This window comes from Streptomyces sp. NPDC031111 (assembly GCF_055570675.1).
Genome location: NZ_JBVIGS010000026.1, coordinates 1 through 49126 on the forward strand (window position 1 = coordinate 1; position 49126 = coordinate 49126).

At 68.0% G+C, this 49126-nt stretch carries 51 protein-coding genes and 9 pseudogenes; 34 read left to right on the forward strand and 26 right to left on the reverse strand.

Annotated elements, in window-relative coordinates; all coding sequences use genetic code 11:
* A pseudogene (locus tag ACZ470_RS35595) lies at nucleotides 1-140 on the forward strand (TetR family transcriptional regulator); the annotation flags it as partial.
* Nucleotides 141-251: 111 nt separating this feature from the next.
* Here the strand turns inward: ACZ470_RS35595 and ACZ470_RS35600 are convergent.
* The 3 genes from ACZ470_RS35600 to ACZ470_RS35610 all read right to left on the reverse strand — a co-directional run bounded on the left by ACZ470_RS35600 (nucleotide 252) and on the right by ACZ470_RS35610 (nucleotide 2306).
* On the reverse strand, nucleotides 252-755 hold the full coding sequence (locus ACZ470_RS35600; protein WP_468434089.1) for an ATP-binding protein: 504 nt from the start codon (nucleotides 753-755) through the stop codon (nucleotides 252-254).
* Nucleotides 756-925: 170 nt separating this feature from the next.
* Nucleotides 926-1597, reverse strand: a complete 672-nt coding sequence (locus tag ACZ470_RS35605; RefSeq protein ID WP_468434090.1) for a cytochrome b/b6 domain-containing protein — start codon at nucleotides 1595-1597, stop codon at nucleotides 926-928.
* The gene (locus tag ACZ470_RS35610; RefSeq protein WP_468434091.1) at nucleotides 1581-2306 is read right to left on the reverse strand and encodes a molybdopterin-dependent oxidoreductase; all 726 of its coding nucleotides are present in this window, start codon (nucleotides 2304-2306) and stop codon (nucleotides 1581-1583) included. The genes ACZ470_RS35605 and ACZ470_RS35610 overlap by 17 nt, the downstream gene beginning before the upstream one ends.
* A 647-nt stretch (nucleotides 2307-2953) precedes the next feature.
* Here ACZ470_RS35610 and ACZ470_RS35615 point away from each other — a divergent pair.
* A pseudogene (locus ACZ470_RS35615) lies at nucleotides 2954-3182 on the forward strand (DNA primase); the annotation flags it as partial.
* Nucleotides 3179-3580, forward strand: a complete 402-nt coding sequence (locus ACZ470_RS35620; RefSeq protein ID WP_468434092.1) for a DUF6009 family protein — start codon at nucleotides 3179-3181, stop codon at nucleotides 3578-3580. The pseudogene ACZ470_RS35615 and the gene ACZ470_RS35620, both read left to right, overlap by 4 nt.
* Nucleotides 3581-3654: 74 nt before the next feature.
* On the opposite strand, the gene ACZ470_RS35625 is transcribed toward ACZ470_RS35620, so the two are convergent.
* Both ACZ470_RS35625 and ACZ470_RS35630 read right to left on the reverse strand, forming a co-directional pair.
* A complete protein-coding gene (locus ACZ470_RS35625; RefSeq protein WP_468434093.1) occupies nucleotides 3655-4212 on the reverse strand; it encodes a hypothetical protein in 558 nt (185 codons plus the stop codon).
* 202 nt (nucleotides 4213-4414) lie between these two features.
* A complete protein-coding gene (locus ACZ470_RS35630) occupies nucleotides 4415-5290 on the reverse strand; it encodes a helix-turn-helix transcriptional regulator (protein ID WP_468434094.1) in 876 nt (291 codons plus the stop codon).
* Between the two features lie 201 nt (nucleotides 5291-5491).
* On the opposite strand from ACZ470_RS35630, the gene ACZ470_RS35635 reads away from it, so the two are divergent.
* Both ACZ470_RS35635 and ACZ470_RS35640 read left to right on the forward strand, forming a co-directional pair.
* A complete protein-coding gene (locus ACZ470_RS35635; RefSeq protein WP_468434095.1) occupies nucleotides 5492-6331 on the forward strand; it encodes an SDR family oxidoreductase in 840 nt (279 codons plus the stop codon).
* A gap of 37 nt (nucleotides 6332-6368) precedes the next feature.
* On the forward strand, nucleotides 6369-7145 hold the full coding sequence (locus ACZ470_RS35640; protein WP_468434096.1) for an SDR family oxidoreductase: 777 nt from the start codon (nucleotides 6369-6371) through the stop codon (nucleotides 7143-7145).
* A gap of 338 nt (nucleotides 7146-7483) precedes the next feature.
* On the opposite strand, the pseudogene ACZ470_RS35645 reads toward ACZ470_RS35640, so the two are convergent.
* Nucleotides 7484-8202 (reverse strand): annotated as a pseudogene (locus ACZ470_RS35645) (TetR/AcrR family transcriptional regulator).
* Nucleotides 8203-8611: 409 nt separating this feature from the next.
* Entirely contained in the window at nucleotides 8612-9427 is an 816-nt protein-coding gene (locus tag ACZ470_RS35650; protein ID WP_468434097.1) for an SDR family NAD(P)-dependent oxidoreductase, read from the reverse strand.
* A gap of 712 nt (nucleotides 9428-10139) precedes the next feature.
* Here ACZ470_RS35650 and ACZ470_RS35655 point away from each other — a divergent pair.
* A pseudogene (locus ACZ470_RS35655) lies at nucleotides 10140-10494 on the forward strand (transposase); the annotation flags it as partial.
* A 3-nt stretch (nucleotides 10495-10497) separates the two neighbouring features.
* Here the strand turns inward: ACZ470_RS35655 and ACZ470_RS35660 are convergent.
* Nucleotides 10498-10932, reverse strand: a complete 435-nt coding sequence (locus ACZ470_RS35660) for a MarR family winged helix-turn-helix transcriptional regulator (RefSeq protein ID WP_468434098.1) — start codon at nucleotides 10930-10932, stop codon at nucleotides 10498-10500.
* A 107-nt stretch (nucleotides 10933-11039) separates the two neighbouring features.
* On the opposite strand from ACZ470_RS35660, the gene ACZ470_RS35665 reads away from it, so the two are divergent.
* Nucleotides 11040-11954: an alpha/beta hydrolase gene (locus tag ACZ470_RS35665; RefSeq protein WP_468434099.1), complete on the forward strand. Its 915-nt coding sequence runs from the start codon at nucleotides 11040-11042 to the stop codon at nucleotides 11952-11954.
* A 138-nt stretch (nucleotides 11955-12092) separates the two neighbouring features.
* On the opposite strand, the pseudogene ACZ470_RS35670 reads toward ACZ470_RS35665, so the two are convergent.
* The 4 genes and pseudogenes from ACZ470_RS35670 to ACZ470_RS35685 form a co-directional block, all read right to left on the reverse strand.
* Nucleotides 12093-12890, reverse strand: a pseudogene (locus ACZ470_RS35670) (Tn3 family transposase); the annotation flags it as partial.
* A gap of 94 nt (nucleotides 12891-12984) precedes the next feature.
* A pseudogene (locus tag ACZ470_RS35675) lies at nucleotides 12985-13221 on the reverse strand (Tn3 family transposase); the annotation flags it as partial.
* Nucleotides 13222-13251: 30 nt separating this feature from the next.
* A pseudogene (locus tag ACZ470_RS35680) lies at nucleotides 13252-14058 on the reverse strand (IS5 family transposase).
* Nucleotides 14059-14127: 69 nt separating this feature from the next.
* Nucleotides 14128-14442, reverse strand: a complete 315-nt coding sequence (locus tag ACZ470_RS35685; RefSeq protein WP_468434100.1) for a hypothetical protein — start codon at nucleotides 14440-14442, stop codon at nucleotides 14128-14130.
* Between the two features lie 325 nt (nucleotides 14443-14767).
* Between ACZ470_RS35685 and ACZ470_RS35690 the strand changes: the two are divergent.
* The 3 genes and pseudogenes from ACZ470_RS35690 to ACZ470_RS35700 form a co-directional block, all read left to right on the forward strand.
* Nucleotides 14768-14821 (forward strand): annotated as a pseudogene (locus tag ACZ470_RS35690) (hypothetical protein); the annotation flags it as partial.
* A 208-nt stretch (nucleotides 14822-15029) separates the two neighbouring features.
* Nucleotides 15030-15407, forward strand: a complete 378-nt coding sequence (locus ACZ470_RS35695) for a transposase (RefSeq protein WP_468434101.1) — start codon at nucleotides 15030-15032, stop codon at nucleotides 15405-15407.
* An 806-nt stretch (nucleotides 15408-16213) separates the two neighbouring features.
* Nucleotides 16214-16792, forward strand: a complete 579-nt coding sequence (locus tag ACZ470_RS35700) for a hypothetical protein (RefSeq protein WP_468434102.1) — start codon at nucleotides 16214-16216, stop codon at nucleotides 16790-16792.
* A 12-nt stretch (nucleotides 16793-16804) separates the two neighbouring features.
* On the opposite strand, the gene ACZ470_RS35705 is transcribed toward ACZ470_RS35700, so the two are convergent.
* Together ACZ470_RS35705 and ACZ470_RS35710 are read right to left on the reverse strand one after the other, a co-directional pair.
* A complete protein-coding gene (locus ACZ470_RS35705; protein WP_468434103.1) occupies nucleotides 16805-17092 on the reverse strand; it encodes a tetratricopeptide repeat protein in 288 nt (95 codons plus the stop codon).
* A 1001-nt stretch (nucleotides 17093-18093) separates the two neighbouring features.
* A complete protein-coding gene (locus ACZ470_RS35710; protein ID WP_468434104.1) occupies nucleotides 18094-18228 on the reverse strand; it encodes a hypothetical protein in 135 nt (44 codons plus the stop codon).
* Between the two features lie 1032 nt (nucleotides 18229-19260).
* Here ACZ470_RS35710 and ACZ470_RS35715 point away from each other — a divergent pair.
* The 10 genes from ACZ470_RS35715 to ACZ470_RS35760 all read left to right on the forward strand — a co-directional run bounded on the left by ACZ470_RS35715 (nucleotide 19261) and on the right by ACZ470_RS35760 (nucleotide 30077).
* The gene (locus ACZ470_RS35715) at nucleotides 19261-20373 is read left to right on the forward strand and encodes a bifunctional DNA primase/polymerase (protein WP_468434105.1); all 1113 of its coding nucleotides are present in this window, start codon (nucleotides 19261-19263) and stop codon (nucleotides 20371-20373) included.
* A complete protein-coding gene (locus ACZ470_RS35720; RefSeq protein WP_468434106.1) occupies nucleotides 20370-21917 on the forward strand; it encodes a DNA primase family protein in 1548 nt (515 codons plus the stop codon). Before ACZ470_RS35715 ends, ACZ470_RS35720 begins: the two co-directional genes overlap by 4 nt.
* On the forward strand, nucleotides 21914-22315 hold the full coding sequence (locus ACZ470_RS35725) for a DUF6009 family protein (protein ID WP_468434107.1): 402 nt from the start codon (nucleotides 21914-21916) through the stop codon (nucleotides 22313-22315). Before ACZ470_RS35720 ends, ACZ470_RS35725 begins: the two co-directional genes overlap by 4 nt.
* A gap of 361 nt (nucleotides 22316-22676) precedes the next feature.
* Nucleotides 22677-23240, forward strand: coding sequence for a hypothetical protein (locus ACZ470_RS35730; RefSeq protein ID WP_468434108.1), 564 nt, complete (start codon nucleotides 22677-22679; stop codon nucleotides 23238-23240).
* Nucleotides 23241-23552: 312 nt separating this feature from the next.
* The gene (locus ACZ470_RS35735; protein ID WP_468434109.1) at nucleotides 23553-23936 is read left to right on the forward strand and encodes an RICIN domain-containing protein; all 384 of its coding nucleotides are present in this window, start codon (nucleotides 23553-23555) and stop codon (nucleotides 23934-23936) included.
* Nucleotides 23937-23965: 29 nt separating this feature from the next.
* Nucleotides 23966-24412 carry a DUF4913 domain-containing protein gene (locus ACZ470_RS35740; RefSeq protein ID WP_468434110.1) on the forward strand — a complete coding sequence of 149 codons (447 nt, stop codon included), beginning with the start codon at nucleotides 23966-23968 and terminating at the stop codon, nucleotides 24410-24412.
* An 864-nt stretch (nucleotides 24413-25276) separates the two neighbouring features.
* On the forward strand, nucleotides 25277-26086 hold the full coding sequence (locus ACZ470_RS35745; protein WP_468434111.1) for a hypothetical protein: 810 nt from the start codon (nucleotides 25277-25279) through the stop codon (nucleotides 26084-26086).
* Nucleotides 26087-26300: 214 nt separating this feature from the next.
* Nucleotides 26301-27569, forward strand: coding sequence for a ParA family protein (locus ACZ470_RS35750; RefSeq protein ID WP_468434112.1), 1269 nt, complete (start codon nucleotides 26301-26303; stop codon nucleotides 27567-27569).
* Nucleotides 27566-28654, forward strand: a complete 1089-nt coding sequence (locus ACZ470_RS35755; protein ID WP_468434113.1) for a ParB/RepB/Spo0J family partition protein — start codon at nucleotides 27566-27568, stop codon at nucleotides 28652-28654. The genes ACZ470_RS35750 and ACZ470_RS35755 overlap by 4 nt, the downstream gene beginning before the upstream one ends.
* Before the next feature lie 109 nt (nucleotides 28655-28763).
* Nucleotides 28764-30077: a DUF2637 domain-containing protein gene (locus tag ACZ470_RS35760; RefSeq protein WP_468434114.1), complete on the forward strand. Its 1314-nt coding sequence runs from the start codon at nucleotides 28764-28766 to the stop codon at nucleotides 30075-30077.
* Between the two features lie 84 nt (nucleotides 30078-30161).
* Here the strand turns inward: ACZ470_RS35760 and ACZ470_RS35765 are convergent, their stop codons facing one another.
* Both ACZ470_RS35765 and ACZ470_RS35770 read right to left on the reverse strand, forming a co-directional pair.
* Nucleotides 30162-30323, reverse strand: a complete 162-nt coding sequence (locus ACZ470_RS35765) for an Atu4866 domain-containing protein (RefSeq protein ID WP_468434115.1) — start codon at nucleotides 30321-30323, stop codon at nucleotides 30162-30164.
* Entirely contained in the window at nucleotides 30320-30562 is a 243-nt protein-coding gene (locus tag ACZ470_RS35770) for a hypothetical protein (RefSeq protein WP_468434116.1), read from the reverse strand. The genes ACZ470_RS35765 and ACZ470_RS35770 overlap by 4 nt, the downstream gene beginning before the upstream one ends.
* Nucleotides 30563-30757: 195 nt before the next feature.
* Between ACZ470_RS35770 and ACZ470_RS35775 the strand changes: the two genes are divergently transcribed.
* From ACZ470_RS35775 to ACZ470_RS35785, 3 genes are all read left to right on the forward strand, one after another.
* Complete coding sequence (locus ACZ470_RS35775; protein ID WP_468434117.1) at nucleotides 30758-31345, forward strand: hypothetical protein; 588 nt, start codon at nucleotides 30758-30760, stop codon at nucleotides 31343-31345.
* Between the two features lie 169 nt (nucleotides 31346-31514).
* The gene (locus tag ACZ470_RS35780; protein ID WP_468434118.1) at nucleotides 31515-31682 is read left to right on the forward strand and encodes a hypothetical protein; all 168 of its coding nucleotides are present in this window, start codon (nucleotides 31515-31517) and stop codon (nucleotides 31680-31682) included.
* A gap of 131 nt (nucleotides 31683-31813) precedes the next feature.
* Nucleotides 31814-32362, forward strand: a complete 549-nt coding sequence (locus ACZ470_RS35785) for a DUF418 domain-containing protein (protein ID WP_468434119.1) — start codon at nucleotides 31814-31816, stop codon at nucleotides 32360-32362.
* A 568-nt stretch (nucleotides 32363-32930) separates the two neighbouring features.
* On the opposite strand, the gene ACZ470_RS35790 is transcribed toward ACZ470_RS35785, so the two are convergent.
* Nucleotides 32931-33155 (reverse strand): hypothetical protein, encoded by a 225-nt coding sequence (locus ACZ470_RS35790; RefSeq protein ID WP_468434120.1) that lies wholly within the window; start codon nucleotides 33153-33155, stop codon nucleotides 32931-32933.
* A 476-nt stretch (nucleotides 33156-33631) separates the two neighbouring features.
* Here ACZ470_RS35790 and ACZ470_RS35795 point away from each other — a divergent pair, with 476 nt between their 5' ends.
* On the forward strand, nucleotides 33632-33952 hold the full coding sequence (locus tag ACZ470_RS35795) for a hypothetical protein (RefSeq protein WP_468434121.1): 321 nt from the start codon (nucleotides 33632-33634) through the stop codon (nucleotides 33950-33952).
* 8 nt (nucleotides 33953-33960) lie between these two features.
* On the opposite strand, the gene ACZ470_RS35800 is transcribed toward ACZ470_RS35795, so the two are convergent.
* Nucleotides 33961-34632 (reverse strand): hypothetical protein, encoded by a 672-nt coding sequence (locus ACZ470_RS35800; RefSeq protein WP_468434122.1) that lies wholly within the window; start codon nucleotides 34630-34632, stop codon nucleotides 33961-33963.
* A gap of 211 nt (nucleotides 34633-34843) precedes the next feature.
* Nucleotides 34844-35365 (reverse strand): hypothetical protein, encoded by a 522-nt coding sequence (locus ACZ470_RS35805; protein ID WP_468434123.1) that lies wholly within the window; start codon nucleotides 35363-35365, stop codon nucleotides 34844-34846.
* 39 nt (nucleotides 35366-35404) lie between these two features.
* Here ACZ470_RS35805 and ACZ470_RS35810 point away from each other — a divergent pair, with 39 nt between their 5' ends.
* The 5 genes from ACZ470_RS35810 to ACZ470_RS35830 all read left to right on the forward strand — a co-directional run bounded on the left by ACZ470_RS35810 (nucleotide 35405) and on the right by ACZ470_RS35830 (nucleotide 41552).
* Complete coding sequence (locus tag ACZ470_RS35810) at nucleotides 35405-35827, forward strand: hypothetical protein (RefSeq protein ID WP_468434124.1); 423 nt, start codon at nucleotides 35405-35407, stop codon at nucleotides 35825-35827.
* Between the two features lie 183 nt (nucleotides 35828-36010).
* The gene (tap, locus tag ACZ470_RS35815) at nucleotides 36011-38359 is read left to right on the forward strand and encodes a telomere-associated protein Tap (protein WP_468434125.1); all 2349 of its coding nucleotides are present in this window, start codon (nucleotides 36011-36013) and stop codon (nucleotides 38357-38359) included.
* Nucleotides 38360-38371: 12 nt separating this feature from the next.
* Nucleotides 38372-38929, forward strand: a complete 558-nt coding sequence (gene tpg, locus ACZ470_RS35820) for a telomere-protecting terminal protein Tpg (protein ID WP_468434126.1) — start codon at nucleotides 38372-38374, stop codon at nucleotides 38927-38929.
* A 1355-nt stretch (nucleotides 38930-40284) separates the two neighbouring features.
* The gene (locus ACZ470_RS35825; RefSeq protein ID WP_468434127.1) at nucleotides 40285-40569 is read left to right on the forward strand and encodes a hypothetical protein; all 285 of its coding nucleotides are present in this window, start codon (nucleotides 40285-40287) and stop codon (nucleotides 40567-40569) included.
* A 587-nt stretch (nucleotides 40570-41156) separates the two neighbouring features.
* Entirely contained in the window at nucleotides 41157-41552 is a 396-nt protein-coding gene (locus ACZ470_RS35830; RefSeq protein WP_468434128.1) for a hypothetical protein, read from the forward strand.
* Between the two features lie 343 nt (nucleotides 41553-41895).
* Here the strand turns inward: ACZ470_RS35830 and ACZ470_RS35835 are convergent, their stop codons facing one another.
* The 4 genes and pseudogenes from ACZ470_RS35835 to ACZ470_RS35850 all read right to left on the reverse strand — a co-directional run bounded on the left by ACZ470_RS35835 (nucleotide 41896) and on the right by ACZ470_RS35850 (nucleotide 43978).
* Nucleotides 41896-42099 carry a cold-shock protein gene (locus ACZ470_RS35835; RefSeq protein WP_468434129.1) on the reverse strand — a complete coding sequence of 68 codons (204 nt, stop codon included), beginning with the start codon at nucleotides 42097-42099 and terminating at the stop codon, nucleotides 41896-41898.
* Between the two features lie 296 nt (nucleotides 42100-42395).
* Complete coding sequence (locus ACZ470_RS35840; RefSeq protein ID WP_468434130.1) at nucleotides 42396-42491, reverse strand: hypothetical protein; 96 nt, start codon at nucleotides 42489-42491, stop codon at nucleotides 42396-42398.
* Between the two features lie 77 nt (nucleotides 42492-42568).
* Nucleotides 42569-42973, reverse strand: a pseudogene (locus ACZ470_RS35845) (RNA polymerase sigma factor); the annotation flags it as partial.
* Between the two features lie 93 nt (nucleotides 42974-43066).
* On the reverse strand, nucleotides 43067-43978 hold the full coding sequence (locus ACZ470_RS35850; RefSeq protein ID WP_468434131.1) for a DUF4238 domain-containing protein: 912 nt from the start codon (nucleotides 43976-43978) through the stop codon (nucleotides 43067-43069).
* A gap of 262 nt (nucleotides 43979-44240) precedes the next feature.
* On the opposite strand from ACZ470_RS35850, the gene ACZ470_RS35855 reads away from it, so the two are divergent.
* Complete coding sequence (locus ACZ470_RS35855; RefSeq protein WP_468434132.1) at nucleotides 44241-44804, forward strand: hypothetical protein; 564 nt, start codon at nucleotides 44241-44243, stop codon at nucleotides 44802-44804.
* A 141-nt stretch (nucleotides 44805-44945) separates the two neighbouring features.
* Here the strand turns inward: ACZ470_RS35855 and ACZ470_RS35860 are convergent, their stop codons facing one another.
* Together ACZ470_RS35860 and ACZ470_RS35865 are read right to left on the reverse strand one after the other, a co-directional pair.
* A complete protein-coding gene (locus ACZ470_RS35860; RefSeq protein ID WP_468434133.1) occupies nucleotides 44946-45146 on the reverse strand; it encodes a hypothetical protein in 201 nt (66 codons plus the stop codon).
* A 77-nt stretch (nucleotides 45147-45223) separates the two neighbouring features.
* Nucleotides 45224-45601: a DUF6233 domain-containing protein gene (locus ACZ470_RS35865; RefSeq protein ID WP_468434134.1), complete on the reverse strand. Its 378-nt coding sequence runs from the start codon at nucleotides 45599-45601 to the stop codon at nucleotides 45224-45226.
* Nucleotides 45602-45690: 89 nt separating this feature from the next.
* Between ACZ470_RS35865 and ACZ470_RS35870 the strand changes: the two genes are divergently transcribed.
* From ACZ470_RS35870 to ku, 4 genes are all read left to right on the forward strand, one after another.
* Nucleotides 45691-46698, forward strand: coding sequence for a DNA polymerase Y family protein (locus ACZ470_RS35870; protein ID WP_468434135.1), 1008 nt, complete (start codon nucleotides 45691-45693; stop codon nucleotides 46696-46698).
* A 36-nt stretch (nucleotides 46699-46734) separates the two neighbouring features.
* A complete protein-coding gene (locus tag ACZ470_RS35875) occupies nucleotides 46735-47184 on the forward strand; it encodes a DUF6292 family protein (RefSeq protein WP_468434136.1) in 450 nt (149 codons plus the stop codon).
* Between the two features lie 69 nt (nucleotides 47185-47253).
* Nucleotides 47254-47469 carry a hypothetical protein gene (locus ACZ470_RS35880; protein WP_468434137.1) on the forward strand — a complete coding sequence of 72 codons (216 nt, stop codon included), beginning with the start codon at nucleotides 47254-47256 and terminating at the stop codon, nucleotides 47467-47469.
* A gap of 109 nt (nucleotides 47470-47578) precedes the next feature.
* On the forward strand, nucleotides 47579-48514 hold the full coding sequence (gene ku, locus ACZ470_RS35885) for a non-homologous end joining protein Ku (protein WP_468434138.1): 936 nt from the start codon (nucleotides 47579-47581) through the stop codon (nucleotides 48512-48514).
* Between the two features lie 135 nt (nucleotides 48515-48649).
* On the opposite strand, the gene ACZ470_RS35890 is transcribed toward ku, so the two are convergent.
* On the reverse strand, nucleotides 48650-49126 hold a 477-nt coding region (locus ACZ470_RS35890; protein ID WP_468434139.1), incomplete at its 5' end, for a tetratricopeptide repeat protein.

Here is a 49126-nt window from a genome sequence, read left to right on the forward strand (position 1 = left end):
ACGGCGCCATGGCAGCCGGCTGCCTCTTCGACCCCGAACTGATCTCCGAAACCTTCCTCAACGGCGTCGAAGGACTCCTGCGCACACTCACCACAGACGCACCCGACAACAGCGCGCGTGAGGCCACACCGGCTCTCTAGCCTGCTGCGCGGCGACGCGAGCACCGCCGGACCCAGCGAGACGTCCCACACTCCACTGAGCCCGGTGGCCCTGCTCAAGGAGCGCCTCACGGCCGACCGTCCGTTCATGATCTACAAGGCCCGGACCGGGGTGTCGATCACCAACCGGGCTTTCGGGATCCCCGGCAGCCCCACTTGCTGGGACTCGTGCGGGAGGAATGCAGCCCACGTGGTGCAGCCGTTCCCACTCACTCCCCAACTGTCCGCCAGCGTGGCAACTATCATGAGACCGCGCCCTCCCAAGTCGTCATGGTGCGCACTGCGGACTTGGGCCGGCGTCGGGTTGCAGTCGGACACTTCGACTCTGACCGCGCCCGCGACCTCCACGATCTTCATCGCGATCTGACCACGACCGTGCTCCATCGCATTCGTCACCAGCTCGGACACGACCAACTGAACGTCGTCGACGAGAGAGCCGCCCATGCCCCGGAGTCGCAGAACGGCGGAGGCGGCATGTCGAGCTTGGGAGACTCGAACAGGGTCAGGCTCGATGACGGCCTCAAAACGACACTCCGCTTGAGTGAGGACCGTTGTGGGCGGCATGACGGATCCTTCCGCTACTGAGGTCGCCGGCATGCAATCTCCAGAACCCAGACCCACATACGACCACTTCCAGAGTTGTGTGGAATGCTCACTATACAGTAGACGAAGTGCGCCTCGAGAAACCACCGCGTCCGGCTGCGGTCATCACACGTGTGCCGGGCGCCACCTCTGGACAGCGCTCAGTGCTCAAGCTCGACTTGACCTCATCGCCTGTCCCGGCGTCCGACACGCTGGTCAGCGGTCGGCTCCGATGTCGGCCGCCACAGCGGATGCTCCCGCTCCGCCCAGGCCCGGCTGACCAGACCGGTTCGCATACCCCGGCGGGCCTCCGGGTCCCCCATGGCCATCCCGATGTGGCCAGCGAGGACAATGCCCAGAGTGAGGGCCAGCCAGTCGTGGATGAACGTGGCAGCAGTGCGCCACTCCAGCGGGACGAGCTGCGTCCACCACATCATCACTCCGGTGCCGAGCATGATGAGCGTGGCACCAGCCGCCCAGGCGGCATAGAGCTTCTGGCCGGCGTTGAACTTGCCCGCTGGTCGGGACCTCCGCCGCTTGTCCCGACGCAGAACGGCGGCCAGCCAGCGGCGGTCGTGAGGACCGAAGCGGTTCAGTAGGCCCAGGTCGGCGCGGAAGGCACGAGAGCCCAGGGCGGCCAGTACCGGAACCGGGAGGGCGACTCCGGACCATTCGTGCACGGCAACCACCAGGGCGCGCCGACCGACGAGTTGGGCGAGCAAGGGAAGGTACAGCATGGCCGCGGTGAGTACGCACACACCCATCAGCACGGCTGTCGCGCGGTGGGCCCAGCGTTCGGTCCTGCTGAATCGCCGCAGACTCCCGCTCTCCTGCGGATCATCACGCCGTGGGCTCATCGTCCCGCCCGTTTGAGCGCCCCACCCAGGCGTCGATGTCGTAGCCACGCTCTTCCCAATAGCCAGGCTGGACGTTCTCCGTGACGCTGATACCGGAGAGCCACTTGGCGGATTTGTAGAAGTACATGGGCGCGACGTAGAGACGAACGGGTCCGCCGTGGGCGTGCTCGAGGTCCTTGTCCTGCATACGCAGCGCCACGAGGACATCCGCCCGACGCGCCTGCTCCATGGTCAGACTTTCGGAGTACGCCCCGTCGAAGCAGGTGAAGCGCACCGCACCGGCGGACGGGTGCACCCCGGCCGCGTCCAGCAAGTGGGACAGACGCACTCCTTCGAGCGGGGTGCCGGGGACACGCCAGCCGGTGACGCACTGGATGTCGCGCACCATACGTGTCTGGGGCAATGCCTTGAGGTCGCTCAGGGTGTAGGTCATCGGGCGGTCGACCAGACCATCGACGGAAAGCCGGTAGGTGTCGGCGTTCTTGCGCGGAACGGACGAGGTGACCGAGTAATACCGGAAGCCTCCGCCGTTCGGGAGCAGGCCGGTCAGTCCGGAGGGATCCAATTCTGAGGCACCGCCCAGGAATGCCTCCATGCCACTCTGCAGCTTGGGTGCGGCCGCGACACCCAGCACTCCGAGCCCCAGGGTGCCGAGGAAGACCCGCCGCCCCACGGGAGCGCCCCGCCTCTCGGGTGGTTCAGAGTTCACGCACTCATCTCCTATACGTTCGCCGGACCAGCCGCCGGTTCCTGGTGGATGCCGCGCCACGTCAGCAAGACAGAACATTCTTTTCTCTTGAGGATGACAAGCAACCCCCCGACTGTCAAGACAGAACGTTCTATCCGTAGCTGTCGACGACGTATCAGTGAATCGGCAGGGCGTGCGTGACAATGACACCCTCTACGGCAGGAGGCGAAGTGAGGCCGGCCGGTGCTGAGGTCGACTTCCCTGTGTCCGACCGAGGGCACATACTCGACGCTCGGTCGCTTCAGTCGCTTCGGTAGCCGACAGGAGCACCGAACACGGGATCAGCCCCGAAACCTGATTACGCCGTAATGGCCGGACGTACTGCGCGCGTTGCCTCGCGGTGTTCGGCGAACTAGTCATCACTGTGAGAGGTGGCTGCCAGGACTGCAGCCGGCATCCAGCACCGAGGGCTTCAGTCGCCGCGCCCCTGGCCGCGGCCAGCCGACGCACCCTCTCGCAGCCGGCCGAAAACACCAGCCTCACACTGCGTTGGCTGTCGCACGGCTCGAAGCCAGAACAGGAAGCCCGGCAGGCGCTGCATAAAGCCGCAACAGCAGCCCGGCCAGGTCAGGAACATCGCGCCCGCCCACCGGACGCTCCAGGAAGGATGCTGCACACTCGCCCCCGACCTGCGGGCAGAACAGACGGTCCTCTACTCGGCCTACCGCGCATGGTGCCAAAATGAAGGAGCACCGGCTGCGTTCTCACGTGTTCGCGGCCCATGCCCGAGAACCTGTGGGACCGGCTTCACCCAAGGAGATGATTCTGTCCAACCAGCGCAAACACTGTCCCGGCATCGGACTGCTCATCGACCAGGAAAGGGACCCCAGCGTATGAGCTCCCTGATCAGCGAGGACGAGATCAGCCACGAAGCTGGCATCGTGTGGCTGGAGGACCTCGACCACCTCGACTACGTGCGCCAGAGTTTGGACAGGCTGCCCACTCGCAAGGGGAAGCCTGCCTACCACCGTGACGGCCGAATGGTCGGATACGCGCTTCTCGATACGACGGCGAAGCCCTCCCGGGCCTCCGGCACTTTCCGCCGCCGCGTCTTCTGGCTACTGCCTCACGACCGTGACAGCCAACCCGAAGGGTTGTACGCCAAGAGCGCTCCTGCGGAGGCTATCGACCCCCGCACCCTTGAAGCCCGTATCAAGGGATACAAGACGGAGCGCTCCGAGGGTGGTCCGCCGTCAAGCGCCATGGAGGAGTTGGGGATAACACTGCCTGCGTGAGGGCTGAAGCACCGTTCGAGGAAGTGGGGGACAATGCGGGGCAAGGACTCTGCGCCCCTGCTGTCAATGGGGCATCAGCCAGGGGTGCTTCCCGTGCGGTCGAGACGCAGGCAGGAGATGAGGAAGAAGATTCCTCCGAGCACGGCGTAACCAGCTACGTTGGTCAGCTCCGGATCCTGCGTGGTTGCCTGCTGGACGAACGACACCCCGGCCAGCGCGGACAGGCCACCGCTGAGGACCATCGGCCACTGGCCCCCCATCCTGCGACGGCTGAGACCGACGAACAGTTGGAGGAGTCCCGCGAGGATCGCCCAAGCACCCCACACACGCAGAACCGCCGGCACACCTGAGGTGCCGGCGACGGCGAGAGCGCCTGCGGCGACGAAACTGATCAAGATGTTCACTCGCAAACCGAATACCGAGCCGACCCGGGACGAGCGCGCGTCGGCTACCGCCGCACCAAGGTCGAACAAGGGGTAGAGGACGAGTAGGCCGATCGCGAGCAGCCCGAGGTAAGACCTGGTCGCGAACAGCAGGGCAGCCCAGACGACGGCGAACGCAAAGCGCATGAAGTACAACTGACGCAGGGCTGACGGGTTTCCGACGGTGGCGGATGATTCGACGGTGGTCACAGCAATCCTTGATCCTTTCCAGCGGATCGATGGATGACGGGCGTTCGTGACGCCAATACCGAACGTTCTATCCGTTGAGAATGGCGACTCCACGTCACACTGTCAAGGCAGAACGTTCTATCTATAGAACTCCGTCGGGCTGCTGTAGGCCTGGCCCGGGTCAGCGCCAGGCGACCGCGGCTGGGCTGGTGTGGGGGTACGGCTACGACGGGCCGTCCGCTCCGGTCTGGGCCATGCGGCTGGAGGCAGTTGTCGGCCTGCTCCATTGCGCCAACAGGCGCAGCGAGGTTTCGGAAGGGCTGTCAGGTTCGGTGCTGTAGACGAAAAGGGTCTGGTCGGGGTCGTCTGCGAGGGTGAGGGCCTGATAGGTGACGGTGAGGTCGCCGACGAGGGGGTGGTGGTAGTCCTTGGTGCCGGTGGTGCGCCGGTGGACTTTGTTGTCCGACCAGAAGCGGTGGAATTCCTCGCTGCGTATGGACAGATCGCCGACCAGGGCGTGGAGGGCCGGGTCGTCGGGGTGGCGGCCGGCGTCAAGGCGGAGCATGGCGGCGGTGTCGGCGGCCACGCGGGCCCAGTCCCGGTACAGCTCGCGTGCGTGTGGGTCGAGGAAGACGAAGCGGGCCTGGTTCCGTTCAGCGGCGGGGAGTGCCCGGAAGTCGGTGATCAGGCGTCCGGCGAGCGGGTTGTGCGCCAGGACGTCGAGGCGCCTGCCGAGGACGAAAGCGGGACGGGTGGCCTGCTGGAGGGTGTCCAGGAGGTCCCAGGTGGCGCGGTGGAGCTGCTGGGGGCGGGGGCGGCGGGGCGGCCGGACGGGCCGGGGCCTGGCAAGTGCGTGCAGGTGGCTGCGTTCGGCGTCGTCCAGGTGCAGGGCGGTCGCGAGCGCGTCGAGGACCTCCGTGGAGGCGCTGCGGCTGCGGCCCTGTTCGAGGCGGGTGTAGTAGTCCACGCTCACACCGGCCAGCCGGGCGAGTTCCTCCCGGCGCAGGCCGGACACCCGGCGCCGGCCCAGGTCGGGGCCGGCGAGTCCGACCTCCTGTGGAGTGAGGCGGGAGCGGGCGGAGCGGAGAAACTCGGCCATTGACAGGCTGGTGACATGCTCACGGTCCATCCGTCCAGGCTCGCACGTCCGCCCGGGGTGCGGCGGCTTGAAGGTGGCCCTGTTTGTCCCCCGATCGGACGGGTCATCTTACGGCTGCTACGGCCTGCTCCGAGCCGGTTCACTGGATCCCGGACCCGCCCACCGGAAGGGGTGGCCGGGCCGACGGCATGGAGGCATCTCATGGCGACATGGTTCATCACTGGCGCATCCCGGGGCCTGGGGCTGGAAATCGCACGAGCGGCGCTGGACGGGGGCGACTCCGTTATCGCCACCGCCCGCGATCCCCGGAAGCTCCCGGCCGACCTGCAGCAGCACGACCGGGTCCTCGGCGTCACCCTGGACGTCACCAGGAGCGAAGAGGTCACGGCAGCTGTCGAGACGGCCGTTCAGCACTTCGGCGGTATCGACGTCCTCGTCAACAACGCAGGCCGCGCCCTGCTCGGCGCCCTGGAGGAAATCACGGACGCCGAGGCACGCTCACTGTTCGACCTCAACGTCTTCGGCCTGATCAACATGACCCGCGCCGTCCTGCCGGTCATGCGAGCAGCCGGGGCGGGCAAGATCGTGCACATCGGCTCCCGCTCCGGATTCGAGGGCGAGCCCGGGGTGAGCATGTACAGCGCCTCGAAGTTCGCGGTCGCCGGGATCGGCGAGGCACTCGCGGTGGAACTGGAGCCGTTCGGAATCCAGAGCATGGTCGTGGAGCCCGGCGTCTTGCGCACCGACCTCCTCGACGCCAGCTCCCTGCAGACCGCGGCCCAGCGCATCCCCGCCTACGACGGCACACCCGCCCACGACACCCTGGACTGGGCCGACACCGCCAACCACACCCAGCTCGGCGACCCCGTCAAAAGCGCCGCCCTGATCCACGAGGTCACCATCGGGGACAAGCTCCCCGGCCACCTGGCGCTGGGCCGCGACGCGATCGAGCGCCAGCTGGTCAAGATCCACAGCCTTCAGGACGACCTCGCGGTCTGGCAGGACAAGTCCGCCGCCACGGCCTGCGACGACGCCGCGTAATCGCCCTGCCCCTGAGAACAAGGAAGTACCCCTACCTATGACCTCCCTGCTTACTGGACGGCCGCTCGACGGCCGAGTGGCTGTGATCACCGGCGCCTCCAGCGGAATCGGCGCGGCCACCGCCCGCCGGCTCGCCGAACTCGGAGCCGCCGTGGCCGTCGTCGCGCGCCGCCGGGAGAACCTCGAAGCGCTCGCCGCCGATATCGTCTCGGCCGGCGGAAGGGCCATGTATCTCCCCCTCGACGTCACCGACCGGGCAGCCGTCCGCACAGCCGCCGACCAGGTCGCGGACGAACTGGGACCGGCAAACCTGGTGTTCAACAACGCGGGCGTCCAGTTGATCTCCGCCATCGACGAGCTCAAGGTCGACGACTGGCAGCGGCAGATCGATCTCAACGTCACAGGGGTGATGAACGTGATCGCCGCCTTCCTCCCCCACCTGACCGCCGCCGCCAACCAGGGGGCTGCCGCCGACCTGATCAATACCTCCTCCATCGCGGCGACACGCATCCTGGAGAAGTTCTCGATCTACTCCGGCACCAAGGCCTACATCAGCCACCTCACCCGCCTCATCCGCGTCGAACTGGGCCGGAAGAATGTGCGGGTGAGCGCCATCGAGCCTGGCATGGTCGACACCGAACTACCCGACCACGTCACCGACCCCGACGCCAGCGCCCTCATGACCGGCCTGCTCCACGACATCGAGTGCCTGCACGGCACCGACATCGCGGAGACCGTCGCCTTCATCGCCTCCCCTCCCCGACACGTCAACATCAGTGAACTGACCATCCTGCCCACGGCCCAGGCCGTATAGAGCGACAAGCAGGCGGGTGCGAGCGGTGTGGGGGCCCGCGGACGGCTCACACCGCCGGGCACCGGGGGCGCCCAGGTGGGGAGCAGGCCTCGACAACACTACGTCGAGCACGCCGTCAGCCTCGACACCGACATGGAAATTGTCCAACGCACGCTCGGAGAGAAGGAGTTCAACCCTCTACCGAAAACGCTGGACCGTGGAACGGACCCACGCGGGCGGCTGATGCTCCACCGCCCCCTCACCCGCGACTACGGGTGACCCTGCCCGTCCGCTTGGGGCTTGCCGGGAAACAAGTCGCTGCTCCCCCCCTCTGGGGAAGATCCGTTTGAAGACGGTCCCTAGTGCCGACGCCCCAGGGACCGCGGGGCAGATCCTTGCTTCGCACCGATGTCCGAAAGGTCGCTCTCGGCGGGGGCCTGCGCCGGGAGCAGGAGACGGCGCAACGAGAGTGTGCTCGGCGGAGGCAGCGCCCCGCCGGCCGCATCCGCGCGGAACGACTGGAGCAGATAGGCCACCAGACGACGGGACGCCGCACGGTCATTCGGCAGCGCGGTGACCAGAGCACAGTGGCACAACAGGGTCACGGTGAGGTCGGAGGGGTGGAAGTCGGCCCGGAGCTCGCCCGCCGCCTGGGCCCTGCGAACCAGGGCGTTGAGGTCCCGCTCGGCCTGTTCCTTGACCTGGATGTGGTCGTCGGCGCTGTCCGGGAAAGCCGCGACGGGCCCGAGAAACCCCGTTCCTCCCGCTGGAGTTCGCAAACTGTTTCGACCACCCGTTGGAAGCCTTCCCACGGGGACGGGTCGGCCAGCGCCTCGGTGAGTGCCCTGGCGCAGATCTCCAGCTCGTCCGAGAGCGTGGCCCGCACCAGGGCATCCCGAGTGGGGAAACGCCGGTACAACGTGGCCACGCCCACTCCCGCCCGTCGGGCGATGGTCGCCATGGGCGCGTCGATCCCGTGCTCGGCGAAGACGGCCCGGGCCGAGACGAGGATGCGCGTCCTGTTGTGCCTCGCGTCAGCCCGGAGCCCGTCCAGGCTCGTTGTTCTGGATTCGGCCACCCCGTCTCTCACCTCCGTGAAGCGATCGATGTCATCCGGTTCACCAACCTATGCGCATCGCTGGTCTCCCGCTCAACCGGCGGCAGCAACGGTGAGCGGTCGCGGCGTGGTGCCGCACGGACAGAACGCTGGTGCCGGGCGGGCGAGGCCCAGGAGCCGGGCCGCGGCAGAAGGCTTCGACCCGGCGAGGCGCATCACCCCGTCCGGTATGCGGTACCGCAACATCGCCGGTGCGCCGCAGTCGTTCCAAGCGGCACGGAGGTCCCGATGGTGCCGGTATCGGTGCCGGTGGCGCCGGGCTCGAGACGCCCACGGCGCACGGCTGCGACGTCGCGACGTTGATCTCGACGTGCTCCAGCCGGGTCCTGCCCCCGCGCTGCGGCGTGCGTGGCAGGTGCTTGTCCGGCTGTCAGACGGTCTTGATCTGACCGCCGTCGACGTTGTAATCGACGCCGGTGATGCCGCTGGCCACGGGTGAAGCCAGGAAGGCGACCAGCGCGGCGACCTCGGTGGGCTCCACCATGCGGCCGATGGAGACTCCCAGCCGGCCCGGTAGCTGCGCCAGGTATGCCTGGTGCGGGGCACCCAGCTGGCGCGCGAGCATCGCGCCCTGTCCTTCCGGGTCCTCCCACAGAGGGGTGCGGACCAGGCCGGGAGAAATGGTGTTCACCCGCATACCCTGCGGGCTGAATTCCTCACTGAGCGACTTGCTGAAGACGTTCAACCCTGCTTTGGCACTGGCGTAGGGCATTACTGAGGTGTAGGGAATGCGGGCGCCTCCGGAGGAGATGTTCACGACTGACCCCTTGCGCCGCAGGAGGCTGGGCAATGCAGCACGCGTGGTACGGACGGCGCTGAGCAGGTTCAGATCGAGCATCCGCTGCCACTGCTCTTCGTCGAAGGTGGTGAAGCTCAGGACTGGGCCCTTGTCCTCCCCGACGTTCCGGGTCAGCAGGTCCTTGTCACCACCGCCGACGTTGTTGACGAGGACGTCGATCTCCCTCAGCTCGGCCAGGGCCTGCTCAACGAGGCGGCTGGGGCCGTCGGCCTCGGAGAGATCGACCTGCACGGCGATCGCCTCGGAGGCGGCCAGTTCCTTGGAGACGGTGCGCGAGCCGGCGACGACTCGCATGCCCTCGCCGAGCAGTGTGCTCACGACGGCCGCGCCGATGCCACGACTGGCTCCGGTTACCAAGGCATTCTTTCCGGCCAGTTGGAAGTCCACGGATTTAATCCTCTCGATCAGTACGTAAATCAAAGGGGCGGCCGTACCATCCGATCTTGCGCAGCATTTCGTCGGGCGATGCGGGGGCATGAGCCGACCCGGAGGGTTTCCCTGATCTCCTCACGCGACGGAAGAGATGTGCACAGGAAGGATGATTTGATACTAAGGGAAGAAAAGAACGACAACTTCCAGTTCCCGCGAAGTGAGATGAGATGCCGTCGATATCATCTCACTTGCATACGGCGGGGCGCCAACAGGATCGGAGCGCGGATACGGCACCGGAGGTACGCGTAGCGGCGAGTTGTCGTGCGAGCGAGAGCCTGGCTTCGGCGAGGCATCCCTCGGTGCGGGCGCCGAGGAATTGAGCACTGTGCCTCGTCGCCACGCGGCCCCGCGTACCATTGGCGACACCACGATGCAGGCTGGGCCACAGGTTGGCGATGCTGTCCTGCACCGACTTGCCCCAAACCACACCTTCAGCATGCGTGTTGGCGAAGTCCGGGTCCACGTAGATGCGGATTCTCTTGAGTAGATGTGGATTCTCTTGATGAGTTCAGCCTCGAACTCGAACACATTGCAGAACAGCCCGAAGAAAGAAACGCCGTCAGGGAATTCTGCGGCTGACATCGTTGTTCCCTTTTCCGCGCCCTCGACAATCACGTAGTTCACGGAAGCAGTTGACAGCAATCTCTTCGCGACGCTTCTGGATATCGCTGGTGGCGGTCACTTTTCTGAGCGCCCAGCTACGCACCGTCGCTTTCGACGCCCCATGTACTTCCCACGGTTGCTGCTCGGTCGGCGCCGGCACCCTGTGGGGCGTCGACCTACCCAGAAAGGGTGCCGCCAACACGCCGGCCGCGCTGAAGTCGATCCGTGCCGCCCGGCCCGACGGCGCCCCGATCCACGTGATCCTGGACAACCTGTCCGCCCGCAAAGGCGCCGACATCCGTCGCTGGGCAGGGAAGAACGAGGTCGAGCTGTGCTTCACCCCGACTTATGCATCCTGGGCGAGTCCGATCGAAGCCCACTTCGGACCACTGCGGCAGCTCACCATCGCCCGGACCGACGGATCACTCGCGCATACGGCCTGACGCGGGCGAGGCGAGCATCGCTTTGAGGATGCGTTGCAGCTCGACGCGGTCCTGGGGGGTAACCCTCGCCAGCCTGCGGTCGTACTCCGCGGCGAGGGCCGCAAGTGCTCGATCGCGTGCTCGCGTGCCCTCAGCGGTCAGTACAAGCCGATGACGCCGCAAGTCCGCCTCGTCGATCTCGCGGCGGACAAAGCCCTTGGCGACGAGGTTGCGAACGTAGACCGTCACGCTCGCCTTGGGCAGCAGCAGCGCAGTCGCGATCTCGGCCGGGTACGGCGATGCCTCCACCTCGGCCAGGACGAAAAACTCCTTCGTCTCCAACCCGAGCTCCGCCAGCTCCCCCGTGCAGGCATCCATCACGACGCCCAGCAACCGCTGGTTCAGCGTCCACAGCTGCGCCCCGTCGACTGACATGCGCCCCTCCATCCATGTGGTACAGTTTCGTATTAGTTCTAAGTCGTACAAGACACTATTTTGTACTGGACTCCTGTGGAACAATAATCTCACGAAAGAAGCCACGCATGCTTCGGCACCTCACGATGCCGCGCGGTCCCATCAACCTTGCCGCGGACCTCCACCTGCCCGACAACGCCGACAGCAGCGCACCGCTGCGCGCCGTGGTGCTCTCCACCCCGGGCAGCAGCGTCAAAGAGCAGATCGGCGCCAACTACGCCTCCCGTCTCGCTGCCCGCGGCATCGCGGCCCTTGTCCTCGACCCCGCCCATCAGGGCCAGAGCGAGGGCGAGCCCCGCGATTTGGAAGACCCCTACCGCCGAGGTGAGGACATCTCCTACGCCCTCGACGTACTCACCACGACCCCCGGCATCGACCCGCAGCGCATCGGCGTCCTCGGCATCTGCGCCGGTGGCGGCTACGCCGTGCACACTGCCCGCACGGACCACCGCATCAAGGCGGTCGGCACGGTCGTCCCCGTCAACATGGGCACCGCGTTCCGCAGCTTCCAGCCCGACGGTCCGGCCACAGCACTCGACGCCCTCGCCGACGCGCGTACCGAAGAGGCCCGCTCCGGCGAGACGACCCGCGTGAACTGGCTGCCCGATACTCTTGAGGACGCCGCGGCAGCGGGCCTGACCGACATCGACACCACTCAGGCCGTCACCTACTACCGCACCGAGCGCGGCGGTAACGAGCACTCCACGAACCGGCGCCTCTTGCGCAGCGACCCCCTCCTGCTGGGCTACGACGCGTTCCACTTGGCCGATCGGCTCATGACCCAGCCCCTGCAGGTCATCCTCGCCGGACGCATCGGCAACACCGGCTCCTACGACACCGGCATGCAGCTGTGGAAGCTGGCCCCCAACCCCGTCGACCTCATGGTGATCGACGGCGCCGGCCACTACGAGATGTACGACGAACCCGAATACGTCGACGCCGCCGTCGAACGACTCACCAGCTTCTACGCGAACAACCTGTAAGACATCCAGGAGTGGTCATACGTCATGGAGGACCACCGAGGTCCACCAGGCCATGTCAGCCATGTTCGGCCTTGGGGATCAGCGCAATGTCTGAATCTGCACGGTATCGGCTGTGAGACGAGGGGCTCATTTCGCGTCTCACAGCCCATTAGGCATGGAGTGCCATAGATCATCGGATCTGACACAGCGCCTCACCGCCCTGGACTTCGGCGGGCAGGGCGAAGCGTAGCGGCCGTGGAAGTTGATGTGGGCGAACATCAGCGGTGAGAGGCGGGCGATGTCCTCGTCGCGGACGTGGTGCCCCTCGGCCCGCATCTCGGCGATGATCTGCTGCAAGTAGACCGCGTTCCAAAGGATCACGATGCCGAGCACCAGCCCCAGCGCCGCCCAACTGATCTTCTTGGCCCTCCCTGTATGCACGCCTGAACTGCCCTTTTGCCCGTGGAGGATGCGGCGGGCGAGCTGGTGGCGGACTTATTGCCGGTTGAGCTGGGTGTTGGCCCGGCGCCGCAGCAGTTCGTCGGTCAAGTACGACGACAGGTAGGCGCTGCGGCGCAGGCGCCCGAATTCCATGACGGCCTTGCCGGTGGGGGTGGGCTTGCCGCCGGGGACCAGTACGCGCAGGGCTTCGGAGGCTTTGATGGTGCCGGAGTTCAGGGAGCCGGCCAGCCGGAGCATGTCGTCCCAGTAGATGGTGATCTGCTTGAGGTTGATTCTGTCGCGGGTCAGTTCGTTGAGGCGGCCGCAGTCGGCATCCGGATCCGCACGGTACAGGATGGCGCTGCCCGCGTCGGCCAGGCGCGGGGAGAACTGGTAGCCCATGAGCCTGAACAGACCGAACACGACCTCCGAGGAGCCGTGCGTGTCCAAAGTGATCTCGACCGGCCGCAGCGGTGTCTCCTGTTCGAGGAGGCCATCCAGGATGGAGCAGGAACGCGCTGGGTGCCCGGGACCAGGATGCCGTGCAGGCCTGGACCAGGGGCAGACGCATGTGGCAGTCGACCAGACGGGCGTTGACGAGACTGAGGGTCTGGGCGCACAGGTAGTTCTGTTCGACCCAGAACAGCCGGTCGCGGGAGAGCACGTCGACCCCGTCGTGGACGATCGGTTCCACGCCGACGTCGGTGGCCTCCGCGGTGAGCACGGCGGCCACGGACAGCGACAGGTCGTCCATGCGGGAGCCGGCTGCGGAGACGTGGGTGAAGTCGGTCAGGAACGGGGTCCAGGAGTTGACCTCCAGCACCATCTCGGGCAGGTCGGCGGGCATCCGCTTCTCGGGACCTCCTTACTGATCGTTTCAAAAAGACCTGTGAAGGCGGCGGAGACAGATGATGCTGCAGGCAAGTTCAAGCAGACCCTGGTGGAGGTCCGCACGGTGCTCGTAGCGGATGCGTAGGCGCTTGAACTGGTGGAGCCAGGCGAAGGTGCGCTCCACGACCCAGCGGACGCGGCCGAGCCCGGATCCGTGCGGAGTGCCGCGCCGGGCGATGACGGGCTTGATGCCGCGTTGCCACAGCAGACGGCGGTACTTGTCGTAGTCGTAGCCGCGGTCGGCGTACAGCCTTCGGGTCGGCGTCTGGGCCTACCACGCAGACCGTGGACGTTTGGGATCGCGTCGAGCAGCGGGAGCAACTGCGTGACGTCATGTCGGTTGCCGCCGGTCAGTGAGACGGCGAGCGGGGTGCCGTGTCGATCGACGATCAAGTGGTGCTTGGACCCGGGGCGGCCCCGGTCGACCGGCGAGGGGCCGACATGGTTCCCCCTTTGACCGCGCGGATGTGGGAGCCGTCAATCGCTGCGTCCTCCATGTCCAGCCGGCCGACCTTGCGGAGCTCGGCCAGGAGGACCTCGTCCAGGCGTGGCCACACGCCCGCCTCGGTCCAGTCCCGTAGACGGCGCCAAGCGGTCACACCTGAGCAGCCAACGACCTGGGCGGGAACGTCGCGCCAGCTCACACCCTTGCGCAGGACATAGACAATGCCGGCCAGCGCGGCTCGATCCGGGACCGGACGGCGGCCCGGGTGGCGGTGTCGGCGGGGTGGCCGAGGCGGCAGCAGCGGGGCTATGCGCCCCATAGATCGTCAGAGACGAGATCAGCAGACACCCGGCCGAGCCTGCCCGACGTGCCTGGCGGACTCCAGCCGACACGCTCTTCTCGCACTGGCGCGATGGATCACATCTCCCGCTGGTCGGTCCGCCAGGGGATCTCCTGGAGAACATCCTCAGGAGTCGGCACTGCGTCCGGGGAGTGTCGGCGGATCTCCCGGATTACCGAGGCATCGGCGGTGCAGAGGTCCCAGCTCGTGCTGTCGAACTCCCGCAGCACCACCCTCAGCTCATCGCCTGCATACCCCGCAAAGTCCCCGTCAACAAACTGTAGGTCCGGCGCGACCAGGGCCAGCAGCTCCAGGGTCCCGATCCCGGCGCCGGAGGAAGCCTTCTCGATCTCGGCGAACCTGGTGACCAGTTGGGCATCGTAGATCCGCACCTACCAGGTGAGATCGAGCCCAAAGCTTCCAAGACGCACCAGGAGTTCCGCCAGGGTGACGTAGTACCGATTGGAGGCGCGGTCTTGCCCGGGAGGACAGTCACGCCAGGCCGTGAACGTGACCGACTGCATGACGCCAGAGGACCTTGCCATCGGTGCGGACTCCGTTCACTTGCGAGGATCAGCGATGCTCTCAACGCATGATCTTCCGCGACCGCACCTGCAGGTCATTTTGAAACGGCCAGTGAATGGGCAGTTGTGGACGCGGCGGCTGATCGGCGAGCTGATCACGAAGCTGTACCGGGTACGGCTGACCTAACCGGGGGTGGGCAAGTACCTCAGGCGTTGGGGGCTGTCCTTCCAGCGCCCGGACAAACGGGCCGTCGAGCAGGACCCCGAGGCCGTGGCGCGCTGGCATCAGGAGACCTGGCCGAAGGTCCGAGCGAAGGCGAAGGCCGACGGCGGTGAGATCCTCTTTGCCGACCAGGTCGGCATCCGGTCCGACCAGGTCACCGGCCGCACCTGGAGCGGGAAAGGGGAAGACGCCCGTGGTGCGGCGGAGCGGGAACCAGTTCTCGGTGAACGCGATGTCTGCGATCAGCACCAAGGGCCGGATGCACTTCATGGTCTTCACCGAGCACTTCACCGCCGAGGTGATGTGCCGCTTCCGGGACCGGCTCGCCGGCCACTTCGACCACAAGGTCCACCTCGTGGTCGACGGACACTCCGCCCACCGCTCGAAGAAGGTCCGCGACTGGCTCGCCGCCCACCCCGACGACGTCGAGCTGCACTTCCTGCCGCCCTACTCACCCGAGCTCAACCCTGACGAGCTGGTCAACGCCGAACTCACCGCCGAAACCCGCCGCTTCTTCCACCGACGGCAGCGCCAGCCGCACATCGTCCGCGGCTACTTCGGCGGCCCGCACGTTCGCTACGTCCTGGACGAGAACCCCATGAGTTTCTGATCAATATAAACAAACAAGTTTGTTTTCAGACCCATGCATGTCCGTTCCGCTGAAGCTCGCCCCGGCCGACCGTCCGTCTCCGGCGTTCCTGAAGGGCGAGGCGAAGAAGCTGCTGATCGACGGAGAGTGGGTCGCCGCCCACTCCGGCAGCACCCTGGAGACGATCGACCCAACCACGGAAGAGGCCCTGACCTCGTTCGCCATGGCCGGTCCCCGAGGACGTGGACCTCACGGTGGCCGCTGCGTGCAGAGCCTTCGAGGACCCGGCATTCGAGCGGCAGCTCCGCCTGCTGAGTCCTCTGCGGCTGACGGGACGGACGAAGCGAAGAGCGGTCCTTCTCGCCATCGGTGAGGCGGAGCCGTGGCGACGCGGTTCAGGAACCGCGTCGCCACGGTCTGCCGTAGCTGAGTCAATGCAACGACGACTCTCGCGGTCGTGAACGCAGCGCAGCCTCGCGCCAGGAAGTCGGATGGAGGAACGGGACGAAGGTCGGCATCGCGAGTGCGTCCGCCCTGCTGCTGTGCCAAGGTGGCACGGGACAAGGAGTGGGGCGAACCTGGGGTCTGCTGGGCGCCCGGTGTGCTGCACCTACGGCTGTCGGGCGGGTGACAGACTCGAAATCCTCGCGGTGGCGAACAACCGCGACTACGGGTTCAACGCGGCGTTCCTCGGGGTGCGCCCGCCACGGAGCCGGGGGCGGGGGCGGGAGAAGAGGCGGAACCCCTCGGCCGGAGGGTCGCTGGCAGGGGTACGGCAGAGTCGAGTACATCAGCCACGTTGGCTGGGGTCCTGCAAGAATGCCACGATGTCGCTTTCAGAGACAGAATACATAGCCCTCATCGTCGAGACTGTCCAGCGTTCGGCTTGCGTCCGGATGGACGGGGCCCACCTGGCCGTCGCATTGGCCATGATCGATGAGGCGGAAGGGCGAAGGGCTCGGCGTGCGCGCAAGACCATTGCCGCGTTCCGGCCCCTCATAGGCAACGAGAGCCTGTTCGACCATGACAGGGACCTGTCTTTGATCGCTGCAATCCCGGCCTTCCGGTTCGCCCTCGCGGGCCGCCCCGTTCATGTACTGTTCCGCGGCGATGACCACGCCACGCACACGATGCACGGGCTGTACGAGAAGATCGCCCAGGAGCTTCAGTTGGCGGACGGGGTCGGTCTGCTCACAGGACGCGGGCACGGGGGCCAGCTTGACCGCCTGCGCGATGATCTGCTGCTCAACTACCACCGTCCGTTCACGGTCGGCGGCATCACGCGGTTCAGGACTGTCCATTCGATCATGGGTTCTCGGCAGAGGAAGGATTGCGTCGCGATCCTCCGTGTGCCGGAGGACCGTAAGTTGGTAGCGCGCTGGTACAAGCAGCTGACCGCGCTGTGATGGGCGTCACCATCACGAGGTGCCGTGACGCCGTGACCGCACGTAGGCGAGGTTGTCGATCGCTTCAGGATGGCGGCGCTCAGCGGCCTTGGCCAACCAGCTCTCTGCCTGCGGCAGTTGGCCCTCCTGGACCAGCAGGCATCCCAGGTTATTCATGCCGTCGGTGCTCCCGGAATCGGCTGCCTTGCGGAACCAGTGCTCGGCCTCCGCTGCCTTTCCCTGCCGCACGAGCTGGTCGCCCAGCCGGCACAGCGCTGAGGTGTTGCCCGCCTCGGCAGACATGACCAGCACTTCGTCCATCGACGTTGCTGTCACCAAACCGGGCTGCGGGGCAGTACGCCGCCGCGCCCACCATCCCATCAACCTGCCCACACCCGTATGATTTCACGGCGCCGTGGCTTTATCGAGGACTCACGACAGCAGTTGTTAACGTGGCCGTGGCAATCGTGCGGCCGCGGTACCACAGGGAGCGGAAGGAGCCGTCGGGCTCCTGTCTTCGGAACAGCCAGCGCAGCACCTTCGCCACATGCCTGTCGCGCGCGTCACGTCCCGAGTCGAGGAGGGCCAGCACCGTCCGGGCCGTCAGCTCGGTGCACGGGCCGAGCGGCCCGGGTGCGGTGTCGCGTACGGCGAGACTCCACGAGCCCGCGGAGTCTTGCTGCGCGCAGAGCCACGCCGCCCCTCGTCCGACGTTCTCGTCGCCCTTGTTTCCCGAGAGGCGGGCCAGAGCCGGGACGGCCTCGGCGGTGGCGAGGGTCGTCGGCCAGCTCGGCGTACCGCCGGGGGCTCCAGCCACCCGCGGGCCACGACGGGCCGGGGAAGGGTGCTGCCTGCTGGGCGCCGCGGGAGCATGACCCTCGTGGCCCTGAGCCGGTGGTCGCCGCCATGGCCAGCGTCGACCAGCGCCGTCGCGGCCAGGCTCGCCCGTCTCACGTCCAGGGGCGCGAGGTTCCAGGTGCCCTGCGGACTCGCCGTTGCCCTGAGCCACTTGACGGCCGCTTGAGCGATGTCCTCAGCAAGTCCGGAGCGCAGGAGGCCCACACAGATCCGGCTCGTGATCCAGGGGGCGCCGCCCAGTGCCCCGGTCGCGCCTTCGTGGTCGTAGATCTCCCGGAGGAGGGACAGTGCGGCGCCGCGCTGTCGGTCCAGCACCCGTGGCAGCCGTCGGAAGCGTGAGGATGCCCGGCCCGCCGTGATGCTCGCGTAGGCGGGCAGGTGGAGACCCAGCAGCCGATGTACGGCACCCGCGGTGAAGGGCATCCGGGGTGCCGGGAGGGTCTCCAGGGTCGCAGGCGGGGCGTTCAGCAGCCGTTGGTGGCGGTCGCTCGGGTCCAGGCCAGTCCGGCCTCCAGGCCGCCGATGCGGTCCATGAGGGGCGCGGTGGCCGCGATGGTGCCAGCGGCAAGCTGGGGCACGATGATGGCGAGGACGTCCACGACGTGCGCGGTCGCCAGTGGCTCGGACCGCGGGTGGCGGGTGCCCCAGCCGCCGTCCGGGTTCTGTACCCGGCACAGGTGGGGGACGCCACGGCCGACAAGCCCGTCCGGGCGGACGGGTCCGCCAGGTGGAGAGCGAGCAGAGCCAGCGCGGTGCCGACAGGGGAGAAACTCTGCTGCGGGGCAATTCCTCCGTCCGAGTGCTGGTACGCGAACAGGACCCGCGTGCCCAGACCCACGGATTCCGAGAGGCGCAGAGAGAGGTCCGCAGCAGGGTCGGCAAGGTAGGCAAAGGGCTGCATACTACGTTCGTCCTCGCATGTACATGTCGGGCAGCCGGCCGTCCGGTCCCCACCTGGGGGCGGCGAGGCCGCGATTCACGGCGTGGGCGACCGCCTCGCCGCCATAACGGCGTCCGGGTACATCCGGTTCGATTCGCTGTCGGGACTTGCCTGCGGAGAGCGGGTGGTCCGGTGGTCCGGTGCTCGATCGCTTGAGTCGCTGCGACTGTGCTTCAGTCTCTCGGCGGTGAGTCCTTCAGCCGCTGAGTCGCTGGGTCGCTGCCCCGTAGCGGGGCCTGAAGAGGCCCAGAGAGCGGGCAGCGACTGAAGGAGCAGCGACTGAGCGACTCTTTGGTCGCTGTGTGGGTATTGGAGAAACCGCAGGTCAACGTAGGGTTGCAAGAGTGATAGCGACTGAAGCGACTCAAGTTCTGGGTATATGAAGACATTCACGCGCGTGCGCGCGTGTGTATATATAGGGACCTTCAGTCGCTTCAGTCGCTGATTGGTCCTTGGCATAGCCGTTGACCTGCGGTTTTTCTAGCGACCGAAAACAGCGACTGAAAGGCCTTCGGTCGCTGCCCCTCCGTCGGGTCGCTGGTTGGGTCGCTGAGGGAACCGAGGGCCGTACCGAGGGCCCGTCAGGGACGAGACATCAGCATTCGTTTGCAAGTGCTCCGCAATCTCACCGACCACGTTCGCTAGTCTGTGTCTGTCATTGAGTCGCTTCGGTCGCTGGTAGGGGGTGCACATGCCTGCTGAGCTGCGCTTTTCCGTCAGCGACTCAAGGGAATCCACCCCTGAGACCTCAGTCGCTGCCGCCCTGGCCACCGCCAGGTGGTGCGCACGCCGAGGCTGGCCGGTGCACCCCCTTGCCGCAGGCCGCAAGACCCCGGCCGCGAACTGCACGGACTGCCGTACGACTCCGCACACCCCCGCTGAGTGCCCCTGTCTCCCCGCAGGCCGCTGGTGTCACGGTTTCCACGCCGCTACCCTCGACCAGCGCCGCATCTCCCAGTGGTGGGGTGCTCACCCGGAGTTCGGCGTCGGTATCGCGTGCGGCCCAGCACGTTTGGTTGTCATCGACATCGACGCTCATTCCACTCAGCCCCCTAGCAGGGATCGGATCCTGCCCGGCATCCCCATCGCCGACCACATCGATCTGACCGGACTCGCCAACGGCTTCCACACCCTTGCCGTCCTGGCTGCGCTGCGCGGCCGGCCCAGCCCAGCCGAGGACGACACCACGCTGCGGGTCCGTACCCCGTCGGGTGGCCTGCACGTCTGGTACCGGACCACGGACAACCGCCGCTGGCGCTGCTCCTCCGGGTCGAGCCAGGGTGCCGCGCTCGCCTGGCAGGTGGATGTCCGGGCGCACGGCGGCTACATCGTCGCCCCGGGCACCACGACAAAGGCCGGAACGTACATGCCGGTCGGTACGGTCCGTGAGCCCGCTACCCTCCCCGTCTGGCTAGCCCAGGAACTCGAGCGCACCGGCCACCTGCCCGCGCCCAACATCCCCACGCCCCGTTCGGTCCCCCCTCGGGCCCGGCAGGCTGTCCTGGCCGCAGGTGGGGGGCGTGACCGTCTTCAGAGTCTGCTCTCTGCCGTGCTGGCCCCTGTCGAGGCGTGCGGTCAGGTGGCGGAAGGCGCCGGGTTCTCGGACGCGCTCAACCGGGCCGCGTACACCCTCGGAGGTCTCGTCGCTGCGGGCCGCCTCACGGAAGAGGCGGCCGAACAGGCCCTGACCCAGGCGGCGGTAAGCGCCCGTCCGGGCCAGGAGCGCCGTGCGGCACAGATCATCCGCAGTGGCCTTGCTTCGGGGCGTAAACGCCCCCTCCACGCGAGGGAGGGACGCCCATGACGTCACCGAGCAATGACACCGGGACCCTCTTCGACTTCGATCCTGAAGCGGTGGCCGCCCAGATCCGTGCCCAGGCCCGCCCCGAGCCCCCCACCACGACGGTGCCCCTCCCCGCCCAGGCGGACGCCGAGCCGCGTGCCGAGGGAGAGGCGACCGCTGACGGACTGCTGCCCGACACCCTCAGCGATCGAGGCAACGCCAAGCTCTTTGTCAAGCTCTATGCCAACGACTACCGCCACGTACCCGGCATCGGCTGGTACCGGTGGGACACCACCCGCTGGCAAATCGACGACGACGACACCGTGCTGTGGGCGGCCGGAGACCTCGCCGAGGCCATCGCCACCCACGACCCGCGTGGCGTCTTCACGACCACGGCCCTTCACCAGCACCGCCGCCGCGCCCTATCCACCACGGGCATCAACGCCATGCTCACCCAGGCCAAGTCCGCGCCCGGCATGGTGCTGAACGCCGCGCTCCTGGACGCCGATCCCTACGCTCTGTGCACTCCGGCCGGGATCGTCGACCTGCATACCGGTCTGATGAAGAGCCCCGACCCCAACAAGGACTTCCACTCCCGCTCCACCACGGTCGGCCCGCAGCTGATGGCGACTCCTCGATGGGAACGATTCCTCACGGACACCTTCGGATCCGATGCCGAAGACCGGGAGATGATCGCGTACCTGCAACTGCTGCTGGGCTACTCCATCACTGGCGATGTCGGCGGCCAGGTCCTGCCGTTCCTCTTCGGCGCGGGCAAGAACGGAAAGTCCGTGCTGCTGGACGTGCTGATGAAACTTCTCGGCGACTACGCCGACGCGGCCCCGCCCGGCTTCCTGATGGCCCGCCCCTACGAAGGGCACCCCACCGACCTGGCCGAGCTGCACGGCAGACGCGTCATCGTCTGTTCCGAGGTGAAGCCGGGAGACAAGTTCGACGAGGCCCGCGTCAAGCTGCTCACCGGCGGCGACCGCATCAAGGCCCGCCGCATGCGCCAGGACTTCTTCAGCTTCGAACCCACCCACAAACTGTGGCTGCTGGGCAACCACCGGCCGGAAGTCGGCACCGGCGGGTTCGCGTTCTGGCGGCGCATGCGGCTGATCCCGTTCGAGCGAGTCGTCCCCGACCACCGCAAGATCGACAACCTGGCGGATCTCCTCGTGACCGAGGAGGGCCCGGGCATTCTGGGATGGCTGATCGCGGGCGCACGCCGCTACCTGTCCGGCGACCGTGATCTCACCGGCCCGGAGAGGGTCCGGATCGCCACCACCGCCTACGCCGAGACCGAGGACCACACCGGCCGCTTCTACGAGGAGTGCTGTGTGCTCGGCTCGGATCTGCGGGCCGAGCAGACAGCGCTCTACTCGGCCTACAAGGCGTGGTGCCACAATGAAGGAGCACCAGCCATGTCGTCGAGGGCGTTCGCCGCCCGCACTAGGGAACTCGTAGGCCTGGCCTCGCCAAAGGAGATGATCCTGTCCAACCAGCGGAAGCACTACCCCGGTATCGGACTGCTCACGGATCACGAACGGGAGGCCAGTGCATGAGCTCCTTGATCACCGCGGACGAGATCAGCCACGAGACGGAACTCGTGTGGTTGGAGGACATCGAACAGCTCGACTACGTCCGTCAGAGCCTGGACAGGCTGCCCACTCGCAGGGGCAAGCCCGCCTACCACCGTGACGGACGCATGGTCGGCTACGCCCTTCTCGGTTCCACCGCCAAGCCGTCGCGTGCCTCCGGCACCTTCCGCCGGCGGGTGTTCTGGTTGCTGCCGCACGACAGGGACAGCCAGCCGGGCGGCCTGTACGCCAGAAGCGCCCCGGCGGAGGCTGTCGACCCGCGCACCCTCCAGGCCCGTGTGAAGGGCTACAAGACCGAACGTTCCGAGGGCGGTCCGCCGTCGACGGCGATGCAGCAGCTGGGCATAACCCTGCCCCTGTGAGGTGAGGTGGCGGGCCACCGGTCCGCCACCACCCGGAGCCCGCCGCCCGGTCGGGCCTACGCATGCGCTGTTGAACTGTTTCTTCCCTGAGCCCGTTGCGATGTGGGCGGGGCTGTCGTGCCACCGACCTGTGACCGGTCAAGGTCACGCGGCTGACACCGTAGGGAAGGGACGGACATGAACCTGGGCGAAGAAGCGGGCCGTTCGGCGGCGGAGTCCTCCGCACAGCTGGCCGTGGTGATTTCCGGGGACGGCACCGCCGCCATCGAGGGAGAGCCGGTACCGGTCGTGCCGGGCGAGCCGCTTGACGTCGCGATCCTCGACACACTGCACGGGTACGCCCGCAGCCGGGGTGCAGTCCGTGACGGCTGTCATCTCCGATCCGTCCGCGGACTACGTGGCCATCGTCGAGGTGGCGCCGGACGGCTCCAGCAGGCTGCTGGAGGAGACGGGCGCGGTCAGTGGCGAGGAGCCCGATCCTGTGGAGCCGGATCCGATGGCGGCCGCGGCCGTGGCCGAGCCTGCCGGGCCAGTCGATCCGCAGGCCACCATGGGCTTGCGCCCAGCGGAGTCCGACCACGCGGCAAGGCCGTTCCCGGATGTCGACCTCGCTGGCGATGTCGGTGTGGAAGGGGGCGTGCTGGGGCGCCCGGCGGGCCCGCGGGCCATGGTCCCTGCCTTCTCCCCCGGCTCAGGCAGCAGTTCGCGTCCTGTGCCGGGTCCGGTAAGGGGGCCTGGTCTTTACGGGGGATCCGGCCGGAGGAAGGACAAGGACCAACCGCAGTCGGATGACGAGTTCGAAGGACCGGGGCTGTTTCAACGACCCCTGGTCATGGGAGGGGTGGCCGTCGGCGTGGCCGTCCTCGTCATCGGTTCACTGGTCCCTCGGCAGCGGTGGCGGATCGTAGGGCGGAGAGGGGAATAAGGCCGCCTCGGGTGCGACGGGGCAGGGGGCCCGGCGGTCTCACCGTCGCCGAGCAACGACACTCCCCCACCTCCTTCCCCCTCCCCCTCGCCTTCTGTTTCCGCTTCTGCCTCCAAGTCGCCCACACCGACCCGGACACCGAAGGCATCCCCACCAGCACAGGCCAAGACGCCGGCGAACGCGGCCTCGGGGACAGTACCGGCGACCGGCAGCGTCGCCGACCACCCCCGCGGCCCCGTACTGATCAAGAACCAGAAGTTCGGCTTCTGCATCGACCTGACCAACACGGCTGAGGGCAAGCCGGACGGCCAGGTGCGCGCCGCCCGGTGTGAGGCGTCATCCAGCGACAACCAGCCGTGGGCCTTGGAGCTGAGCCGTAAGGGCCGCGGCACCGGTGGTGCCGATCTCTTCCTCATCCGCTATGTCACGGACAACCTCTGCCTGGATCTGCCGGACTACGGCTCCGTGACGTCGATGACGCTTGTGGGGGCCTACCACTGCATCGGGACGGAGGACAACGATCAGCTCTGGTGGCTGGACGAGCGTCCCAATGGCAGTTACTGGATACGCAGCCAGAAGGGCGGCGACATATGCCTCGGTGTCGGACGGAACAACAAAGACGCAGATCATGTGCATGGCACCGTCTATGGATGCAGCGACCTCGATGACCATCAGTGGAAGTTCGTGAAGAGCTGAGGGACACCGGCACCTCGGGAAGGAGCACCATGACGGCCGATACCGCCGACGCCACCTCCGCTCCGGAGGCGGAGGAACCCTCCGCACCGCGCTTCATCCTCTATCTGGAAGGGCCGGAGTACGCCGAAACGCTGCGGCAGCTCACTCTGGGGACGCATCACGTGCTGTTGCCCGTCTACGGCCGTGAGGCCACCTCCACGGCCCCTTGGTGTGGCGTGTGGTGGGAGCACCCGGAAGCCGTCGCCCAACTCCATGGCCTGTGGCTCGCCTGGGGTGAGCTGACGGGTCCGGGCTCCGGGATGTGCGGGTCGGCCAACTGGCACCGGGACTATCTGGGACCGGTGATGAACGCCCTTCGTGATCTCTCGGGCCCCTTCGCGGGCTGCAAGCCCCGCGCCCACCGGGCGAAGGAGAAGCCGTGGGTCGAGGCCGTGGACCCGTTCGGCCCGCCACCGCCGCAGAACGTCCCGGCCTGACGACATACGCGCCTCGCTCCCTATGTGACCACTCCCCCAACCTTCCGGTGAACCGCGAGGGCCGTTGCGATCCTCGTACGCCGATGAGGCCGGGGGGAGCTAGCTCGGGGTCCCCCCGGCCTCTCCTCCGAGAACAAGGTCTCTGTTGACTGCACGTGTTCCTTGCTCTGCGGCCCCGGATCACCGCCTGTGTGTCACTCGCCAGAGTCGTCGCCGGTGTCCTGGTCGGTGAGAGCGGTCTGAGTACGGTCGTGGGGTGCGGTTTCCCCAGCGACAATCGACCCTTGCAAACAGCGAAGGACTGGGTGGGGCACGCTGACCACGTCGTCGTGGCCACGCCGGTCACGGAAGAGGGCCAACTGGCCGGACTATGACGTGGTTCGTCGCGGTACGCGACCGCCCGTGAGGTGGCCTTCCGCAGGGATGAACTTCTCTGGTCCGCGAGCAGCCCTCGACGTCCGGTCGGCGAGTACTTCGCCCTGCAGAGCCCTGGCTGGCGGGTGAACCCGAAGTGCTCGCCCTCCGCTGAGCGAACGATCAGCGGGCCGCTCTTGGAGAGGGTACCGCCGTTCCATTCGACGATTGCGCCGTGGCTCAGGGCGAGTGGTGTGGATGGGGCCTGAGTGAGGAGGACATCGCACGCGAGGAGGACTTCTCCCGTTTGGACGACAGCAGCCTTGAGGAGGACCTGTTCGGGCAGGAAACGAGAGCAGGCCGTGAAACGCGAGCTGGACAAGGCGAGCAGAAGGTGACCCCGACAGCCGCGGCAGCGACTGGAGCGACCCATCACCGGACCGTGGTTCGTGGGGCCCGGTCGTTGATTCACATTCTGTGAATCGACTCTGTGCGGGCACACTCTTCTCTATGGCACGTCGCACCAGGAAGTCCCACTCCCCCACAAAGCAGCTGGTCAGGCCGCCGCTCCGGATCGGCACGCTGGATGCTCGGGCACTCGTCGGGGAACTCCGCCAACTCCATGAGGATGCCGAGGACCCCAGCGTCGAGCGCATGCCGGCCGACGATGAGGTCTACGGTGCCCTCCTGTACGTCGAGAAGCATGCGGGCGCTCTGCACAGGCTTCCCCCGGAGCGACAGAAGGAAGCCGCTCTTAAACGCGTCCAGCTCTGGGAGTACCTGCGGGAGCGTGCCGATGCGCACCAGTCGCGGGCGGTGGCTGACGCACGCGCTGCGGGTGCCGAGTGGGCCGAACTTGCGCCAGTGCTCGCGGTGAAGGCACCCAGCGCCGCGTACAACAAGGCCCTGCGGCTCAAGGCCGTTGAGCTGGCGGAGGATGCGTCCGACTTGGGCCCGGTCCGCCGTACACCGGAGGCTGTCATCCGGGTCGAGCGGCGCCTTGCGCGCCAGAGGGAGGCCGAACAACATGCCGAGGAAGTCGCCCGGCAGCGGCATCATCTGCTGGTGCCGGTGGCGCGCGGGCTCTTGGAACACCGAGACGGTCTGGTCCTGGACGATGATGCGGAGTACTGGCTGGACGAGGTCGAGGAAGTCTTGTCCAGTTGCAGCACCCCTACCCAGATGATCAGCCTCAACCGTTATCTGGGTGCCGCTGTCCGTGCTTTGGGCAAGCTGGAGCAGCGCACTGCCCGGCCGGTGACGACCACTCACCAGGCACGCCTGGCCTTGTCCGCAGCGGTTGAGTTCCTGGCTCAGTAGCTGTCCCGGGCTATTACGCCGTAATAGCCCGGGACACGAGAGGAGCACGGGTCGATGCGCGCCGGGCAGGGCGGGGTCCATGCTCGACAGCACCGGAAGGTATTACGCCGTAATAGCTTCCGGTGCTGCTCGTGTTCGGGCACTCGGGCGAACAAGTAGCTAAACTAACGTGTCGGCGACACCAAGGATCTTGAGCGTTAGTATGGTGTCCTCCATGAGTTCGCCAGTCAATTCCAACGACCGCGAGAAGGTCGTGTCCAAGCTGCCGGGATGGCTCCGGCAGAACCTCAAGATCAGGGCCGCTCAGCACGGCATCGAGATCCAGGCCGCCGTCGAACAGGGCATCGTCGACTGGTGCGATCTGGCCGCCTCCCCCGCCTCGGTCGACACCGCCGGTGCCGACTCCTTCTCGACGTTCCTTCCGTCCGGCCATTGGGAGGAGTTCCGCCGTATCGCCGCGGATCGCCGGGTCTCCCTCACCCAAGGCCTGGCCCAGGCGGTCCAGCTGTGGCTGGACACCAACCCGGCGCCCGACGTGGAACGTCCCTCCATCACCCGCCGTATCGTCGTCTGCAATCAGAAGGGCGGTGTGGGCAAGACCGCGATCACTGCGGGCCTCGGGGAAGCACTCGCCGAGGACACCAACTCCCTGTACCCCGTGCGGGTTGCCAAGGCCCTCGCCAAGGCGCTGCGGGCGAGCGAGGTCCATATCCAGGACGACTCCCAGGACGACGGCGACCCTCTCGACATCGAGAATCTGCCCGGTCTCGGCATGCGGGTGCTCCTCGTCGACTTCGACCCGCAGTGTCACCTCACCAACCAACTGGGGGCCTCTCCCCTGCCGTTGAACGGCGACAGCCTCACCAACCACATGGCGGGTGATCCGAAGGGCAACCTTCGGGACCTCATCGTCTCCGTTGACGACGAGACCTTCGGCGGTCGTCTGCACCTCCTGCCCGCCTGCAATGACGCCTTCCTCCTCGATGTGCGCCTGTCCGCCGTGCGGGCCCGTGAGGCCGCTCTGGAAAGGGCCCTGGCGCCTCTGGAAGCCGACTACGACGTCATCATCGTCGACTGCCCGCCGAGCCTTGGCCTCAGCATGGACGCCGCCGCCTACTACGGCCGACGCCGCGACGGCGAAGCGCCGGGTCAGTCCGGCGCGCTGGTCGTCGTCCAGGCCGAGGACAGCTCGGCCGACGCGTATGAACTCCTGACCACGCAGATCGACGACCTGCGCAGCGACCTCCAAGTGGACATCGACTACCTCGGTATCGTCGTGAACCTCTACGACTCCCGCCGCGGCTACATCGCCACCTCCTCACTCCAGGGCTGGGTCGACATAAAGGATCCACGGGTCGTCGGACTCATCGGTGACCTCAAGGAACAGAAGGAAGCGGTCCGAGTGAAGAAGCCCCTCTTGGCCTACGCGCCGAGGTCACAGCAGGCGATCGGTATGCGCGCGCTGGCCCGGGAGGTCTCGTGAGCAAGGCCGACCAGCTGGGCGCGGGCCGATTCGGCGGGGGAGTACGGCCGGTGAGCGCACGCCGTCAGGCCGTCGCCTCCGCCACCGGCGTCCCCACCGAAGGCGTCGCCCCGCCCACGGAACTCCCCCCGCACCGCATCAGCCTGAACCCGGACAACCCCCGCTCCGCACTGGGGGATCTCACCGACCTCGCCGGCAGCCTGGGAACCCACGGCCAGAAGCAGGCGATCACGGTCATGAACCGGGACGCGTACGTCAAGGCCAACCCCGACCGGGAAGCCGACCTCGAACCCGACACCACCCATGTCGTCATCGACGGCAGCAGCCGTCTTGCCGCCGCCCGGGAAGCGGGTCTGGCGATGCTCAAGGTGATGGTCAGCGACGAGCAGGGAACCACCTCCGAGGAACTCCTGGAGTCCGCCCTCGTCGCCAATATCCACCGCCAGGACCTCGAAGAGCTGGACGAGGCCCGTGCCCTTCAGCGGCTGCTCACCATTCACGGCAGCCAGACCGCCTTGGCCAAGCGGCTGCACCGTTCCCAGGGCTGGGTCTCACAGCGTCTCGCGCTGCTGAACCTCACCCCGGAACTCCAGGCCCGGATCGGCCAGGAACCCATTGACCTGCTCCGTGCTGTCGGCAACAAGCCGCCCCACGAGCAGGAGGCGGCGCTGGCCGAGCTGAAGGCGCAGCGCGCCGCCAAGGAAGCGGAGAAGCAGGCACGCAAGCTCGGGGACCAGCCGCAGACTTCCTCAGCACCTCCAGCACCTTCAGTACCCGCCGAGCCCGCCGCCGCGAACGGCACCGGCTATTACGACGTAATAGGAGCCGAGGCCGAGGGTGATGACGGTCAGCGGGCCGATCGGGTGCCCGAACCACGTGCCAGGACCGCGCCGCGCTCCTCAGCCCCAGCCGCCACCGGGACGGGAGCGAAGACCGCGACGCCGAAGCTGCCCTACGACGATGGTCCGGCACTGGCCCGGCACCTCATCCAGACGATGACCGTCCCCGAGTTCAACAGGATGCTGCGGATCCTCAACGACCACCAGCAGCAGCGCGACTCGGCGCCCAACGCCGTCGACCAGTGAGGCGTGCGGCCTTCCGGTCTCCCTATTACGCCGTAATAGGGAGACCGGGACAGCGGGCGAGCGCGAGAGAGGGGAGTGGTACGTGAGCGCGGGGAACGGAATACCCCTGTTGACCCGGGGACACCGGATCCTGATCGGTGTGGTCGTCACCGGTGCCGTCGTCATCGCCGCGATCGGCTTCGCGGGGTCGTACGCGGCCGTTCGTGAACTGGCCATCAAGAAGGGCTTCGGGGAGTTCAGCTACGTCTTCCCGATCGGCATCGACGCGGGCATCTGCGTCCTGCTCGCCCTGGACCTGCTCCTCACCTGGATCAGGATCCCCTTCCCGATGCTGCGTCAGACCGCCTGGCTGCTCACCGCCGCGACGATCGCGTTCAACGGCGCGACGGCCTGGCCGGATCCGCTGGGCGTCGGCATGCACGCGGTGATGCCGGTGCTGTTCGTGGTCGCGGTCGAGGCGGCCCGCCACGCGATCGGCCGGATCGCCGATATCACCGCCGACAAGCACATGGAGGGTGTCCGGCTCACCCGCTGGCTGCTCTCCCCGATCCCCACCTTCCTGCTGTGGCGCCGAATGAAGCTGTGGGAGCTGCGCTCCTACGACCAGGTCATCAGGCGGGAACAGGAACGCCTCATCTACCAGGCGCAGCTGCGGTCCCGTTTCGGACGCGCCTGGCGCAGGAAGGCCCCGGTGGAATCGCTGATGCCACTGCGCCTGGCCCGCTACGGCGTGCCGTTGAGGGAGACGGCCCCAGCCGGTCTTTCCGCCGCCGGAATTCACGAGCCACCCATCCAGCTCACGGTCGAGCCGGCCCGTACTCGCGTCCCGTCACAGCGGCAGAGTCCCGCACTCGAGTCCGCCGTCGAGGTTGAACTTCAGGACAACGTCGCCGAATTGCGGTTCAGCGAGCAACAAGAAAGCGAGCCGACGCCAGAGTTGGAGCCCGAGCGGGGGGAGGAGACCGAGGAAGCCGACGCCCGGACAGCCGAGGAGCACGGGCCGGAACAGCCCTCGCCTCAGGAGCGCGCCGCGGGGGACGCCCTCACCGTCGTCGACCGCTACTACCTCGCGTGGAGGGAGTACCAGGCCCAGCACGGTGGTGAGCCCGGCGCCGATGAGCTGTCCGCCTTCCTCGCGGAGCGGGGCATGTTCGGGCGGGGAAGGAAGCCCGTCAGCCCGTCCACGCTGCGCCGCTACCCGTTGCAGTTCCGGATGTACAACGTCTGGGCCGAGCACCGTGCGCACACGGAGGCGCCGTCGGCCGATGCCGTCGCGCAGGACTGCGCAGCCCGGGGGATCACCGCTCAGTACAACAAGCCGATCACCCCGGCCCAGATCGCCGAGCAGACCGATGACTTCGAGCGGCGTCGGCGCGCACTGGCCCATCAGTACGCCGACGCCCAGTCGCAGGCGTCGTCCTGATCGGCTGCGCAATCGACAAAAGCCCTGGTCAGACAGGGAATGCGCAGGTCCGCAGATGCGCAGGCGCGCAGCCTGGCCGCCCCCTCAGGACCGTATCCCCGTGTCACTGCCGTGCACGGCCTCGCGGTGGGCCGGGCTGCCCTCGCGGTAGAAGACGTATCCGCCGTAGTGCAGGACGTCACCGTCGAACTCGCCGTCCGCGGTGAACCCGGTGTCATCCAGATACTCGATCTTGTTTCCCTTCACCCAGTACTGACCGGTGTAGGCGCCGGCGCGTTCTCCGCGTGCCTGATGTGGTTGTCAGCGGTGACCCACACGCCGACGTAGGGGTGCATGGTCGCTCCGTTCTTGTCGTCCGTGACGGACTGGCCGGGCGTTGGCGGCCGATGAACAGGGGCGTCCGGGGCCGTCTGTCGGCAGGCCACTGCCGCCGCCAGGGCCAGACCCACCGCGACGAGCCGCAGGCCGCGTCTCGTGCTGCGCATGTGTCCCATCGTGCTGGCCGTGGGGGCGGCCAGGGAGGTCGGGATGTTCCTAGGAGTTCCGCACCCACCCCAGGTGGCGGCCTGTCCCACTTGCCCGGGCGGGAGTTGAACCCGTTCCTCGCCGTGCACGTTGCGTCTTGTCAGCAACTACTCAGCACCTCAGCTCATCGACCGTCACCGTCGAAGGACAGCCGTATGCGGATCTTGCCTCAGGTGGAACCTCTCCAGGAGTCCCTTTCGCCTTTCGCGGCCGAGCGGCTGCTCGCACGGCCCCTGGTGGTCGCTCAGGACACCATCGAGCCGGATGCCATCCGCCACACCCATGCCCGCGTCATCGCGCCGGGCCTGTACGAGGTCCTCGCCCTGGAGGAGGAAGGCGTCACGACGCTGACCGATCAGTCGCTGGCGTCCCTCGGGGACATCATCGGGCTGCGGAACCTTCGTCAACTGCCCGTGGAGAGCCATACCGTGCCCGAGGGATACCGGGGCATCGGCCTCAACATGGTGGTCGGTCACTCCCGCTTCACCGCCAGCCGGGTCCTGGCGCTGCACGAACTGGCCCAGGACGTCACCGGGCGCGGCCTCGGCCCGAATGGGGCGATCGTGGCCATGCCGCACCGCCATCAGGTGGTCTTCCGACCCATCGGGACCGCCCATCTGGTCCCGGCGCTGCATGGCCGCCTTCGCCACCGCCAACTTCGAGGGCACCGGGCGCTCCGTCAGTCCGGACGTCTAGTGGTGGCGCGCCGGGAGGCTCACCCGTGTCGTCCGGCAGGACGGTGATCAGCCGGAGCGGACGCGCAGTCCTGAGTTCGACGTCATGCTGATGCGGCTCGCGGCGGAGGGCCGGGGGAGTGGTGGGAGTGGTGTCCCGCGGCTCCCCCCCAGCAGCGTTCCGCACCCCCGGCCGACTGCCTGGGGTGACGACGGTCGGGTTGCCCGATCCGCGCCGGTGCCCGGCGTACGGGTCGACGAGGTCGACGCGCTGCGCGGGTTCGCCCTGCTGGGCATCCTCCTGGTCAACGTCCAGGCCATGGCCGGGCCACACCTGGGGCAGGGCGGCGAACTGGTGGCGTCATGGCCGGACGAGGTCGCCGCGTGGCTGGTGACGACCCGGTGAGCGCCAAGTTCTATCTGCTCTTCTCGTTCCTGTTCGGGTACAGCCTCGCCCTTCAGAGGGCCGCGGCCGAGCGCGCGGGGGCGCCGTTTGCCTCCCGGTAACTGCGCCGGATCGGCTGTCTGTTACTGTTCGTGGTCGTCCACGCCGAGCCGACACCGCCGGCGCGGATCGTCGTCACGGCGCAGGAGTGGGCGACGGCGTACCGGTCCGGGCCCGGCTCGGTCGTCCAGGCCAATCTGCGGTGGCTGCGCGAAGGGCTGGGCTGGAGAGTTATCCACGGCGCCGACATGCTGGCGGCCGTCCTGGCGGGCATGGCTGCGGGCCGGTGCGGGCTGCTCACGCACACCGGTCGGCATCGGGCGTGGCTGGTGCAGGTCCTCGTCACCGCGCTGCCGATCGGACTGCCCGGGAGCGTCTTCATGGCCGTCTGCCGCAACGGGCCGTTGGACGCCCGCTGGTACGACGTCGGTTCGGCGGTCGGGGTCCTCACCGCTCTCGCCCTGACCACCGCGTACGTCTGCGGCCTGCTGCTCCTGCTGCCCACCCGCCCCGGCCGCCGCATCGCCGAACTCCTCGCCCAGGTGGGGCGCCTGGCCCGTTCGGCCACCGACGGCGTGAGCCGTTCGCCGTTGGCCAGCACCTGCCGACCGCGACGGAGAGCACCTTGCCGTCCGGGGTGAAGTGGTACTTCACATCCGTGCCGTCGGCCATCAGCCCGGTGTCGACCGCCCGGTCCCACAGCCGCATGACCCGCTCAACTTCCGCCTGCGGGAACGGCGGCGCCGCATGCTGTTGGACCCCAGGCTGGCGGCGCGCGTCACGCGCCGCGCGCTTCTTCTTGATCCGCCCCACCGGCGGCCTCCCTTGCTCATCGGCCGGCCCCCGCCCGTCAACGAGCAACCGCAGCTGCGGACACGACCGCGCCACCCGACCGGCTCCGCCAGTGCGCTGAACCGGACGCGGATCACGGCCGGGTGCGCAGCAGGCAGGTACACGGCTGGTCTGGCCCAGCCAGGCGGCGACATCCTGGTCGATGTACTCGACCAGGCACAGGACCTCGGGGTGGGCCTCGCGCAGCGCAAAGCGTCGTCGCCGGCAAATCTCGACACCGTTAAGGCGTGCCGGGAGCTGGGCAGGCTGTTGCTGGGAACTGAGGTCATGGTCAGCCCAAGCGGCCTTCGGTGTCACGGGTACCGGCAGGCCCGGATCCGCCGGGGTGCCTGTTTGTCCGCGCTGCGAAGGGTGCGCTCACCCGGTGAAGAACGAGTTGAGCATGTCGTCGAGCGCCTCCAGCGTGTCGTCGCGGCTGCTGATGCGTGTGGCGAGCAGGCCGATGCAGGAGGCGATATAACCGCCGAGTTCGACGATGAGGTCGTAGAAGGCCTCCTCATCGTCGTGAAACAGCCGGACCATGAACTCCGCGGTCTGGTTCATGCCGGTGGGGCCTGTCAGCAGTGTCTTGAGCATCTCCACGAGCGGAGCGTTCGTGAAGCCCGAGAGGCAGCCGCCTTCTCAAGCTCGGAGATGATGTCGGCCGTGTCGCGGTAGCGTTCCTGGGCCAGCCAGGCGGTCAGCCTGCCGCTGCCACCCCGGCACCGACCGCGAGCATGTTCACGTGGTCGGCGCTGCCCGCCGCTCGATGGCGTGGTGCCACTGCGCCCGTATCCAGGCTTACCGCGGTGTGGGCGGCGGTGACAGCGAAGGGTTTCCTGAGTAGCTCCAACAGCGCGTGGTTGGTGCGGTAGACGCGGCTTCGCTCGTCCCGCTGGAGGAGTTTGACCCGCTGGCCGGGCCGAGGCGCCGCTTCACCGCCGGGATACCCGCCACTGTGGGTTCAACCGTGTGTTCACTGTGCCGTTCCGGGGGCCGACTGCTTGCTACGCAGGAACGGCACTGCCCATCGGGCCCTGTCGTAGCCCTCGGCATCGTGCCACCCGGCCCAGAGCACAATGGCCAGTTGCTCCCAGGCATACCTCCGCCAGGCGCTCGCCGCGCACCAGGCCGTCGTGCCCCCGAGCCGCGTCGACCCGTCGATCGCGGAGGCGGTGGAGCGGCAGACCCGGGCGATGCGGACACTCAGCCGTCGGTCGTTCCCCGAGCCGGAGGCGGCGGCCAACGACCAGCCGGCCCCGATCCAGCAGGCCCGCATCGAGCGCCGCCGCCAGGCCGACGTCTCCCACGCGGCGGCCCTGCGCCGGGCACGTGCGGAACGGGCGGCGGGGGCGGAGGCCGCGGTACCGCAGCCGACGCCGCTGGGCAGGACGGCGTGAGCTCGAGGTCAGGGGCGGCGGGCGAGGACGTCGTCGATGCGGGATGCGTCGGCGATCCACGTCGCGGCGGCTGGCGCTATGAAGCCGAGCACGGTCTGGATATCGTCCCGGCGGGCTTCGAGGGACAGGTGCCAGATGCCCTCGTGGTGAGCGATGCGGTTGCGGAACTGGTGCAGCCGCTTGACCGGGTCTTCCACCGTGGTCAGGGCACGGTTGGGGGCGTGCGGGAAGGCGCCCGCGAGGTCGGGCCACAGGCTGGTCTTGTACTGGCGGGCCAGCAGGAAGCGCCAGAAGCCAAAGCTCAGCTCCGCGATGACCTTCCCGTGCGGGATGGTCGCAGTGCCGCCCCGCCCGGCGCGCTCTTGGGCCTGGGCGATGTCGCCGCGGGCCTTGCCACTGAGGGGGACTTGCCTGTCGATATACCACTTGGTGGTGCGGCCCCGGCGCTGCTGGCGGGCAACGAGCCGGGCGTCGAGCGCGTTGCGCAGCATGATCTCCAGGTGCCCGAGCGGTTCGAAGAAGGCCGCGGCGAGGTCGCTGTTCCACCGGTACAGCGCGAGCGCGGCGGCGGTGTCACCAGCGCAGGCGGTCAGGTAGGGGTTCAGCTGGTCGGGGCTGATCAGCTCGATGACGGCCTTGTCGTCGGGCGGCTCGATGCTGGTGGGCGGCGTGCTGTGCATGGTGGGGCAATCGTAGGTATACTGAGCGACGAAGACCCTGGGATCGTCCCCGGTAGCCCTCGAAAGAGGGCAGGCCACACCCCAGGGTTCAGACGTCTGTCGAGGGCTGCACGGTTTGACCGTGCGGCCCTCGCGCTTTCCAGCTTGCGAATCAGGGCGGCTGCCCGGATCGATCCGGGCAGCCGTCGTCTGCTTGTCGGTGCGGTGCTGGTCAGTCGCCGGACTCCTGGGGGAGACCGTCGTCCAGGACGATGCGGATGGTCTCGCCTTGTCCGGTGACGTTGGTGAGCCTGGCCGCGATGCGGTTGTAGGTAGTCATGGCCAGTGCCCAGTCGCCCTGCAGCGGGGTGGCGGTGGAGCGGGTGTTCCACAGCTCGATGAGCAGGGCGATGAGGGAGCGTCCGGACAGGACGGTCTGGACGCGGCCCTCCTTGATGTCCTCCACCGAGGGCGGGGTGCGGAAGTGGCTGTGGTCGACGGCAAGGGCGGCGAGCCACTCCCAGGTATCGCGGTGCGCGATCAGTTCGGCGGAGGCCACACCGGCGGCCTTCAGCAGCAGGACGCCGTGGGCGACCTGCGGATCCTCTGCGCCGGCGGAGGCCTGCGGCGTGGCGGCAGAGGGCTGGCCGGCGGAGGTGCCGGTGCCCCGGTAGGCGGCCTCGATGGCGCGCTTCAGCACGAGGTCCTGGTCCTCGCCGGACTCGGGCTGCGGCCGGTGCCCAGTGTTCTCCATGGTTTCCCCCTGGGAGTCGGAGTTGGATGAGACGGACGGATGACCTTCGGCACTGGCAGACAAGCCGTAGCCGGCCTCGGGTGCGGGCGGCTGCGCAGTCCCCTCGGGACGGGCCTGCGTGCCCTCGCCGGACGTGTCACCTGTCCCCTCGGGCGGCGCGAAGGGACGCAGGACGTCGACAAGGTCCAGGAGCCGCCGGAGCTCACCCCGCGTCTCATTCAGGTCGCTGATCATCCGGTCCTGACGGCGACGGACCTCCCGGTTTTCCTCCCGCAATCCGGTGACGCCCGCTTGGAGCTGCTCCAGGATCTTCAGGCGGCTCTGCGAAATGTCACCGTGCAGTGCGGTCAGCCCGACCGTTGGGTCATCGAGACGATCGAGACGTGCGAGTTGCTGTCGTATCGCCTCCAGTTCCTTCATGGCGTCGCCAAACGCGTCTTTCCACCCCACGTGACCCCCTGATTACTCCGAGCATGCGACCGCCCATATCTCCCCACCGGGGCTTGAGGTGACGCGACGGTTTCCAGCCCTTCCCTGACCAAGACCATCCTCACCGACCCCACCTGTCATCCGTACGCGATTTGTACGGTAAAAGTACGCGAAGCTTACGGTTTATGAGGTAGAATGTGGGTCAGGAGGTGTTCCATGTCCGAGTTGTTCGACGCGGTCGACGCGCTGGTCGCGTCCCGCTCTCCGCTGCCGTCGGCGGAGGAGCGCAAGCGGCTGCGTGTCGCGCACGGCCTGACGCTGGACGAAGTCGCCGGTGCGCTGAAGGTGCGCCGGGCCACGGTGTCCGCCTGGGAGTCGGTGAAGAAGCCGACCGAGCCGCGGGGCCCGGAACGTGAGGCGTACGCCCGGCTGCTCAAGCAGCTCGCGGAGCTCTACCCGGCACCCGAAACGCCAGAGAAGTCGGCTGCCCCGATGCCCGCCACGTTCACCCGTGCGCCCAGCCCGGCAGGTGAAGTGCCAGAGGTTCCGGACGCTGTGATCGACGAAGTCGCCGCATCCCGCTACCCCTCTCCCGGCGTGCCCCGCCCGGCGGGCTTCGCCGACCCGGCCGAAGCGCGGACTCTGTCTACAGGGGAGGCGTTCGAGGCTGCGGTCATGACTGCAACCGAGAACCCCCAGACCCCTGACCCTGTCGCCGCTGCTCCGGCGGCCGCGCCCTGTCCGGCGCGCACCGCCAGGCCGTCGTCGACGTCGCGCCGTCCCGGCGCGAAGAGGGCGGCCCCGGCCGGGACTCCGGCGGTCGGTACCGATCCACGGTTCGAGAACGGCCCGCTGGCGGTCGTCGACGTCGAGGACGGCAAGGTGTTGGCGTACTGCACCGGCGGCCTGGTCCTGGACGTGCCCGCCAAGAGCATCCCGGCTCTGGTCGACTGGACGCTGCGCGAGGCCAAGCTCGGTCAGCCGAAGCTCGCCGGGCCCGGTAAGGACGCCGACCCGCTGATCGTGCTCACCGAGGCCGCGCTGGAGCGCTACAGCCTGCCCGTCACGCTCACGGAGGAAGAGAGGCACGCCGGGCGGATCCCGGAGGGCCACAAGGTCATCAAGCAACTCGCGCGGGTGGAGTGGAAGCTGACCAAGCGCGGCTTGGGCCCGTGGGCAAGGATTTACCGCCCCGCCACCGGTTCGGAGCGTGCCTGCGTGCAGCTGTGCATCCCGTCGTGGAACGCGCTGGACACCCGGCACTGGGGTGAGGTCGGACAGCTCCCGCCGGCCGAACTCGCCCGCATCCTGGGGGTGTACGCCTCGCGGGTGATGACGCCGCGCGGCTCCACGGCCGTGACCGGCCTGGAGCTGATGACCGCGCTGCACCCGCCGACGCGCGCCTCCGAGCCGGACGCCGACGGCAAGCGGCACTCCGAGCACAATCCCGGCTCGCTGGGCAAGGACGCCATCGACCCGATGAACTGGCCGCCGTGCGAGGTCCCCGACGGCCACCCGGTCCTCAAGGACCTGCCCCGGTTCCATGTGCGCGGCCCCAGCGAGAAGCTGTTCGAGGAGGCGTACGACTGGGCGCGGCCGATGACCGATGCCGAGTGCACCCTGCGGCACCTGGTCGGCATCGACGTCAACATGGCCTTCGCCGCCGGCGCGAACGGTCTGAACGTCGGCCTCGGTGAGGCGATGCACGTCAAGGCCCCCGCGTTCGACCCGAAGCTGCCCGGCTCGTGGCTGGTCGACCTGTCCCACGTCGACCTGTCCCGCGTGAAGGTGGGCAAGGAGTGGGTGGAGCTGGACGCCTCGCTGTTGCCCAGCCCGTTCACCCCGAAGGGCGAGCGTCCCGAGGGACCGGCTTGGTACGCGACGCCCACCGTCGCCTACGCCCAGGAGCTCGGCTACGAGGTGCGCCCGATTGAGGCGTGGGTCCGGTATGACAACGGCCGCTACCTGGACGGCTGGTACCAGCGGTTGCGCGACGCCTACCTCGCCACGATGGCCGACCTCGGCGTCGTCGCCGACCTCGCCCCAGAGGACTTCCTCGCCGCGATGGACGGCTACAAGGACCGCGACCCGGACCTGGCGATCGTCGTCTCGGCGATCAAGGCAACGGTCAAGGGCGGCCTGGGGAAGCTCCGCGAGCGGCCCCGGGGCGAGGGCTGGCGGCCGGGCGAGCCGTGGCGGGCCCTGTCCCGCCCGACGTGGCGGCCCGACATCCGGGCGGCAGTCATCTCCCGCACCCGCATCAACCTGCACCGCAAGATCGTCAGGCACGCGGCCTTCACCGGCCAGTACCCGGTCGCGATCCTGTCCGACTGCGTCGTCTACGCGGCCAACGGCACCACCCCGCTGGACCTCCTGCCCTACCGCGACGGCAAGCCGCTGCCCGGCGGCTTCAAACTCGGCATCAACCCCGGCCTGGTCAAGCACGAAGGCACCCAGACCGTCCTGTGGGGCGAAGAGGTCCGCGAGCGGTTCAACGCCCCGGAGCTCAACCTCGCCCGGTACATCAAGGACGGCACCGTCACCGACGTCGACAACGGAGAATAGGGGAAGGCGACGATGAGCCTGATCGGGGACGGCCTGGATGCCGCAGTGCAGAAGGCATTCACCCGCCCGGCGCCCAAGAGTGCACCCGCGCAGATGCGGTACCTGGTCAAGCAGCTCAAAGGCACAAAGGCGGTCGCCCAGATGCTGCGCATCTCTCAGCGCACCGTCGAGCGGTACGTGAAGGACCAGATCAAGAAGCCCCGCCCGGACCTCGCCGCCCGTCTGGAGCGCGAGGTGAAGAAGCGATGGCAGCCGCAGATCCGGGCCAAGGCCCGGCGGAAGGCGGCGACCACCGGCGGCATCGTGATCGACACCCGCGCCCGTATGGGCTACACCGCACCGATCGGATCGACCGACCAGGACCGCATTCGGCATCTGACCGTCGCCCTGCCCCCGCAGTACGCCGCCCGCCTTTTCGACGCCCAGGAGCAGGGTGCCAGCGACGCCCGCCTTCAGGAGATCGCGGCCGAAGCGCTCAAGGAGGTGTACTTCCAGGACGGCGGCCGCCGCGCCGGCAGCCTGGAAGAGGTCCGCTTCACGGACATCGAACACCTTGAGTTCGAGCTGTAGCAGCCGCGCCCCCGAACAGCCCACGAGCCCGGATGTGACTGAGCGCTTCAGTTGGCGAGTGGGCATATGAGTTGGCGAGTTGAGCGGGCGGCTGTGACCAAGCGCGGTACATGTCGGGATGGGCAACTCTGATGCACGAATTCGGCCCCTGAACTGGGCCCAGTGGCACGAACGGCACCAGGCCAGACTTGCTTCCCGTCCGCGGAAGCGGGCTGTGGGCGCGGGTGCGAAGCACCGGCTGGTGTTCGTCGATCGGCTCCTGGCCACCGTCGTGCACCTCGATGGAGTCCACCCGATGGGTTTCACTGAGTGGACTCCATGGACCAGCCATGCCTCGACCAACCTGATCGGCGTCGGCCGCACCGTCCGGGACACCTTCGCGAGGTCGCCGACCTGCTCACGTAGGCGACGTGAGCGGCCCGCCGCACTGTCACCGCCGTTGCGAGCAGCTCCCCCTTGTCAGTGACACCAGCGACAATTCCTTCCGACAGTGCTGTGGGGCAGGGGGATGCGCGAGCATGCAGACAAATGACTTCTTCCGCGGCAGGCTCGATGAGCACGTGGACCGGCCTGACCACAGGCCAGGTGAATGGGTGTGCCAGCTGTGGGAGCTGGATGTCGAGCTGATGGAATCCCTGCGATTCGGTCCCCTGCCAGCCCACCCGGATCTAGACGTAGCCATGGCCTTGACCCGGCTGCTGCACGAGGATTTCGTCGCCAGGGGCACACGCCACGGCGAACGCATGAACGAGAGGAAGTCGTCCTCGCCGTCAAAGCGCACCGGGCGATCCTCGACGCCTGGAGCCGCCGCAGCTGCCGTTCCGCCATCACGACATGTCCGGGGCGGCGGATGGCAGGTGGGCCGCGAGTGCATCGAAGGCTGGGGGCGACCAGGCAAGCCCTGGAGGACCTGCAGGAGGCCGAGTACGAGCAGCGGTTCAAGGAGGGCCCCGTGGCACCTTCAAAAACCTCATCTTCGCGCCCATCGGCCCGAAGCCGCAGACCGTGTTGCCGGACGCGGTGAGCAACGAGGTGGAGATCGTCCGGAACGCCGAGAACTGCCTCGTGCATAAGGACCCGCTGCCGGTACATGGCCTGACCTGGCGGCAGATGATCACCTGGCAGATGAACCACATGCCGGACGCCGAGGAGCCGGAAGCCGCCGATGCCCTCTACCGGCGGCTGTACCGCTCACTGGATTCCCTGCCGGAGCAGACGGTCCTGCGCACGTACTGCACCCGCTACGCCGAACCCGATGGGTTCGACCTGCCCGCCTCATCCCGCAGGTCTACCTGCACTACGACCCCTACACCCGCAAGAGCAACGGACACAGCGCGGCCCTGCACCGCGAGCGCATGGACTTCCTGCTGCTGGCCCCCGACCGCTCCCGCATCGTCATCGAGATCGACGGCGCCCACCACTACGGCACCAAGAACCCCACCGGCGCGCACGTCCGCACCACGTACACCGCCGCGCCCAGGCAGTACTCGGAGATGGTCGCCGAGGACCGCCGTCTGCGGCTGGCCGACTATGAGAACTACTGCTTCGGCGGCTGGGAACTCACCCGGCCCAACAGCCCGCAACTCATCTCTGACTTCTTCACTGAGCTCCTCACCCGCCACAAGAAGCCGACACCATAGCGGCGGCACAGCGCTTGAGTAGCCGACCGTGTCCATGGCCTCCATGTACTCGATCTGCCAGTTCTCGTACTCACCGAGATGAGCCGAGTAGCCACCCCACAGCAGGTGCGCGAGCTTGTGCAGCTTGTTCACCTGCTGGCAGAAGTTGACGTTCTGCTGGATGGGACGGGCGGGAGCCCTGCCGGCGCCGTGGCCGACCACGGCGTACCGTAGGCCTCCCCTGTCGCATCCTCGCTGTCCAGCCAGTTGAGCTGACTCCAGGACTCCGGGTCGATGCGCTGTTCCACCTTGGGCAGGTCCAGCAGGGCCAGGTACCAGTTGAGGCAGTCCGCCAGTCTCCTGATGTTGTGCGTGCGCAGCCGCTTGTCCAACTGGTCGGAGCTGAGGTCTTCTTGTCCCGTGTAGCCCTCGCGCAGCGCGCACTGGGCGGCGGATCGCGGCGGGGATCGCGGCGACCGACGCCGTGGTGTAGAGCGCGACGTCGACGGCGGCCGTCGCCTGCTCCACAGACGTCGGGCTGGACCGTCGTTCGCGGCTGGGAGTGTGATCGACAGCGGATGGGGCTGATGTTTGGCACGATGCCCGTTATGCAGCAGCTGCCGATCCCCTGCCCCGGCCATCTCATCCCGGACGCCACCGCCGCGTTCGACGCTGCATACCGGGCGGCCAAGGCCCAGCGCGCCGTGTTCGTCGCTGTCGAGCGTGAAGGCCAGCAGTGGACGGTGAAGATGGACGTGCTGACCGCCGGCCCGGGCCACACCGTCGACGATGCCGTGAACGAAGCCCTGCGGGCCGCCATCATGCGCCTGGTCCGAGACCGGGAGGCCGGCGCAGACGCCTATGCAGGGCCGGTGTACTTCATGCTACGCGACGTGTGCAGCGAGGCGCGGGCTCGCGAGCTTGCTGCTGCCTTCCACGCTGCCCTGTACGGAGACCTGGAGCCGTTGAACCGCGCGGTGCCTGGTGCTGACCTGCAGGAATAGTTGACTGGCCCGCGGATGGAGGTTCCGCTGTCCTGTCCTTTCTGTCCGCCCTCAGTGTGGGACCGGTGGGCTGGTGAGAGGAGGAGCGCATCAGTGATCTGCCTCATGCCTCGCAGCACGCGCTGGCGCCCGCAGAAGTTCTCCGCTCTGGGTGTCTTCACCCGACCGAGTAGTGCCCCGGCCTTGGCCCACCACGACCCGACACGGGCATGTGAGGGCTTCTTGGCCATTGCGGTGGCGGGCGGGGGCCACGGGCGGTCCAGGCCGGTTGTAGCTCGCGGGCGGGCATGAGTGAGGCGGCTGTCCGTCCGGGCAGCCGCCTCACCTTCAGTTCTCTGTCTGCTCAGCCGCGGGTGATGTTCTGCGCCTGCGGGCCCTTCTGGCCCTGGCCGATGTCGAAGGTGACGTGCTCGCCCTCCTGCAGCTCGCGGTACCCGCTGCCCTGGATTTCGGAGTAGTGGGCGAAGACGTCCGGGCCTCCGCCGTCCTGCTCGATGAAGCCGAAGCCCTTTTCGGCGTTGAACCACTTCACGGTGCCGCTGGCCATGCTGGTCGATCCTTCGTGTCATACCCGGGAACAGCCCTTTCGCCGGGCATGCTCCGGCCCGCGCGTCCGCACGAGCCAACAGCCGTTCTACCCCCAAGCCCGTCGCTTATCCTGGCGAAACGCCAGGCGAGGCCCGGCCGGCCGTACTACCGGGGCGGGAGTCCGGTGTGGGCGCCCGCATCCCCCGGCCAGGCCCACTGCCACATGGCGCAGCCGGGACCGCAGCGACACCTCCCTGGCCAGCGCGCGCTCCAGTTGCTCGGGCACGGCCCGCTGCGCTGCGCCATTCTGCTCGCTCATGCCTCGTATCCCTTCTCGGCAAGGTGGTCGCGCAGCATGCGCCGGGCGCGGTGCAGCCTGCTCTTGACCGTGCCGGCCGGTACGCCGAGCACCTCCGCGCAGGACGCCAGGGCAGGTCCTCCAGGTGGAAAAGGATCAGCATCTCGCGCTCCAAGGGCGGCAGAGCAGTAAGACCTGCCTCGATCTGCAGCATGGTGAGCACGCTGCCGAGTTCGTCGTCGGCGACTGCGGTCGCGGCTTCCTCCATGGCCGTCTCCGGAGCCTTGTACGTCTGCCGCAGATGGTCAGTGACCGTGCGCCGGGCGATGGTGAACAGCCAGGGGGCGAACCGCTCCGGCTGCCGCAGCCGCGGCAGGCCGCGCACCACAGCGACCCACGACGCCTGAGCGAGATCGTCCGCGAGGTGCGGAGAGCCGACCATGGCCCGGACATAGCGCCACAGCCGGGGGTGCCACATGGCCACCAGCTCGCGGAACGCCTCCCGCTCCCCAGGCTGGCAGCGCACCACCAACAACCCGTCGCCGCCCACCACACCTCCCTGCGCCGCACCGCCCGTCACACAGGCAGTCGGCATTCCGGGCGGAAAGGTTCACGGAATCCCGAGCATCCGGTCAAAACGCCGGTCGTAAGAGGAATCTCACCCCTTGATTACGACTTCAGACAGGCCCTAATCAGCTCGCTGCCGTGCGGCGAGCCCTGCGAACTCCTGTAGGCCGCTCTTGGGGTGCATGTATACGTAGCGCTCGGCCGCGTGGATCTGCACGGTGTTGAGGCGGTCGACGACGGCTCGTGGGAGGGTGCCCGTAAGGTTCTCCCGGCCGAGAGCCAGCAGGTACTTGGGGCCGATGGGCAGGACGAGGGTGTGAGCGTCCCCGAAAGCCATCCCGTACGTGGTGGTGCCCTCTTCCATGCGCATGGTCACTGCCGGGTTGTCGCCGATCAGGAACTGCCCCGTTTCGGGCATGAGCACTTCGACCCCCCACGTCGACGCCATAGCCCGCACCTTGTAGAAGGTGTCTTCGATGCTGGTGCGAAAGAGCTTGCCACTCTGGTGATCGCGGACCACCGATGAGCGTTCGATCAGACGCTCGGCAAAAACACCCAGGGAAGCCGGTCCGGACAGGTGCAGTCCCGTCTCACGCAGTGCCTCGCGACGTAGCTGCTCCGGGAACTTGCTGATCAGTTTGCCGACCAGGCCTGCGCGGCTCCGCTCGAAGGCACCGGTGTGTACGTCGCGGTAGTGATGGGACCGGACGTAGTGGAGCACGACCAGGTCTCGCAGCGCTGCCACGTGACCCGGGTCGGCGAACGGATTGCCGGCATGCACGGCGGCCAGCGCGGCAGGAGCGCGTCTCTCCACGCTGCACCACAGTTCTTCAGCGGATGCGGAGTCGAATGCAACGAAGTTCTCGGCCCAGCCGCACGCACGAGTGCTCTTCAGCTTGTGCAGGCGTCCGGGGCTGCACAGGTCGAAAGGGAGCAGCTGCCAACCGCTGCTCTTCGGGCCCGGCACCGTGAACTGCCTAAGCAGCACCTGGGAGATGAGGTGCTGCCGTGATGTCTGCTGTGCGGTTGCCACACGCCGAAGTCTGCCAAGTGCCCTCTCGGGTCGCTAAGGATTTCCGGCCCGATGCTGCCACTGGCCAGTAGAGCCTCACTTCCTGGCCATCTCGGCTGACTCGCCCATCGATCGCCTGCACTGCGGGTTCCTGGCATCCGCAGGCTGGGGCACACCAACGTGGAGCCTGGCTTCCGGAGAGGCTGGACGCGCCAGCCCGCTGAACGGGGTCGAACACAGTTCCGTGCGTTCTGTCCGCGTTGCTCGCGGGCAGAGTGTGGGCGTGACGAAGCCGCGAGCGGATTACCCCTGTGTACTGCCGGGAGACCCGGCCTGGATCGAGGATGCCCGTTACGTGCAGGACATCGTCTCCGGTCTTGCCGGGGTGGCGGCGGTCGCCCACGACTACGGCGAGCCTGAGAAGTACGTTCTGCCGCACCTTCCGTTCCGGGTCGCGGCAGACGCCATCGGCCGGATCCTGTTCGATATGCCGCCCGCTCGCCACGACGGCGTTTTCCTGACGACCCTGCCGGCCTTCCAACTGGACGCCCTGTGGGAGGTCCTGGGAGTCCTGCGGCGCGCACGGGACGCAGACGAAGACGCCGCTGAGGTCCTGAACTTCGTACGCCTCTACACCGCGGGGTGCATCCTCCAACCACGCGGCATCGACGACGTGGTGACCGGCATGGAACGCATCCTGGCCGTCCTGTCCCTCGACATCCCAGCGGTCCGCACGGTGGTCACCACACTGCTTCTCGAGGGCGAGCGGGGCGACGCCTTCCGCGCCGCGCGCGATGAGCTGTTCACGGCGTGGCGGGCCGCTGGCTTTGGCCTGGGGGCGACCTGAGAGGTTCTGCGGTCGACCGCCGACCGTCGGCACGACGATGCCAAGGAGCTCTACGAGAACAGGGTGCCGCTGCTGATCCTCCTGCCCAGCTCGATGCCCTCCGTGGACTACCGGAAGCGGAGGACGTCAGACAGGCTGAGGTCAGGCGCGGACGCTGTTGTAGTGCACGCCGGGGCCCCACTTGTCGCGCACCGCAGTCATGCACCATCCGCAGAGAGGGTTGCCGCCGAGGCCGTAGCGGTGGGTTTTGCGCTGGCAGCCGGCGCAGGGGCCGACCTTGTCGCCGGGGCAGGTCAGGGCGGAGGGGTCGGGCTCGGTGACTGGTGGGGGAGGGGTGGCCATGGCAGGGTCCCGTTCTTGGGCGATAGGTGTGAATCGCCGCGAATGCAGGATATCGACCCGACGGTATGGGTGTTCGATCAGTGCGCCGCGGCGGCGGAGGTGGCTGCGCGGTGGGCTAACTCGGTGATGCCGAGTAGGCCGTCGGGCCGGCAGTGCCCGCATGCTTTGAGTCCTGCGGCGAGGAGGCGGCGGGCTTCGTCCCGGTCGACGGGGCGGCGGCGCTTGCCAGCCAGGTAGCAGTCGCCCGCGTGGATTTGCAGGGGCGGTCGCCGGTCGCCGATGCCGAGCTCCACGATCCACTCCGGCGGCGCCGGCCGACTGCGGCGCCCGCGTTCCTCTTCTGGCTGCCGTCGGGTGAGGGCGGCGATCTTGGCGTCGATGCGCTGCAGCCACATGGTGTGCCAGACCCGCAGGGTGTGCAGGCGGTCCAGGTCGGGCGGCAGGTCATCGAACATACTTTTGATTCTATGCTCATGATTCACCGTTCGCGCACTCGCGTGTTCGATTTTCTGTTCGATAGCGTGGGGGGTGGGAGGTGGCCGTGATGACTGCAGAGGCTGCATCAGCTGGTGTGGTGCCGACGGTGATGCATGTGCGCTGCCCGGACCGCCTTCCCGAGGGGACCTACCGGCAGGTCTTGGAGGAGCTCGCCGGGCTGTCACCGGTGGTGCAGGCGCTGCCGCCGTCGGCTGCTCTGGTGGAGCTGAAGGGTGCCCTGCGTTACCACGGCACGGACACACGGCGGCTGGGGGAGATGCTGCGGGTCCGTACGATCTCCCGCCTCGGTGTCGACGTCCGAATCGGCATCGGCCACTCCATCACCGTCGCGGCCACGGCCTCCACCCAGGTCCCCGAGCCGGGCGGTGTCCTCGCCGTCCCGCCGGGGCGCGCAGCCGAGTGGCTTGCCCCGTTGTCGGTGGAGGCTCTGCACGGCATCGGCCCGCGCCAGGCCGAAGCTCTGCACGAGTACGGCATCCACACCGTCGGCCTGCTCGCCGCCGTCCCACCCACCACCATTCAGCGCCTGCTGGGCGGCAGGGCTGGCCGTACGGCGTCGGACCGGGCCCGCGGCATCGACCCTCGCCCCGTCGTCCCCCGAGACCTGCCCTCCTCGGCGACCGTCCGCCACACCTTCGATGGCCACGTCCTGGACGGCGCCACCGTCCGCGCCACCCTGCTCGACCTGGTCGTGCGGCTGGGGCGGCTGCTGCGCTGCCGGGGGCAGGCTGCCCGGGCGCTGACCCTCACGCTGCGCTTCGCCGGTGGCGCCGGCTGGGAGAAGACCCGCCGCCTGACCGAGCCGTCCGCGCACGACGACGACCTGCGTACGCTCGCCTACCAGCTGATGGACGCCGCCGGCCTCCAGCGCGGCCGCCTCACCGGCCTCGCCCTCAAGGGTGAGGACCTCATCGGCGCCGACCGGGTCGCGCAGCAGATCAGCCTGGACACCGCCCGCGAGGCCCGCCTCGTTGCCGAAGCGGCCATGGACCGCATCCGCGACAAGTTCGGACCCGGTGTGATCGGTCCGGCCGCGAGCCGCCGCGCCTCCTGATCCTGTTCATCCCAGCCGTCAGGAAGGAGCGCGCCCGTGTTGCTTCAGCCGCCGGGATGGATCCCGCCCCGTCTGCTTCCGCACTGGCCCTACGCCCAGGCGGTCGACGACGCCCTCACTGCCAGCGGTATCCCCGCGGGAGTGGTGAGGGTCAGCTGCACTGGACCGGGCTCCAGCGCGTCGATGTACATGATGTTCCGGTGGGATGCCAGCCGCACCGGCGGTCTCGGCGGCCTCCAGCTCGACTGGGCCGAGGAGACCGGATGGGCCTACAGCCTGTTCGCCCTCGCTCCGCACGACGTCGTCCTGACCGGACCTATCGCCGCGCTGCACCGCGTCTTCGCGTCACCGGAGGCAGTCGCTGCGGTCACGGACCCGATGGTGCGCTCCTGGCGCCGGCCCCGCGGCGACCACCGCGAGGAATGGAACCAGGCAGACGAGGCACGGGACGCGATCGCAGGCTTCCGTGAGAAGACGAGGCGCTGAACTGGCTCCCCAGCCAGGCTCAGCGAGCCGGGCGCTGCGGAACAGGACTCCTGCCCGTACGCTGATCACGTGACCGCCCGCCGCACTCTCGGCACCGGCCCGGAGAACTCCACACCCATCGGCGCCGCCCAGGCCGACCTGCTGGAGAACCTCCCCGGTGTCCTCCTGCCCGACCTGGCTGAACTGCGCGCCAGGGGAGTCCTCGGACCCCGCACGGCCCGACTTGATGCCGCCCGCCGCGTACTTGGTGCAGGCAGTCATCCGGACACTGACACCCCCGGCTGACCGCTGTGCCGGTCAGAAAGAGCGAGGCAACACAGAGCCGTCCTGGAGCCGCGCCGGCTGTGTGGTGCTCGTAGGCTGGTGGTGCTCGGGGTGACTGCGGAGGTGTGCGATGCCCCGAACGATCTGGTCCGGCGCGATTTCGTTCGGCCTGGTCACGGTGCCGGTCAACGTGGTCAGCGCGACGGAGGACCACAGTGTGCGGTTCCACCAGTACCACCTTGAGGACATGGGCCGGGTGCGGGTGCGCAAGTTCTGCGAGGCGGAGGACCGTGAGGTCTCGGGCGACGAGATCGGCAAGGGCTACCAGCTCACCAAGGAACAGGTCATCCCGATCAGCGATGACGAGCTGAGCAACCTGCCGCTGCCGACCGCGAAGGCGATCGAGATCGAGGCGTTCGTCCCCCTGCAGTCGGTGGACCCGATCCGGATCGGGGAGGGCTACTACCTCCAGCCCTCCGGCCAGGTCGCGGCGAAACCGTACAAGCTGTTGCGGCAGGCGCTGGCCCGGTCGGCGAAGGTCGCCGTCGCCAAGTACGCCTGGAGCGGCCGGGAACGCCTTGGCCTGCTCCGGGTCCGCGACGACGTGATTGTCCTGCACGCGATGCGCTGGCCCGACGAGATCCGCGACCCCGCCGAACTGCTGCCGCCACCGGTGGAGCTGAGCGAGGACGAGATCGACAGCGCGCTGGCTCTGATGGACACGATGACCCGCGAGGACCTCGAGGGAGAGGAGTTCCGCGACACCTATACCGAAGCCCTCCAGGAAGTCCTCGAGGCGAAGCGGGAGCACCGCGACCTGCCCGCTGCGCCGGAGCCGGCCGAGCCGACCGGCCGGGTCGTGGACCTGATGGCAGCGCTGCAGGAGTCCGTGCAGAAAGCCAAGACCGCCCGTGGCGAGGACGCAGACGTCCACGACCTGCCGACGACCAAGAAGAAGACTGCCGCGAAGAAGACCGCCAAGAAGACGGCCGCGAAGCAGCAGCCGGCCGCCCGGAAGAAGACAGCAGCGAAGACGTCCGGCCGGAAACCGCGCCGCAGCGCGTAACGCCACCCTTGGTGCACGCTGCGCGGAAGAATGACGATGGCTCTGCGCCCCGTGGTCCCCCGAGCCGGGACGCAGAGCCCTCAAGACCTGGGTTCCGGTAAGAACGCTGTCACTAGCCACAAACGAGTGACATCCCTACGACGTGCTCGGCGGCATGTGGGGGTTGATGGGAGCGGACAGGGCCGGTTGCCATGGAGATGTTGGTGTGCCGTCCGGGTCCAGGCCGTACGGCCACAGCCTGTTGTAGACCTCCCGCATCCTGGCCATGCTGTGGGGGACGTTGCCGTGGTCGGCGGCCTGGCGGGCCAGGGTTTCAGCATTGTCCCGGTCCCTGGCCTTCTCCCGCATCTGGGCCAGGTGGACCAGGGCGAGGGTGTTGCCGTGGTCGGCGGCCTGGCGGTAAAGACTCTCGGCATCGTCCCGGTCCCCGGCCTTCTCCCGCATCTGGGCCAGGTGGACCAGGGCGTCGGTGTTGCCGTGGTCGGCGGCTTCGCGGGCCAGGGCTTCGGCATCGTTCCGGTCCCCGGCCTTCTCCCGCATCTGGGCCAGGTGGACCAGGGCGTCGGTGTTGCCGTGGTCGGCGGCTTGGCGGGCCAGGGCTTCGGCATCGTC

Coding starts and splice junctions, on each gene's coding strand:
- ACZ470_RS35600 (WP_468434089.1), bottom strand. CDS start 755: ATGCCGGCGACCTCAGTAGCGGAAGGATCCGTCATGCCGCCCACAACG.
- ACZ470_RS35605 (WP_468434090.1), bottom strand. CDS start 1,597: ATGAGCCCACGGCGTGATGATCCGCAGGAGAGCGGGAGTCTGCGGCGA.
- ACZ470_RS35620 (WP_468434092.1), top strand. CDS start 3,179: ATGAGCTCCCTGATCAGCGAGGACGAGATCAGCCACGAAGCTGGCATC.
- ACZ470_RS35630 (WP_468434094.1), bottom strand. CDS start 5,290: ATGGCCGAGTTTCTCCGCTCCGCCCGCTCCCGCCTCACTCCACAGGAG.
- ACZ470_RS35635 (WP_468434095.1), top strand. CDS start 5,492: ATGGCGACATGGTTCATCACTGGCGCATCCCGGGGCCTGGGGCTGGAA.
- ACZ470_RS35640 (WP_468434096.1), top strand. CDS start 6,369: ATGACCTCCCTGCTTACTGGACGGCCGCTCGACGGCCGAGTGGCTGTG.
- ACZ470_RS35660 (WP_468434098.1), bottom strand. CDS start 10,932: ATGTCAGTCGACGGGGCGCAGCTGTGGACGCTGAACCAGCGGTTGCTG.
- ACZ470_RS35665 (WP_468434099.1), top strand. CDS start 11,040: ATGCTTCGGCACCTCACGATGCCGCGCGGTCCCATCAACCTTGCCGCG.
- ACZ470_RS35695 (WP_468434101.1), top strand. CDS start 15,030: ATGTCTGCGATCAGCACCAAGGGCCGGATGCACTTCATGGTCTTCACC.
- ACZ470_RS35700 (WP_468434102.1), top strand. CDS start 16,214: ATGTCGCTTTCAGAGACAGAATACATAGCCCTCATCGTCGAGACTGTC.
- ACZ470_RS35705 (WP_468434103.1), bottom strand. CDS start 17,092: ATGGACGAAGTGCTGGTCATGTCTGCCGAGGCGGGCAACACCTCAGCG.
- ACZ470_RS35715 (WP_468434105.1), top strand. CDS start 19,261: ATGCCTGCTGAGCTGCGCTTTTCCGTCAGCGACTCAAGGGAATCCACC.
- ACZ470_RS35720 (WP_468434106.1), top strand. CDS start 20,370: ATGACGTCACCGAGCAATGACACCGGGACCCTCTTCGACTTCGATCCT.
- ACZ470_RS35725 (WP_468434107.1), top strand. CDS start 21,914: ATGAGCTCCTTGATCACCGCGGACGAGATCAGCCACGAGACGGAACTC.
- ACZ470_RS35740 (WP_468434110.1), top strand. CDS start 23,966: ATGACGGCCGATACCGCCGACGCCACCTCCGCTCCGGAGGCGGAGGAA.
- ACZ470_RS35745 (WP_468434111.1), top strand. CDS start 25,277: ATGGCACGTCGCACCAGGAAGTCCCACTCCCCCACAAAGCAGCTGGTC.
- ACZ470_RS35750 (WP_468434112.1), top strand. CDS start 26,301: ATGAGTTCGCCAGTCAATTCCAACGACCGCGAGAAGGTCGTGTCCAAG.
- ACZ470_RS35770 (WP_468434116.1), bottom strand. CDS start 30,562: ATGCGCAGCACGAGACGCGGCCTGCGGCTCGTCGCGGTGGGTCTGGCC.
- ACZ470_RS35775 (WP_468434117.1), top strand. CDS start 30,758: ATGCGGATCTTGCCTCAGGTGGAACCTCTCCAGGAGTCCCTTTCGCCT.
- ACZ470_RS35795 (WP_468434121.1), top strand. CDS start 33,632: ATGGCCAGTTGCTCCCAGGCATACCTCCGCCAGGCGCTCGCCGCGCAC.
- ACZ470_RS35800 (WP_468434122.1), bottom strand. CDS start 34,632: ATGCACAGCACGCCGCCCACCAGCATCGAGCCGCCCGACGACAAGGCC.
- ACZ470_RS35805 (WP_468434123.1), bottom strand. CDS start 35,365: ATGGAGAACACTGGGCACCGGCCGCAGCCCGAGTCCGGCGAGGACCAG.
- ACZ470_RS35810 (WP_468434124.1), top strand. CDS start 35,405: ATGACCTTCGGCACTGGCAGACAAGCCGTAGCCGGCCTCGGGTGCGGG.
- tap (WP_468434125.1), top strand. CDS start 36,011: ATGTCCGAGTTGTTCGACGCGGTCGACGCGCTGGTCGCGTCCCGCTCT.
- tpg (WP_468434126.1), top strand. CDS start 38,372: ATGAGCCTGATCGGGGACGGCCTGGATGCCGCAGTGCAGAAGGCATTC.
- ACZ470_RS35825 (WP_468434127.1), top strand. CDS start 40,285: ATGGACTTCCTGCTGCTGGCCCCCGACCGCTCCCGCATCGTCATCGAG.
- ACZ470_RS35830 (WP_468434128.1), top strand. CDS start 41,157: ATGCAGCAGCTGCCGATCCCCTGCCCCGGCCATCTCATCCCGGACGCC.
- ACZ470_RS35835 (WP_468434129.1), bottom strand. CDS start 42,099: ATGGCCAGCGGCACCGTGAAGTGGTTCAACGCCGAAAAGGGCTTCGGC.
- ACZ470_RS35860 (WP_468434133.1), bottom strand. CDS start 45,146: ATGGCCACCCCTCCCCCACCAGTCACCGAGCCCGACCCCTCCGCCCTG.
- ACZ470_RS35865 (WP_468434134.1), bottom strand. CDS start 45,601: ATGTTCGATGACCTGCCGCCCGACCTGGACCGCCTGCACACCCTGCGG.
- ACZ470_RS35870 (WP_468434135.1), top strand. CDS start 45,691: ATGACTGCAGAGGCTGCATCAGCTGGTGTGGTGCCGACGGTGATGCAT.
- ku (WP_468434138.1), top strand. CDS start 47,579: ATGCCCCGAACGATCTGGTCCGGCGCGATTTCGTTCGGCCTGGTCACG.